This is a genomic window from Sphingobacteriales bacterium, assembly GCA_016699615.1.
Taxonomy (GTDB): domain Bacteria; phylum Bacteroidota; class Bacteroidia; order Chitinophagales; family JADIYW01; genus JADJSS01.
Map to the genome: position 1 here is coordinate 2,692,743 of CP064984.1, position 57,671 is coordinate 2,750,413.

Here is a 57,671-nt window from a genome sequence, read left to right on the forward strand (position 1 = left end):
TTTTACCTGTTCGTCCATCATTTTAGAAGTCCATTCTGGCTTTTGTATTGCGGTGCAAAAGTTAATCCAAAATTTAGGTTCTAAACTACCTAATGCTATCCATTTTTCATCTTTACATTTATAAATATTATAATTTACCAAACTGCCTGCCAATGGATGTTCGCCACGTTGGTATGTTTTAGAACTATTTAGTGTTTCGGTAAGATAAAATGAAAGAAAAGGAAGCACGCAATCTGTCATGGCTACATCAACAATTTGTCCTTCGCCTGTTCTATCTCTGTGCCAAAGTGCAGCTAAGCAAGCAATAATAGTTGGATATGTACCACCAGCAATATCTGCAATTTGTATGCCTGGTTTCATTATTTTATCTGGTGTGCCATTTATGCCTAAAACTCCAGCATAGGCTAAATAGTTAATGTCATGACCTGCCATGTTTTTGTATGGACCATCTTGTCCATAGCCAGTTACTGCAACATAAATTATTTTAGGATTATATTGTTTTACTGTTTCATAATCCAATTTCATTTTTGCTAAAACACCAGGTCTGAATGAATCTACAACAATATCTGCTTCTTTTACTAAATCATAGAATTGTTGTAATCCTTTTTCAGTTTTTAGATTTAGTGTAATAGATTTTTTATTTCTATTTAATGCTAAATAATTAACGCCAACACCATTCAAATGTGGTGGCATAAAACGTGTGTAATCAGGTACATTTGGGTCTTCAATTTTAATGATCTCAGCGCCCATATCAGCCATCAACATAGTTGATAATGGTCAGGCAATAATCTTGATAAATCAAGTACTTTTATACCATTCAAAACACCTTTTAGCATAAAATTATTTTTTTGAATCTGCAAATGAGAATACCTTTTTCATTAAATCTGTAACTCTTGCCAAGCGGATTTGCTCTGATTTTATTTTCTTCTTTTTCAACCATTGTAAAAACACCTTGCAATGCTTTTTCTGTTACAAAGCCAGTTAAATCTGTATTTACTTGTTTTACTAAAGGAATTTTGTTATATACATTCATAGCATCAGACCAATATTTTGTGGCATTTACTTGTCCTAAAGAATTATCTACAATAGGTCTAAATTTTTCAGTAAGTAATGGTGTTGTCGTCTTTTTTAAATATGCTGTTGCTGTGCCATCACCACCTAAAAGTATGCTCATTGCATCTTGTATAGTCATTTGTTTGATAGCATTAACAAACACTTCAATAGCAACGCCTGATGCTTTTTCTGCTGCTCTATTTAATGATGTTGTTACATTGTCAACTTGTTTTTGCATACCCAATTTAAGCATTGCATCTTTTACAACATTTGCTTGCTCTGGCCAAGGAATTTTTACTAAATCATTTCCAAGAAATCCATTTTCTTTAGATAATAATCCCATTCCAATATTTATACCTTGTGATAATGCATCTTTCAAACCACCAGCAGCATCACTTTCTGTAACAGTTGTGCTATTTGTGCCAAGTATAGAACCTACAGCATCTTGTATTTGTTGTGTAGAACAACCAAATAAGAATAAACTGAAAATTAAAACGTAAATTTTTTTCATCTTTGTATATAATTTAATTATGCACTAAAATAAGAAAAAATATAATGAATGCAAATATTTTAACTATAGGTGATGAACTTTTGATTGGAAACACAATTAATACTAATGCAGCTTGGATAGCACAACAACTAAATTTAATTGGTGTTGATGTAAAACATCATATAACAATTTCAGATGATAGAGATGATATTGTTAATTGTTTAGATTTGTACTTAAAAGATGTTGAAGTAATTGTTATTACTGGTGGTTTAGGACCAACTAATGATGATATTACTAAAAAAGTATTATGTGATTATTTTGGTGGAAAATTAATCTTTAATGAAGAAGCTTATAATAATATTGAAAGAATATTTAATTCTAGAAAAAGATTAATTAATGAAGCTACTAAGTATGTTGCATATCTACCTGATAATTGTACACCAATACAGAATAAAAATGGTACTGCAGCTGGGATGATTTTTACAAAAGAGAATAAAACGATTGTTTCAATGCCAGGTGTGCCTTATGAAATGAAAGCCATGGTTACTGATGATTTTATTCCATATCTAAAAACTAAATATTCATTTCCTACAATAATACATAAGCACATTCTTACTGTCGGAATAGGTGAATCTCAAATTGCTGATAATTTGGTTGAGTTTGAACAAAACTTATCTAAACAAATAAAATTAGCTTATTTGCCGAGTATTGGTAAGGTAAAACTTAGATTGACTGCAAAAGGAGAAAATAAACATGAATTACAATCTTTGATAAATGATGCAACCGAATATATTGTTGATAAAGTAAAAGACAATCTATATGGTTTTGATGATGATGTTTTTGAAGAAAAATAGGAGCGATGCTTTAAGAAAAAACCTTACCATATCTACTGCAGAAAGTTGTACTGGTGGTTATTTAGCACATTTAATTACATCAATATCAGGTAGTTCTGCCTATTATCATGGTAGTATAGTAGCATATGATAATTGTATAAAAGAAAATATTTTACACGTTAAAAGAGATATATTAAATACATATGGTGCAGTAAGTGAACAAACAGTTTCTGAGATGTTAGATGGTGCTATAGATACTTTTAATACTGATATTTCAATTGCAACATCAGGCATTGCTGGACCAACAGGAGGAACGCAAGATAAACCAGTTGGTACTGTTGTTATTGGTATTGCCAACAAACAAGAAAAATGGATTAAGAAATTTGTGTTCACAAACAATCGAGAAATAAATATTCAGTTGTCAAGCACAGTTGCATTGTTTATGTTGAAAAAATTTGTAGAAAAAAAATATCAATAAAATCAAAAAGTTTTTCTAAATATATTACTTAATTCTTTTTATTAAAAATCATGTTAGGATTAAAATTAGCAACTGACCCACGTTGGGTAAATTTAGCAGAAAAATCAATTGAAGAAATATTAACCGACCATGCCTATTGCGAACAAAAAGCAACTTCGGCTTGCATTGCATTAATACAAAATTTTCCTGAAAAAGATTATTTAGTTCATAAATTAATGCCTGTGGTACACGAAGAATGGACACATTTTAAATTGGTGCTAGACGAACTTAAAAAACGTAATTTAAAATTAGGCACTCAAAGAAAAGATGAATACGTATTACAATTAAATAAATTTTTTACAAAAGGCAACACCAGAGAAACAAGATTTTTAGATCATGTATTGATGGCAGGATTAATAGAAGCTCGCAGTTGCGAAAGATTCAGATTATTATCTTTAGAAATTAATGATGAAGCATTAAAGAAATTCTATCATCATTTAATGATTGCGGAAGCCAACCATTATAAAATGTTTTTAGATATTGCATTACACTATTTTGAGAAAGATAAAGTAAAAGATAGATGGAATGCATGGCTAGATTTTGAAACAAAAATACTTGAAAACATGCAACTCCGTGGCGATAGAATCCATTAGAAATTAGGAAATAATTCCCACAATAATATAAATAAATTGAGAATCAAATACTACATAAGTAGATAGAAAACAAAAGTACTAGTACTAAACTATTAAATTTTCTTATAACATTCTTTTACATTACATCAACCAATCTATTAGTTTTCTAAGCATTTTTTCTGCTTTATTTGTGTAAGGTGGATACCTAAATGCTACATCGCTTAGTGTAGATTTTTTAAGTACACCTTTTCTGTGCGAAAAAATATCAAAACTAAGTTTGCCATGATATTGTCCTATACCACTATCGCCCACACCACCAAATGGTAAATTAAATTGACCAACATGCATTAAACATTCGTTTATAGATGCATTTCCTGATGATGTTTCTTGTAATATTTTTTGTTGATATAATTTGTTTTCAGAAAAATATACAACGCCAAAGGTTTGCTTCTGCTCGTAACAAATGCAATGGCATCTTCTAATTTATCATAAGTAATAATTGGCATCAATGGACCAAAAATTTCTTCTTGCATCACGGCATCATCTGGTTGTAAATTATCTATTATGGTTGGCGAGATATATTTTTCATGAATATCTGTTTGTCCACCAAAAATTACATCAGCATTTTTAAATAAGTTGGATACTCTAATAAAATGTTTTTCAGATATAATTCTGCCAAATGAATCACTTAATTTCGGATTTTCGCCATAAAATTCAGTAATTGTTTTCTTAGCTTCTGCTATAAATTTATCTTTTATTTTTCTGTCTACTAAAAAATAATCTGGTGCCACACAAGTTTGTCCAGTGTTGGTAAATTTCCCCCAAATTAATCGTTTAATTGCCCATTTAAAATCTATGGTTTCATCTACAAAGCATGGCGATTTTCCACCTAATTCTAACGTAACAGGCGTAAGTTGTTTGGCAGCTTTTTGGTAAATTTCTGTACCTACTTCTTTTCCACCAGTAAAAAATATATAATCTAATTTTTCTTCTAATAAATCATTGCAAACACTAAAATCAGTTAATACTTTTAAATATTCATCTGCAAAGTTTTGGTTAATTAAAGTTTCTAATAATTTGCAAGTATTTTCGCTCATTCTAGATGGTTTCATAATTACAGTGTTGCCAGCAGCAATAGCACCAATTGTTGGAGCTAATAATAACTGAAAAGGATAATTCCATGGAGCAATAACATATACTAAACCAAGAGGCTCACTTTGTATCCAACTACTTCCTAGCTGATGAAAAAGAGGCGTAGCAACTTTTTCTGGTTTCGCCCATTTTGTTATAGATTTTATAGTGTGGTCTATATCTTTTAATACAAAACCTACTTCTGTGGTGTAAGCTTCTAAAGAAGATTTATTTAAGTCTTTTTTAAGAGCATCTAAAATTTTACTTTCATTATCTACAATAAGTTGTCTTAATTTTTTAAGTTGAGAGATTCTAAACGCCACATCTTTAGTAGCTCCAGAATTAAAATAATTTCTCTGTTTATTTACCAAAGCTTTCGCAGAGATTGTATTTAAAGTTGCAGTTTCCATTTAACAATTTTTTATTAGATGCTAATATACTACTTTTTATTAAAAGATGAATAAAAGTAATATTTTTTTCAGTTTAACAATATTTTAAACATAATTGTTTGTAGAATTAAAAAATAATACTATTTTTGTTTAAACAATTTAAATTTAATTAACATGACAAAAAACTTTTTTATTTTATCAGTATTAGCAATTTTCACGGTATTTACTTCAGCATGCAAAAAAGACGAAGACAAATATGCATGTGAAAAATCAGAATTTTTAGGAACGTTTAATGGAAGCCATTCATTAAATATCAATCAACCAACTAAAATTAGTATTCCAATTAATGATAAAATTATTGTTTCAGATATAACTGGTACAGATTCAGTTTTAGTTACTTCAGAAACATTAGGTTTAACAGTAAGAGGTATTGTTACTGACTGTAAAATTTATGTACCAGGAGCAACTGTAGAATCATTTGAATATGAATTAGGAGGAATATTTGGTGATGCAATTGTAGAAAATGTAAATGCAAATTTAACATTAAGATTTAACATTACAAAAGGACAATTAGAGACCCAAATTGATGTAAATGAAGGTACTGCATCTACATCAACTGGTATATTAAATGACCAATCAATAGCAGATACAGAGTTAAAAGGGACTTTTAAATAATATTTAGTTCTATTGAAAAATGCTCCAATAATTTGGGGCATTTTTTTTGTCAGTATTATAAATAATCATACATTAGCAAAAAATAACAAATATGAAATATTTTTTATCATTTTTTTCACTTCTATTTAGCATCTATAGTTTTGCTCAAAATGGAAAATTAAAAGGAAACATTACAGATATTAAAAGTAATGAAGCCTTAATTGGTGTAAATGTCTCCATTCAAAATGCTCAAGAAGGAACCACAACAGATATTGATGGTAATTTTGAATTAGATTTGGCAGAAGGGAAATATACTATGGTGTATAGTTACGTTGGCTATGAAGAAAAAAAACAAGAAGTCGTTATTTCAGCAAATAAAGAAACTATTGCCAATATTCAATTATCAGAATCACGTAGCCTATTAAACGAAGTCGTAATTACAAGTAGTAAATTCGCACGCAGAATAGGAGAAGAAACCGTATCAATAGATGTCATTAAGCCAGTTATGTTAGAAAAACAAAACCTAACTGAAGCAGGAGATGTTGTTTCTCGTAACCCAGGTGTTACGGTAGTAGATGGACAACCTAATATACGTGGTGGTTCTGGATGGTCTTATGGTGCTGGTTCAAGAGTATTATTATTAATGGACGATTTACCTATGTTACAGCCTGATGCAGGTTTCGTATCTTGGGACCAATTTCCTGTAGAAAATATCTCTCAAATAGAAGTAATTAAAGGTGCGGCTTCAGCATTATATGGCTCTTCTGCCATGAATGGTATCATCAATATCAGAACAGCTTACCCAACATCAGAACCATATTTTAAATTTTCTGTTTTTGGTGGTGTAAGCGATAATCCAAATCAAAAAGAGAGAATAGGAATAATAGATGCAGCAGGAAATTTTACTGGTCAATTTCAAGAAACTAAAGTAAACAAAAATTGGTGGGAACTTGATAGTATAACATTTCTTGGTGGAACTGGTGTTATAAATACTCCAGATACTACTTTTGTAAATGATTCAAGACAAAGACCACATACTTATGGGTTCTCTTTTAATTATAGAGAAAAATTAACGAAGAGTAAAAAATTAGATTTCATTTTTGGTGGTCAATTTAATAAAGAGATTGGACATAATTGGGGTAGCACAGGTACAAGAGGAAGATTTAATATCAATACCAATTATAGAATTAACGAGAAAATACAAGTGGGTGTGAATGCTAATTTATATGCAGCCAAATCTCAAACTTTCTTTTTGGGGAGGAGGTGGAATAAATAAGTATATACCAGGAGCAATTACTGGTTACCCAACTGAATCTCGCTCATTTAGAGGTACTATAGATCCATTTTTTAGATATGCAGATGCCAAAGGTAATAGCCATAAAATATTAACTAGATTTATGCGTACAGAAATAGATAATTCTAACGATCAAGATAATTCTTCAAATTATTATTATGGAGAATATCAATATCAAAGAAATATATCAAAAATTAATTTTGTTATCACAACAGGATTTACAGGAAACTACACAACATCTGAATCTCAATTATTTGGAAATACTAACCATTCTCTGTATAATTTAGCAGGTTATGTACAATTAGATAAAAAGTTTTGGAACAGATTAAATATAACTTATGGTTTCAGATTTGAAACTTTTAGAATGGATGATGCCAAAGCAGAAACCAAACCAGTTTCAAGAGTAGGTATAAACGTTGAAGCAGCTAAATATACATTTATTAGAGCATCTTGGGGTCAAGGCTATCGTTTCCCAACTATTGCAGAAAAGTTCATAGAAACATCGTTAAGTGAATTTTTAAAAATAAAACCAAATCCAAATTTGACATCAGAAACAGGTATGTCTGCCGAAATAGGAATTAAACAAGGTGTTAAATTAGGTAGAGACTTTAATGCATATTTAGATTTAGCTGCTTTCTATCAAGAATATAATGATATGATGGAGTTTAATTTTGATGTAGATGGCGGAATTTTAGGCTTTCTTTCTAAAAATATAGGGAATACAAGAATTTATGGCACAGAAGTTACTTTAATGGGAGAAGGAAAATTGTTTAAAAAATTTCCAACTACATTAGTAGCAGGATATACTTTCATTATTCTTTAATACAAAGAATTTAATAGTACTTCAACAAAAGATTTTACAGATTATAATGTATTAAAATATAGATTCAGACATCAAGTACAATCTATGTGGGATGTTAGTTTTGGACCATTCGATTTTGGTGTATCAGTACAATATTTTAGTGCAATGGAAAATTTTGATGATGTACTTGCCCTTGTTTCTCCAAGCATTCTAGAATTTAGATATGGAAAATTAAAAGATAACTGGGAAGATAAAAAACCTCAAAATCAATTAAAAGGTGATGTCGTAATGGATTTAAGAGCAGGTATAAACTTTGGAAAAGATAAAAACTATCGTTTTATGTTCACTGTAAAAAATGTTACCAACAGAGAATATACACTTAGACCATCATTAGTAGAAGCACCAAGAAATTACGGATTTAGATTTGATATGACATTCAAGTAGCTAAATATAACTAACAATAAATATTTAAAAATTATGTAATACAAAGAAGAGTTTTATATTGTTTTATTTCTTTATTTTTGTTAAAATTTATACATTTAATTATGAATTACTTCAAACATTTTTTATTCATTTATTTATCACTTGCATATTTATTAAATGCTTATACTCAAAATAAAGTATCTGGTATTGTAAAAGATGCAAAATCTAAAGATGCTATTATTGGAGCAAATGTAGATTGTGGCAAATTATCTACGAATACAGATATAGATGGAAGATTTGAATTAAACCTAGAAGATGGCACACACGATGTTGTAATATCCTATTTGGGTTATAATAATTATAGTAAAAATATAACACTCGCAAATAATCAGACCATTTCATTAGAAATAGAAATGGATGAAGAAGCAAAGAATGTATTCGGACAAGATTTAGTAATTACAGGTTCTATGTTCGAAAAAAAAGCAAGCGAAGAAGTAATCTCAATAGAAGTCATAAAACCTCAATTAATGTTAGGTGTAAATGCACTTAGAATTGATGAAGTAGCACGAAGAGTATCGGGCTTAAATGTTGCAGACGGACAAGCAAACATACGTAGCGGAAGTGGATGGGCTTATGGCGTAGGCTCAAGAGTAATGTTTATTGTAGACGGTCAACCAATGCTTTCGCCAGATAGAGGTGATGTGAAATGGACGCAATTACCTGTTGAAGCTATGGGACAAATGGAAGTATTAAAAGGTGCAACATCAGTATTATATGGTTCTTCTGCCATGAACGGTACCATACATTTACAAACTGTAAAACCAACCAAAACACCTTTAACAAGATTTACAGCATTCCAATCTTTTATTTTACCACCAAAAAGAAAAGAAATAAAATGGTGGGATTTTCCTGTACTTTCATTTGGTGCCACATTTTTAAGAGCACATAAACCCAAAGATAATTTCGAATATTTTGTTAGCGGAAGCGTGTATCTAAACAATACTCAGTTTAAAGGTGGACAAGAATACATGGCAAGATTAAACTACAAAACTAGATGGACAAGTAAAAGAAATCCAAAACTATCTTATGGAGTAGCAGGTAGTCTATTATTTAATAGAGAATATGAATTCTTTATTTGGGAAAATGGCAAAGATGGTGCATACAAAGCAAATGCAGCTCAAGATTTTAATAACATAAGAGTCTTAGTAGATCCATACATGACTGTATATGATAAAAAAGATAATAAGCACGAAATAAAAACCAGAAGCTATTTTAATAGACCATCATTCGCAACCAAAACTTTCTTAGAAAATATTGATTATACCTTTGGCAAAAATTTTAAAAAGATTGGATTAAATTTAATTGTGGGTACAAACAATCAAATGCTTTTTATAAACGTTCCTGCTTTCGTAGGTGGCGGCGTTAAGTTTGGAAACTTATTTGCTGTGTACTCACAACTAGATAAAAGATTTGGAGATAGAGTAACACTTTCTGGTGGATTAAGATGGGAAACATATAAATACCAAGATGTAAAAGGCTTTACACCACCAATCGGAAGATTTGGTGTCAATGCAAGAGTGGGTAAAGAATCATACATTAGATTTAATATCGGACAAGCATTTCGTTTTCCATCTTTTGCAGAAAGATTTGTGAACCAACCAGTCGGAAGTTATGATCTAAATGATTCAACAACAGCACCATTATTAAGAGTACTGCCGAACGAAAGTCTACAACCAGAATATGGCTGGACATCAGAAATCGGTTTCCAACAACAATTTAAATCTAATAACAATATATATAATGCCCAGTTTGATGCTGCAATATATTGGCAAGAATATAAAAATTTAGTCGATTTTGGTGGTACTGAGGACTCAACATCAAATGCAAAAATAAACCTAAGAGCACAAAATATCAGTAAAGCTAGAATTGCAGGTTGGGATATTTCATTTAAAAATAATTTTAATATCAATAATAAAAATACATTATATTTAAATGCAGGATACGTATATGCATTTCCAATTGAGTTAAATTCTACTGTAAATAATCCAAATTTTGATAATACAACTATAAAAGGATATTTAAAAAATATGTTTAAATACGTAGGCAAACAAATTGGAGGAATAGATTTTTATCAAGTCTTAAAATATAGAAATAGACATTTATTAACACTTGACGCAGAATATACCTATAATCAAAAACTAACATTAGGTATGGATGTTAGATATTATTCCAATTTCGAAGGATTTGATCAAGTATTTTTAGGCATTGAAGGTGTACCAGAATATTTAGGATCAGATGACAGAACAAAAGGAGCGTGGGTAGCAAATGCCAGAGTATTTTATAACTTTGCTAAAAAACATACACTTGGTTGTATAGTTAAAAATTTTACAAATAAAGAATATTGGTTGCGTGTCGGAAAATTAGAATCGCCAATGAGCTTAACCATGCAATACAGAATGGAGTTTTAATATATTTAGTTAATTATTCTAAAACATGCTTCTAAATCCAAAATTTTGGTATTTATTTTGTAATATTAATACTTAATATGAAAAAATATTTTTTGTCTATTGCACTATACTGCTTTTTTACAAATGACCATTTAAAAGCACAAATTCAACCACAAGACATTCAGTTCATCAAATCATTAGAAGATTCCATAAAAATTTATGGCGATTCTATGATAAGCGACAAAAACGAAGAAACAAAATTTATTGCCAGCTATCGAATTGTAAAAACATTAAAAGCAGCTTTAAAAGTAAAAAATGCATACCAATATCAATTCGATTCACTTTTACCTATTCAAATTGTGTATGCTCCAGATAATTCTTTCAGAATATTTACTTGGTTTGTCATCAACGAAAATCAACAATACAGATATTTCGGAGCCATACAACTAAATACAGATACCTTACAATTATTTCCATTGGTAGATTATTCAGATTTTATTGATAAACCTGAAGATAAAATGGTAGATAACCAAAATTGGTACGGAGCATTGTATTATCAAATTATTGCTGTAAAACAAAAGAAAAAAACATACTATACACTTTTTGGCTCAGATGGAAATAATTTTAATAGCAACAGAAAAGTAATGGAAATTCTTTGGTTCGAAAAAGATGGAAAACCAAGATTTGGTGCTCCAATTATTGAGTATAAAAATAAATTGCAAAATAGATTTATACTCGAATTTAGTAATAATGCGTGGGCCACAATGCGTTTTGTGCCAGAAGAAAATAAAGTAATATACGATCATGTTTTGCCGCCAGATGAAAACTTAGAAGGATTCTACTCACAATACTTGCCAGATGGAACTTATGAAGGATTTGAATGGGTAAAAAACAAATGGATACACATAAATTTAATTGATTATATAAAGAGAGAAAATGGTGATGTGCCAAATGTTCAGAAAAAAACAAAAGTAGATTTTAGAAACCCAGGTAAAACAATTCCAAAATAATTCTATTTTTTACTACCTTTGTTACTCATTTTTTATAATTGATAGAAGCACACACACAAATTATTGTAAAAACATTTTCTGGATTAGAGGAAATCTTAGCTGAAGAAATAACACATTTAGGTGCTAAAGATGTACAAATTATAAAAAGAGGCATTCAATGTAATTACGATAAAGAACTATTGTATCGAATAAACATTGAAGCAAGATTAGCATTAAAAGCCATAGTGCCAATCGAAAATTTCACAGCAACAACAAACGACGAATTATATCAAGCAGCGTTAAAAATAAATTGGGAAAATTATTTTAATGTAGAACAAAGCTTTGCTATAGATGCAAGTATTTTTTCAAATTATTTCAAACATTCACAATATCTTGCATTAAAATTAAAAGATGCCATTTGCGATAGATTTAGAAAAATAAACAATACTAGACCAAATGTAAAAACAGAAGAACCAGATATCTTAATCAATCTGCATATACATGAAGACCAAGTGACTATAAGTTTAGATAGTTCGGGCGAAAGTCTACACAAACGTGGCTACAAACAATACCAAGACATTGCACCAATTAATGAAGTATTAGCGACAGGATTAATTACATTGAGTAAATGGAATAGAGAAAGCGTTTTTGTTGATGGAATGTGCGGAAGTGGTACAATTGTTATTGAAGCAACATTGATGGCAAAGAACGAAGCACCAAATTTAAGAAGACAATATTTTGCAGTAAAAAATTGGAATAATTTTGAACAAAACCTTTGGGATAAATGTTTACAAGATGCAAGAGCTAAGATTGTAGAGCCAAAGAATAAAATCATAGCAATAGACAATCAAGAAAAAGTACTTAGAAAGGCAGAACGAAATATATTTAGAGCGAGATTGAAAAGTTATATAGAACTTCATAAAAAAGATTTTCTGAAGTTTATTCCACCACATCTACAAGGTGTTTGTATTATAAATCCACCTTATGGCGAAAGAATGAATGAAGACGAAGATATTAATTTATTTTATAAAGAAATAGGAGATAGCTTCAAACAACATTTTACCTTATATACGTGTGGAATTATATCTTCAGATATGGAAGCACTTAAGAAACTAGGACTTAAACCAACTAAAAAATATAACTTATTAAATGGAAAACTACCATGTAAATATCAATTATATGATATTTATTAGTAAAATATAAATTAAATTATTATTTTAGTAAACATAAAAATTAGATATGGCAAAGCAAGAAAAAAACGCAAAAAAAACCTATACTATTGATAATAAAGCTGAGAAGTTTTTATTCAAATATTTGAATAATGCATCTCCAACAGGATTTGAAGTAGAAGGACAGAAAATATGGTTAGATTATATAAAACCATACATAGATAAACATGATGTAGATTTCTATGGTACTACATATGGTATTATCAATCCAGATGCACCATTTAAAGTAGTTATTGAAGCACATGCAGATGAAATATCATGGTTTGTATCTTATATTTCTGAAGATGGTTTGATAAGTGTAATTAGAAATGGAGGTAGCGACCACATCATTGCACCATCAAAAAGAGTGAATATCCACACAAAAAAAGGAATAGTAAAAGGTGTTTTTGGTTGGCCAGCAATCCATTTGAGAGACACAGGAAAAGATACAACACCTTCCGTAAAAAATATTACCATAGATATTGGTGCCGAAAATAAGAAAGAAGTAGAAGAAATGGGTGTTCATGTTGGCTGTGTTATCACATACGAAGATGAGTTAATGCTTTTGAATAATAAATATTATACAGGCAGAGCATTAGATAATAGAATTGGTGGTTTTATGATTGCAGAAGTAGCCAAATTAATCAAAGAAAATAATATCAAATTGCCATTTGCATTATATATAGTAAATGCAGTGCAAGAAGAAGTTGGCTTGCGCGGCGCACAAATGGTTGTAGAAAGAATAAAACCAAATTTGGCAATTGTTACAGATGTATGTCACGATACATCAACACCTATGATAGACAAAAAAGAACAAGGCGATTTTAAATGTGGAAGAGGTCCAGTTGTTACTTATGGACCAGCAGTACATAATATTCTTAGAGAGCAAATATTAAGCACAGCAGAAAAAAATAAAATTGCTTTCCAAAGAGATGCAGCTAGTAGAATGACAGGCACAGACACAGACGCATTTGCATACGGAAATGCTGGTGTGCCAAGTGCATTAATTTCATTGGCATTAAAATATATGCATACTACAGTAGAAACAGTTGCAAAAGCAGATGTAGAAGCAGTAATTACTTTAATTTATGAAACTTTAAAGACAATAAATCCAAAAAATAGCTACAAATATTTGTAATTTGGTATAAAAATTGCTTACTTTTAATCATTATTAATCAATAAAATAACATCAAAAATGGGATTATTTAGTTTTATTAAAACAGCTGGAGAAAAAATTTTCAAAGGCAAAAAACCTGAAGAAGCACAAACAGAAGAAGAAAAACAAGTGCACTCAAAAGAGTTATTAGGTTACATCCAAAGTTTAGGATTTCAAATCGAAAAACTTGTAGTTATTGTTCAAGGTGATACTGTAACACTAAGAGGTGAAGTACCAACTCAAGAAGAAAGAGAAAAAATATTATTAGCAGTTGGTAACGTAGAAGGCGTTGGACAAGTTGAAGACACTATTGTTGTTGTTACACCAGCACCAGAATCAGTTTTGCATACAGTAGCAAGTGGAGATACATTATCAAAAATTGCAAAAGAACATTATGGTAATGCAAACGACTATATGAAAATATTTGAAGCAAATAAACCAATGTTATCACATCCTGATAAAATTTACGTTGGTCAAGTATTGAGAATACCACAAGCGTAATTCTTTATTACTTCAAAAAATATACTTAATCGTTGCCTTTGTGCAACGATTTTTTATTTATTTTTGCCAAAAATTTAAGTTATGTTGTTAGTCGATGTATTTCCAAATTTGTTAGATCCAGCAGTAATTGTTTCGTTGTTGACACTTACGTTTTTAGAAATTGTTCTTGGTATTGATAATATCATTTTTATTTCCATAGTTTCATCAAAACTACCTAAAGCACAACAACCAAGAGCCAGATTAATTGGGTTGATGATGGCAATGGCATTCAGAATATGTTTGTTATTTGGAATTACATATATTATAAAATTGACCAATCCATTATTCACAATACCATTTATCGAGCACGAAGGACAACCATTAAGTATTAGTTCAAAAGATTTAATACTTATTCTAGGTGGTTTCTTCTTGATAGCAAAAAGTATATCAGAAATTCATCATAAATTGGAAGTAGATGAAATCGTTCAAAATAAAGATATGAAAAAAGTTGTTGCAGGTTTTGGTGCAACAATAGTTCAGATTGTATTAATAGATGCTGTGTTTTCTATAGATTCTATACTTACTGCAGTTGGCTTAGTAGACAATGTTTGGATTATGATATTGGCAGTAATTATTTCAATAGCTATAATGATGGCATTTGCTACACCAGTTTCAGATTATATAGATAGAAATCCTACTTTGCAAATTTTAGCATTAGCATTTTTAGTTGCAATAGGTATTATTCTAATTGCAGAAGGATTTCATCAGCACATAAATAAAGGTTATATTTATACAGCAATGGCATTTGGCTTGTCTGTAGAGTTTTTAAATATGCGACTGCGTAAGAAAAATCAAAAGTACGTAAAACTAAATGACCAAGATGCCATACAACAAACAGAAGAAAACTAAGAATAATGTTAGAACTATTTAAAGATTTATGGGCATTTTTATGGGAAAGAAAACAATGGTGGTTGTTTCCACTAATTATTAGTATTGTATTAATAGCATTGCTCATTGCATTTGGTGGCTCAAGTGCAGTTACACCATTTGTGTATTCTATATTTTAATGGACTTTATTAAAAGAAATAAAGAGATATTGATACAAATTATTGTATTTAGTATTATTGGGGTTTTTCTAAAAAAGTATTATTTGTTAATATTTGTATTTATTCTATTAATAATTTTGCCTTTTAATTTGTTGACTAAAAACTACATAAAATACCTAAATAAATTTATAAATTTTATAGGCTTTGTGATAAAAACAATTATGTTCACAATGTTGTTTGTGTTTGTTATTTGTCCATTATCGCTTTTTAAAAAGAAACAAAAGAACATAGGATTTGTATTTAGAAATAAAGAAATAGAACCTATGGATTTTGAAAAAATGTGGTAGTTTTTCTTATAATTCTTTATTTTTGCAGTAATGCTTGATGACTTAAAAACATTCTTACGCACTTATGCTCATTTTCCTGATGAAGAAATAGATGATATTCTTAGTAAATTTAAAACTAAAAAATATAATAAAAATGATTTTGTATTAACTAAAGGCAATATTTGTAAAGATTTAGTTTTTGTACAAGATGGTTGTCTGCGTTTGTATTACGTACAAGATGATATTGAAATTTCAGTTTGGTTCGCATTTCAGCATTCATCAGCAATAGAAATGTATAGTTTTATTAGCGAAACACCAACAAATTATTATTTGCAAGCAATAGAAAATACAGAAGTATTGTATTTGCCCAAACAAGAATTAGATATTTTATATCAAACACATCCAACAATGCAAGAAATGATGCGCAAATTTTGGGAAGATGTAATTCTGAATTTGCTAGAAAGATTTACAGCATTGCAACGCGATAGCGCAGAAAAAAGATATTTAGATTTGTTAGATAAACCAGATTATCTACAAAAAATTCCACAAAAATATTTAGCTTCATTTATTGGTGTTACGCCAACATCACTGAGTAGAATTAAAAAAAATATTATGCAATAATATTGTCTACTTCTTGTAAAATTGTTGCTAAACCATCTGCATTTGTGCCACCAGCAGTTGCATAAAATGCTTGTCCACCACCACCACCATTAATGTGTTTTGCAAGTTGTTTTACTAAATTTCCAGCATGCAAATTCTTTTCTTTTACTAAGTTTTCAGCAATAATTATTGAGATAAATGGTTTGTTATTAATAATACTTGTGGCGACAAAAAATAAATTTTCAATTTCATTTTTCAAGTCAAACTGAATTTTCTTTAAACCATCAGCAGTTACACCATTGATTTGTTCAATTAAAATATTCGTTCCATTTTTATTGGATATTTTACTGCGCAATTGTGCTTTTATCTGCTCAACTTTCTCATTTTGGTATTGTTCAATTTCTTTTTTTAATATAGTATTTTCTTCCAATAATTGTTGAATAGCTTTTACAGTATCTTTAGGTTGTTTAAGCTCAGCTTTTACATTGTCTAGTTGTTGAATTAACTCATTGGTTAATTGTTCTGCAGCTTCGCCACACACAGCTTCTATTCTACGAACACCAGCAGCAACAGCACTTTCAGAAATAATTTTAAAGAAACCCAATTCTCCAGTTGCACCAACATGCGTACCACCACACAACTCAACACTATAATCTTTATCCATGATAACAACACGAACAACATCACCATACTTTTCACCAAATAGTGCCATTGCACCAAGTTTTAATGCCTCATCTTTTGGTAATTCTTTTATTATTACTGGAATGTTTTCTCTTATTTTTTGATTGACAAGTTGCTCCACTTTTTGTATTTCATCAGCACTCATTTTTGCAAAATGAGAAAAGTCAAATCTTAGATTTTCACTATTGTTTAATGAGCCTTTTTGAACCACATGTGTGCCAAGTATATTGCGTAGTGCGTGCATTAGATGCGTTGCAGAATGATGCAATGTTGTTTTTTTTCTTGTTTCAGTGTCAACTTTTGCAATTACTTTAGCATTTATATTTTGAGGTAATGCATCGCAGAAATGAACAATTAAATCATTTTCTTTTTTTGTATCAGTAATTTTTATTTCTTTTTCATTGTCAAAAATTATGACACCAACATCACCAACTTGTCCTCCACTTTCTGCATAAAATGGCGTTTGTTGTAATACAATTTGGTATTGTTCTTTTCCTTTGCTTTTTATTTTTCTATACTTTAATACTTTTGTTTCGGTGTCTAAGTTTGTATATCCAATAAAAGTTGATTTACCATCTTCTAATACAATCCAATCATCTACATCTTGTTCAGATGCAGCTCTACTTCTTTCTTTTTGTTTTTGTAGTTCAGTATTAAATTCATTTTCATCAACAGTAAAGCCATTTTCTGATGCAATTAAATTGGTTAAATCTATTGGGAAACCATAAGTATCTAATAGTTCAAAAGCAGCTTTTCCATCTATATTTTTTGATGTGTTTTCTTTCAATATTACATCAATCTTTTTTAAGCCATTTTCTAGCGTTCTAAGGAATGAGGTTTCTTCTTCTAAAATTACTTTTGCAACAAATTCTTGCTGTGCTTTTAGTTCAGGAAAAACATTAGCAAATTGTTCAGCTAAAACTGGAACTAATAAATGTAATAATGGTTCTTTTCTTTCTAAATATGAAAAATAATACCTTACAGCACGTCTCAAAATTCTTCTAATAACATAACCAGCGCCTGTGTTGCTTGGTAATTGTCCATCTGATATTGTAAAACTTACAGCACGTATATGGTCTGATAGTACACGAAATGCAATGTCTTGTTTGCTGTCAGATTTATGGTATTTTTTATTGGTAATAGTTTCTATTGTACTTATCGTGCCTGTAAATACATCTGTATCATAGTTTGATGTTTTACCTTGAATAACACGAACCAAACGTTCAAAACCCATTCCTGTGTCCACATGTTTTGCTGGTAATAGTTCTAATGAGTTGTATTTTTTACGATTGAATTGAATAAATACATTATTCCAAATTTCAATGACTTGTGGGTGGTCATTGTTTACCAAAGTTGCGCCATCAACTGCTTTTCTTTCATCATCTGGTCTGCAATCTACATGTATTTCTGTACATGGTCCACATGGTCCAGTGTCGCCCATTTCCCAAAAATTATCTTTTTTATTGCCTAATAGAATTCTATCTTCTGCAATGTATTTTTTCCATTCATTGTATGCTTCATCATCTTTAGGAATGTTCTCTGCTTCATTGCCTTCAAATATTGTAACATACAATCTATCTTTGTCTAATGAAAGTACATTTGTCAAAAATTCCCAACTCCAAGCAATTGCTTCTTTCTTAAAGTAATCACCAAAACTCCAGTTTCCTAGCATCTCAAACATCGTATGATGATAAGTGTCAACTCCAACTTCTTCTAAATCATTATGTTTTCCAGAAACTCTTAAGCATTTTTGAGTGTCAGCAATTCGTGGATGTGGTGGTTTCCCAATTCCTAAAAAATAATCTTTGAATGGTGCCATTCCTGAATTTATAAACATGAGTGTTGGGTCATTCTTTACAACTAATGGTGCTGATGCAACAATTAGATGTTGTTTAGATTTGAAAAAGTCTAGGAATGCTTGTCTTATTTCTGCCGACGTACTTATTTTCATAAATGCAAATATAGATAATTGGACTACAATTAAATGCAAATGTTATTTTAAATATACGTAACAATTGTAATCTAAATATTTTTAATAACGTTGATGTATATTGTTGTTAGAAAATTTAGAAAGCATTAGTGTTAGAAAAGACATAGTACCAAAATAATTAATATTGGCATAAATAAATAATCATTATAAATTACTAACTTTAAAGGTTTATTTTTGAATTTTTTTTATTGTAAATATAATTAGAATGACAGCTACGAGAAATTATCTGAATTATGATGTGCCAGAGACGAGATATTTTACTACAAAGAACGAATTTGATGAAGCTGTAGGTAAAGATTTTATACACTATGCAAATAAAATATTAGAAAAGAAAGAAAAACTATTTGTTGGCTTATCGCATGGACAATCACCAGCAGGAGCTTATCAGTATATATTTAATAATTATCATAAATTAAAAAATACAAATAATATATATTATTCTTTTGTAAATACACCATTGAAATCTCAAGAAAAGCTTGTTGGAGTATTTCATGCTGGACCTTTTTTAAAAAAATTATTAAAAGAAGGATTAATAACAAGACATCAAGTGATTGGTTCAAATTTTAATGATGAAAATTTAGAAGAATATATGCATGATTTTAATCAACAGATTCATTCATTCTTAGATGAAAATAATAAATCTGGTTTTGATTATGCATTTTTATCATGTAATCCAAGAGGAAGAATTGCAGGAATAGAACGCAAGTCAAAAGCTTTTGATAGCAAAGAAATAACAACTTTAGTTACATTAAATAAAGAAAAAGAAATAACTACAACGCCATACTTTTTATCACAAACAAAAAGAATAGCATTTTTAGCAACGAAAGCAGATAAACGCAGACCGTTGGCTTGGTTGTATAGTTCTAGTGGAACAGCAACAGAAAGCCCAAGTTTTATTAGATATATACCAAATGTAAGAAATAGAGTTACTGCATTTATTGATGATGAAGCATTAACTTGGCCACAAATTCAGATAAATAGAGAAACACCATATGGTACATCTACAATTCGATTGGACTTAACATATCCATACAAAGAAAATGCAAAAGAAAAGCTACCAGTTATTATTTTAATACATGGCTTTTTAGGGTTAAATTCATTTGATGGTTTACTAACAACAATTCCAGCATCAAAATATATTACAGCTGCCATGCATTATGGTACAATTCCAAATGATTTGCCGATTGATGATTATTCAAAACATGTAATGCTAAACATAAATGCTGTGGTAGAATATTTTGGCGAAAGAGGTCATCCTGTGTATATTTTAGATCATTCAATGGGAAATATATATTTTCTAATGATGGATAAGAATTTAGATAATTTACCAAGTATAAAAAAATATTTAAAAGGTAGGATAGGAGCAAACCCATTTTTTGGAGAAGAAGCCAAGCATGCAATTTTAGGTTTCTTAGATAATGTAATTATTCCTTCAATGACTTTTCTTGATTCTCTACTTCAGAAGCCAATGCTCTTAGCATTAAGACAAATTATTCCATTTGATTCCAAAAAAGCTGTAAGAAATAGAGGAATTGGACTAGCAGAAATGCTTATTGGAAAAAAAGAATCTGAAAAAAGTAATTTGTGGAAAGCAGTAAAGAAAAGAGTTATTGAAGTGATGTCTGAATTAGATTCATTACCACAGTTAAATAGAATACCGATTGAAAATGCATTAAATAAAGTTCCACCGAAAATATTTGCCATACAATGTTGTTCAGCATTATTAGAATCTAAATCTTTTGATAATCAGGTTGGATTGATAAATATGCCCAAAAATAATATTCCAGTTTTAATACTTCAAAGCCAGAAAGATGGCATAGCAAAATATGTACATAGACTTTATCAAGGTGATGGTGTAAAAGTATATGATATTACAAATTACAATGAAACAGATTTATTTAGAGAACATTTATATCACATGGCTGATCCATTAAAGACATCAAAAATTATTGATGAGTTTATTTCAGAAATTGAAATGAAGAAAAAATAAAAAATAGAATATTATAATACAGAAATATCTTTTGTTGCATTGCTATCTAAACCATTATTATATTCAATAAAAATTTTATTTTTGTATACCTAATATTTTCAGTAGCTTTGGTGTGTAGATAATTTTAGAAGAACATCTAATGAAGAAAGAGCGTTATTATTATAACTCAAAAACACTTAGATACGAAAAATACAAAGTTTCGATTGGACAGAAAATTCTTAGAGTTGCTGGTTTCTTTACTTCTGCGTTCTTTTTTGGTTTTTTAGCAATGGTACTTGGCTACAGCACGTTTGATACACCAGAAGAAAAAAATGATAGCCAGAAAGTAAAAGAAATTTCTGATAGATATATTATTCTTGAAAAAAGGATTGATGTTTTGAATAATGTAATCAATGATTTAAGCAAAAAAGATGATAATATTTATAGAGTAATATTTGAAGCTGAGCCAATACCAAATGAATTAAGACAAAAACAAATAGATAGAAACAACGCATATGCTGAACTCAAAAATGTACCAGAAGGAAAAGTAATATCAAATATATTTGAGAAATTAGCGTCATTAGAGCAAAAGGTATATGTGCAGTCAAAATCATATAAAGAATTAACTAAGCTAATTACACAGAAAGAACAATTACTATCATCAGTTCCTGCAATACAACCAGTTGCCAACAAAGATTTAAAAAGAATGGCATCAGGTTTTGGATATAGAATAGATCCAGTGTATAAAACGACAAGATTTCATGCAGGCTTAGATTTCTCAGCACCAATAGGCACACCAGTTTATGCAACAGGAGATGGTGTGGTAGAAATTGCAGCATCACAAGGTGATGGATATGGAAACAAAGTTTTAATCAATCATGGCTATGGTTACCACACATTATACGCACACAATAGTAAAATTTTAGTAAGTGTTGGTCAGCAAATAAAAAGAGGCGAAACTATAGCATTAGTTGGTAGTACAGGCAAAAGTACAGGACCACATTTGCATTATGAAGTATGGAAAAATGGAACAAAAATAAATCCAATAGGTTTCTTCTTTAATGACCTTACACCAGAACAATATGAAACTGTATTGCAGTTATCTGAGCAAAGCAATCAATCATTTGATTAATCAATTTGAATTTGTCCAGTTAAATAACAAACAGCTTCGCCACTCATTTCAATTCTATCATTCAAAAATTTACAAGCTAGATATCCTTTTCTATTTGATAGTTGAATAGCATTTAATTCATTTTTTTGTAATTTGTTTGCCCAATATGGAACAAGAACACAATGTGCTGAGCCAGTAACTGGGTCTTCATTTACACCAAAATTTGGAGCAAAAAATCTAGATACAAAATCTACATCATTTCCTTTTGCAGTAATAATTAGCTGTTTGGGCAGTTGCTTGATAATATCAAAATCTGGTATAAAATTTTGTACCATTTCCTCAGAATCTAATTCTACCAAATATTTTGTTCTTGCTTCTTGTACTTCAATCCAATCATTGTTAAATATCTTATTAAATACTTCATTTATTGATGTTGGTTGCCCAATATCACTTGGAAAATTTAAAGTAATAAAGTTGTTTTTTTCTTTTCTGACAACTAATTCTCCAACTTTACAATTGAATGTAATGATATCATTTGTATACTTTAAAAAATTGAATATTACATATGCACTTGCTAAAGTTGCGTGTCCACAAAGTTCAATTTCTACAGTAGGCGTAAACCATCTTATTTCAAAAATATCATTGTTTTTTACAAAAAATGCTGTTTCAGATAAATTGTTTTCTGCTGCAATTTGTTGCATCATCTTTTCATCTATCCAATTTTCTAACGGAACTACAGCAGCAGGATTTCCGCCAAATAATTTGTTGGTAAATGCATATATTTGATATATATTTAATTTAATCATATATAAAATATGTAATTTTAAATGCAAATTAAAGCCAATAATTATTTTTGGAATTAATTACTTTTCCAAATATTAATAGCCTAATACTTTTAACATACTTTCAGCAGATTGCTCATCAGCAAATACATTGTAAATAAATTTACCATTGGCATCTTTATCAATGATAAGATGTTTAGGGGAAGGAATTAAACAATGTTTTGTGCCACCATAGCCACTCAAAGAATCTTGATATGCGCCTGTATGGAAAAATCCAATATATAACTTTTGATCACCAATTATTTTTGGCATATACACTTGGTTGATGTGTACTTCAGAGTTGTAATAGTCACTCACATCACAACTTAAACCTCCAATTATTGTTCGCTGATATGCTTGGTTCCAATTGTTTATAGGTAGCAATATAAAGCGTTGGTTCATGCCCCAAGCATCTGGAACTGTAGTCATTAATGAGCCATTAATCATATACCAAAGTTCTGAGTCATTTTGTTTCTTCTGCCCAATTACTTCAAAAATATTACAAGCACTTTCACCAACAGTAAAGTTTCCAAATTCAGTATATATATTTGGATGATCTATTTCTGCATCATCACAAAAAGTTTTGATCTTTGTGACAATTTCTTCGATTAGATAGGCATAATCATATTTTGAACCTAATGAATACCTAATAGGCATGCCACCACCAATATTTATACTATTCAATTCTGGGCAAACTTGCTTAAGCTCAACATACATATTTAAGCATTTGTTTAGCTCACTCCAATAGTATGCACTGTCTTTGATACCAGAATCAATGAAAAAATGTAACATTTTTAAACTGATATTTTCATGAGGTTTTATTTTTTCAATATAAAACGGAATCATGTCACGTTGTCTAATGCCTAATCTTGAAGTATAAAACTGATAGTTTGGCTCTTCTTCCGCAGCCATTCTTACACCAATATTGATATTTTCTTTCACATTTTTAAAGAATTCCCACTCATCCATATTATCTAAAACAGGCGTTACATTGGTGTATCCATCTTCAATTAAACCAATAATAGAATCAGCGTATTGTTTTGGTTTAAAACCATTGCAAATAATTCTTATTTTTTTATCAATTTTCTCTTTTTTATACAATGCTCTAATTAAATTGATATCATAGTTTGATGATGTTTCTAAGTGTGCATTGTTTTTTAAAACTTCATCTAATACAAATGAAAAGTGATTGCTCTTTGTACAATAACAATAGTAGTAATGACCATTGTAACCAATACTTTCAAATGCTTCATAAAACCATCTTCTTGCTCTATTAATATTGTCACCTATCTTTGGTAAATAAGTGATTTTTAATGGAGCACCATGTGTTTCAATTATCTGTTTTAAATCAATTTTGTGAAAATTGAGCCAGTTGTCTTGTATTTCAAAACCATCTTGTGGGAAATAATAAGTTTGTTCAATTAAATCAATGTATCTGTCTCTCATTAAAAATAAATATCAGTGGTTAATTTTTACAAATGTAATAAGAATATAATAATTTAACTCATGATTTTTAGCTGAAGTATTAATTTTGGATATCATACTGTGCTGAGTAAATAATTTTTTAATCTAAATAGTTATTTTTCACAATATAAAGTATTATCTTTGCACCTCAAAGTTTAAAACTGCATCGCTAATTTTTTAGCAAAAGCAAATTAAAAACAAAAAAAAACATTTTTATGGCAACAAGATTAAGATTACAAAGACACGGCTCAAAAGGTCAGCCATTCTACAAAATTGTAGCAGCTGATAGCAGAGCAAAAAGAGATGGTAGATTCATCGAACAAATTGGAACTTACAACCCAACATCTATTCCAGCAACTATCAATTTAGATATTGATAAAGCTGTAAAATGGATGCAAGCTGGTGCTGAACCATCAGACACAGTAAAAGCAATTTTGAAATACAAAGGTGCTGCTTACAAAAATCACTTACTACGTGGTGTTAAATTAGGTCTATTTGGTGCAGACGAAGTAGAAGCTAAATTCAATGCATGGTTAGATGGTAAAGAAGGTAAAGTAGCTGCTCACAAAGCAAAAGCAGATGCAGACAAAAAAGCTAAACACGATATTGCTGTAAAAGCTAAAGGTAAAGTAAAAAAAGTAGTTGAAGAAGAAGTGGCTGAAAATACTGAAGAAGTAGAAAATACTGCAACAGAAGAAGTAGTAGAAAATGTATCTACAGAGAACAACGAAACTCCAGCTGAAAACGCAGAATAATATTTATATTATTTAATTTTAAGTCCCGATCATTTTTTTGGTCGGGATTTTTTATATACTATGAAAAAAGAATTCGTCAAAATTGGGAAAGTACTAAAAACACATGGATTTAAAGGAAATCTTAAAATAAGTATAGAATCTATTTATGCTGATGATATAAATACCTACAAGCACTTTTTTATAGATAATTTACCATATTTTATTGATGAATTGGATGATGATGCAAATGTATATTATCTTAAATTTGAAGAAGTAGATACCAAAGAACAAGCCCAAGAATTAGTAGGTAAAGATATTTTTGTTGATATGTCTCAATTGAAACCAATTCAGCAAAAATTATCAGTTGGCTTAGTTGGATATGTTGTTTATAATGGAACTGATTTTTTAGGCAAAGTAATAGAGAAAATAGAACTTCCTCAACAACAATTACTCAATATTTTGGTTAAAAACCAAGAAATATTAATTCCAATCAATGAAAATTTTATTGAAAATATAGATGATAACATAAAACGAATTGTACTACATTTACCTGAGAATTATTTACAAACATTTCTGCAATGAGAATAGATATACTAAGTGCAGTACCAAACTTACTTCAAAGTTTCTTTGAACATTCAATATTACAAAGAGCAACTAAGAAAAACATTCTAGAAGTTCATTTGCATAATATCAGAGATTATACTAACCATAAGCAAAAGCAAATAGATGATTATCAGTTTGGTGGTGGCGCAGGCATGGTTATGATGATAGAACCTATCCTAAATTGTATTGAGCATTTACAAAAAGAGAGAACTTACGACGAAATTATCTATACAACACCAGATGGAGAACGATTTGAGCAAAAAACTGCCAATCAATTGTCATTAAAGAATAATTTAATCATTATTTGTGGACATTATAAGGGAATTGATGAAAGACTGAGAGAACATATTGTAACAAAAGAGATATCTATTGGAGATTATGTTTTATCTGGCGGAGAAATTCCTGCTGCTGTAATTGTTGATGCCATAGGAAGAATAATTCCAGGTGTTTTGAACGATGAAACAAGTGCATTAACAGATTCATTTCAAGACAATTTATTGGCGCCACCAGTGTACACCAGACCAGCAAATTATAATGGTTGGCAAGTTCCAGAAATACTTTTATCAGGCAATGAAAGGAAAATAGAAGAGTGGAGATATGAAAAAGTATCGAAAAAAACAAAAATGAGAAGACCTGACTTGTTAAATGACTATGAAATTGAATAAATAATTTCTTTTTTTAAAAATATTATTATATCTTTGCACACCGAAATAAATATTTTTTGTCATGAGTAAGGTTAAAGAATTAGAAAAAAGTTTAGTAGCTAATGTAGAGCATCCAAAATTTAAAGCAGGAGATAACGTTAGTGTGCACTATAAAATTAAAGAAGGAAACAAAGAGCGTATCCAGATTTTTAGAGGAGACGTAATTCAAGAAAAAGGAACTGGTGTAAATAAAACATTTACAGTTAGAAAAATTTCTAATGGTGTAGGTGTTGAAAGAATTTTCCCATACTTTTCTCCAAATATTGATAAAGTAGAAGTAAACAAAGTTGGTAAAGTAAGAAGAGCCAAAATTTTCTATATCAGAGAATTAAAAGGTAAAGCATCTAGAATTAAAGAGAAAATTGTAAAAAGCTAATAATACAATGTAATATGTATTAATGTAATATTAAGTTTCAGCTTTTGCTGAAACTTTTTTTGTTTTATAGCTGTATCTTTAATAATGAATAATATGATAGATGTACAAACCGCAAGGAGTAAATTATTTAATTACATAAGTACGCAAATTGATGTAGATTCTCAGTTGTTAAGAAAGTTTGTAGATTATTTTGAACTAGAACATCATTCCAAAAAAGATATAATAATATCAGAAAAAGCAAATATTGATAAAGTTTCATTTATCATTTCTGGCTTAGTTAGGATATACTATGTAAAAGAAGAAAAGGAGATAACCACCTGGTTATTACCTGAAAATAATTTTTTCATGCCAGTTTATCATATTTTTACAAAAAATAATAATTATAATACTTATGAAGCATTAGAAGATACTATTACATTACATACAACTTATAGTAAAATGGAAGAAGTATATACAACTGATATTCAACTAGAGAGAATGGGTAGATTGTTGGTGCAAAGATATTACTCTCATTTTTTACATCATTCATATAATGTATTATTTTTAAGCGCAGAGGAAAGATACAAGCTTTTTGTTGAAGGAAATCCTGAGCTGTTGAATAGAGTGCCATTAAAATACATTGCATCGTATTTGGGCATAAAACAAGAAACCTTAAGTAGAATAAGATCTATAAGATAATGAATAAAAATATTTTATTAAAAATAATTACTTACCCATTTATTTTAATAGTTCTTTTTTATAGAATTGTAATTTCACCATCATTAGGACAAGGCAAGTGCAGATATCAGCCAACATGCTCAAAATATGCATTAGAAGCATTGAATAAATACGGAATTTTTAAAGGTGGATATCTGTCTGCAAAACGCATTCTCTCGTGTCATCCTTGGGGCGGAAGTGGCTACGATCCAGTGCCTTGATTTTTATTTTGCATCTAAAAATCTTGCACTTACTTCTGGTGATGGCAACATACAAGCATCTTGCTTGCCAAACCAATTATATCTATTTCTTGCAATAATATCATATACAAAGTTGCGTATTGCAACTGGTACAATCTTGAAGTACTTTAAAATATAAAATGGAAATTCAAAGAAACCTGCTATTTCCAAAGCTGCATCTGATTTTATAAATGCTTTATTGTCTTTAATAAATACAATGCTGTCAACAGTTGCTGGAATATTATATTGAGCTATAAGTGTTTTGCCAATATCAGATTGTAACGAAGCAAACTTTAGCGAATTTGATTTGTCATGTTTAATGATAAATTGCACTGATGCTTGGCAAAAATTACATACACCATCAAACAATACTACTTTATCTTCATTATTCATTAGTTTTTATAAATTTTAGTGAACCAGATTCATTTGTAACAATATTTCTTGCATGTATAACATACATTGCAGGCAAAAGGTTTTCAATATTTATAATTCTATCTTGGGTTGTTCTAAAAGATTGAATAATTGAGCCATTCAAATCAAAAATATCAATTTGTGATTCATTGGTTATTCCAGATAGATGTATATATTTCTTTGCAGGATTTGGATATATTTTTATATTGTACTTTTTATGGTTGTTTATACTAGTGATATATCCTTCCAATGCTTTACCCAAAATAGGATTGATTATCATAGTTCCACTGAAGTCAGATTGAAACCATTTGAAAGCAGTTGCGCTTCCAACTTTTGTATGCATGTAATAATTGTATTCTTTTTTGTTATTATTCATGTCAAAACCAACAGTAAGTGTATTTTTATTATATACAATTAATCCAACATAAAATGAATCTTCTAGTACTAATGGAAAATCATAATTATTGTCTGTAATAAAGTCTTCTCTGATATTATAATATAAAAAACCATTGATAGTGTCGTAGCCATATTCTTTAACTAAATCAGCCATTGTCAAATTATCATGTTGATAAATGATTTCTTCAGTATTTGTACCTAATTCTATTTTCTTCCAAACTACTATACTAAATAATGCTGCATTAATATCAGATTTTATAGGTGTAAACTGCATTTTTATTGCTCTCAACGTATCAGCATGCGAAAGATTATATCCAACTGCCAATCTGTAATCATCAGAACCAGTAACCCAATATCCACGCTCTGGTGTACCATCATCATAGGCAAAATAATTAGAGAATATTTGCTTGTGTTTTAGACTATTGTTTTTAATAATTGTTGTATTGCTCAAATCTTCTGCTGAAACTTCGTAGCTATAGTTTACTTCCAATATTACAGTATCATCAGAATAAGTTGTGGGTATAGGAAATAATGGATATTTTTCAATATTTGTAGTTAATGGCAGGTAATCTCTAGATGGCCCAAAGTAATTTGCAATATTATTGTTGTCATTTGTAATTTCTGCAACATATTTATCAGCAATATCTGTTGTAGGATTTATAAAATTATTTTTAATACTTAAGGTAAGGCTATCTTTTACATGAGTTGAATCAAAATGGGAAAAAGGCATAGCGTAATATCTTTTCAATAAACTAGGTGATGGATATTGAAATGCCATATCATTAATATTACTATCAAATATTGAATCTCTGTTTTTGTCAATCCTAATGTAGTCTACTGCCCAAATGTCATTCAATCCAGCCAAATTTCCATGATTAATATATCTAAATTGAAAATTTGAATGTAAAAAGGCGTATCTATTTTTATAAATATTTGTTTAAAAACATCTGATGAATCATTTAATACTGTTGTCTTTTGCCAAACTCTTTGCCAGTTGTTATATTCATCCAAAAATTCTAATCTAAAATAATCTATATTAATATCTGGTTCTTCTCCTAACGTTTTATAAGCATAGAAAAAGCTCATCAATACTTTATCTGTTGCAGTTAAGCCACTTAAATCTATTGCTTGCGAAGTGAGTTTGTCAGCATCACCTACAGCAGTTGTTATTAAGCTATATGCTTGTCCAGCTGGATTTAGTCCATCAAATGTTGCTACGCCAATAGAAATAGGTGCTATTGGAAATGTTTGATTGATATATGCAAAATTATCTTGCCATTTTGTTGCATCAGGATACACACCATCTTGGTAAAAATCTTCAATAAATGGAAGACTTAGCGCAGTAGTTCTTTTATTGCTTTTTTCTTTAAGATATTTTTGATTTGTATTGGAATTTATAGAAGGATTTTTAAACAATGGTGTTAATGCTTCTTGTGCATTTATGCTTAAAAAATAAAATAGTAGCAGTATGTTTGAGATAAGTAATTTCATGTAGTTATATGATATAGATAGCTTTAGTTTGATTAAGGTTGCACAAAATCTACAGGTTTTGATGTAATATATAACTTAACAGAATTACCTTCATTTAATTTACCTACACTACCAAACATTGGGTCTTGGTTGAAAATATAGGCATTCATAGTATCATCAATTGGACCATCAGCTATTTTTTCGCCTACATTTATATGTACTGCATCCAATACAGCTATGGCTTCAAGTACTGTAAGTCCAACTAATGGTGGTACTTCAGTAATTACAGTTCCAATACCATCACCCAAAATTAAATCTATTGTACTTCCTTTAGGTATTATTTTTCCTGGTTTTACATCTTGGTTTTTGTATCTAATGCCAAGTACAGCTTCTTTTGCCAAATCTGGTGTGTAAATAATATTTCCAATATTTATTCCCCAACTTGTTAAAATAATTTCGGCTTGTCTTCTCGAATTATCTATTATCTCAGGTATTTTTACACTTGGTGGTGCAGCCGCATTTAATGTAATGTATATTTTTCTTCCTTTTTTTACATCGGCACCTTCAATTGGATTTTGATACAACACTGACATTGGTGTTTTTTTAGGCTCAAAGGTTGAATCAATTACAAACAACTCTAAATTATTGTTTTCTAATATTTTCTTTGCTTCAAAAAATGACTTATTCTCAATGTTTGGTACTTTAATACTTTCACCATGCATAGTGTACCATCTTAAGAAAAAAATGGTAAAAAATAACAATGCTACTCCAGATATCGATGCATAAAAAATATTCAAAAAATACTTTGACATATTTATTCTAAATTATTCTTCAAATATATTGATTTAAGTTGTGTTTTTTAGCAAAAAAATCTTAATAAATTGTGTATAAGTTATTATTGAATCGGAATATTTATATTTTTGTACAATTATTAAATATACATGAGCAAACAACATATAGCAATTTTATTCGGTGGTAAATCTCCAGAACATGAAGTGTCAATTATATCAGCAAGAAATATTTTTAAAGCCATAGATAAAGAAAAGTTTGATGTCAGTTTGATTGGCATTGCATCTGATGGTCAATGGTATTTGGAAAATGCTGAAAATTTACTTGATGAAAAGTGCATTATTGGAAAAGATAATAACATAATAAGTGTAATATTTGGTAACAGAGAGAAAGCTATTTACATTATAAAAACGCAACAATATTTGCCAAAATTAGATGCTGTTTTCCCAATTACACATGGACCAAATGGAGAAGATGGTTCTTTGCAAGGCATACTTATACATTTAGATGTTCCATTTGTTGGGCCAAGCGTTTTGGCATCTGCAGTAAGTATGGATAAAGATTTTACTAAAAAAATATTGCGTGATGCTGGCATTGGGCATGCAAAAGGCGTAACATTATACAAACATCAAATAAATAATATAGACTACAAACAATTAGCTCAAGAATTAGGTGATGTGTTATTTATAAAACCTTGTAACATGGGTTCTTCTGTTGGTGTAACTAAAGTAACTAATGAACAAGAATTTAATGATGCTATTCAATTGGCATTTAGATTTGATAACAAAGTTTTAGTTGAAAAAGGTGTAGTTGGTAGAGAAATTGAATGTGCTGTACTAGGCAACGAATTAGTTGAAGCAAGTACTGTAGGCGAAATTATCATGAATTTTGGAATTTATGATTTTGAAAATAAATATATTAATGATACTGCCGCACAATTGCATATTCCAGCACAAAATCTTACGGATACACAGATTGAAAAAATTAGACAAACAGCAATAAAAGCATATCAAGCATTAGGTATTGAAGGTTTGAGTAGGGTTGATGTGTTTTTAACAGAAGATGATGACGTAATTATTAATGAACCAAATACATTGCCTGGCTTTACTTCTGTGAGTATGTATCCAAAACTATGGGAAAAATCTGGATTAGCTTATCATCTATTAATAGAAAAATTAATCGATTTAGCGATACAAAGACATACTAGAGATAGTCAATTAAAAAGAAATAGAATATAATTATTAGACTAATTGGATTGCAATAACACTTGATTTTGGAATGCTTCCACCACCATCTGGCCAATTGCTGATAAGTTTTTTCTTGTCTTTGCTAAATTCTCCAGGATGTTGCACACTTAAAAATAAGGTTTCATCATCTTCACTAAAATATGGGCCAGTAAATTCTGCATTGTTTGGTGCTGATGCAATTTGAATTGCTTTTCCTTTATTTTTGCCATCTATTGGAACAAAAAACAAACCATTGTTTTTAAATTTTTGGTACGGTGCTTTACCAATTTTAGATCCACTAATATCTGATGTGAACCATAAATTTCCTTTTTTATCAAATGCTAAGTTGTCTGGGCATGCAAATCCAGTTTCGTCGCCACCAGTTAAAAAATATTCATAGTCAAAATCTAAAGATAGAAAGTCATTATTTTTCTCTTTAATTTTTAAGATTGAGCCATAATAGTTTTCTTTTTCAATATTATTTGTAAGCGTAACAAATATTTCTTTTGTATATGGATGTATTTCTATATCTTCTGGTCTGTCTAATGGTGTGGCACCAACAATTTTTGCAGCTTCTCTAGTTCTAATTAGCATTTCAATATTATTTGCAAATGTATTTTTTAATTTTTCATCAGCATTAATATCTAATAATTTCCATTTTTTATTTTCTAAATCAGCTACATATAGTTTGCCTTCGTCTAAACTATTAGGTTTGTCTGAAATGAATTTATACAAATGTTCATTATTGGCATCATCTCCAGTGTACACTACGCATCTTCCATCAGCTGTTAAATGTGTGGTTGCACATTCGTGTGACATTCTACCTAATGCAGTGTGCTTTTTTGCATTTCCAGTAAATACATCAATTTCAACTACCCAGCCATAATGTTCAGTTGGATTGTTGTAGAATTTTTCCCAACCTAAACTACTTGGTTTAAATTTTGGAATATTATCTGTGTAGTAATTTTCACCATAATTGGCATCATAATTTTCTTCACAAGTTAAAAGTGTATTCCAAGGTGTTCGTCCACCAGCACAATTTGCCAAAGTACCCATAGCCACTTTTTTGCCTTTTATTTCTACATTATTGGCAAATGGAATTTCTGTATGTGCATTTATTCGTCTGTTGTACGCATCATTATAGACAAGTTGCCACTTTTTAGATTTTTTATCTTGCTTTATTTTAATAATGCTACCACCAACATTATACATTTCTAAATTTATTTCATCAATAGTGATGTTTTCTTTTGTTTTGTCATGTATAAAAAATCTTTCTACATACTCATTATTTACCCAAAGTAATCCTTCTGTGCCATTTTTGTTTGTTGAGAAAAAACATAAATAATCATTATTAAAACCAAAATAATCTTTATCAGAAATGGCATCTTTCCAGCTAATGATTTTATGATATTTTAATTCTTCACTCAATACAACAGCATCTTCATCTGTTGGTAAAATTCCTTTGTAGTTTATGTTATATAATTTCTTGTTGCAATGTGTACTAATTTTTTCTTTTGCATAAGATTTTTCAAATAAAGATATTGCTGTGCTTGCACCAATAAACTTTAAAAAATTTCTTCTTTCCATGATTGTAGTTATTCTATAAATGTATGATTTTCCGAACTAAATTATGTCAAAAATAAACTAAATTATTTTGTTTTTTTGATGAACTGTATTTTTAGTATTTTGCAAAATAATGAAACAACTTTTTATTACTGGCATTCATACTGATATAGGCAAAACTGTTGTGAGTGCAATTTTGTGCAATGCACTATCAGCAAATTATTGGAAGCCAGTGCAAGCTGGAAGTTTAGAGCAAACTGATGCTGATTTTGTAAAAAAATATAATTCATCGCAAATACAATTTCCATCTACATACAATCTAAAAAATGCATGTTCGCCACACTTTGCAGCAATACAAGAACAAAAGAATATTTTAATTGAAGAATTTGAAATTCCAACAACTCAAGATAATTTAATTATTGAAGGTGCTGGTGGCTTGTTGTCGCCTCTGGGAAATTATTTTACCAACGCAGATTTTGTTCTACATTTTAATTTGCCAATTATATTAGTTGTAAAGCATTATTTAGGTAGTATCAATCACACGTTAGCTATATTAGAATATATTAAACAAAAAAATATATATTTACTTGGTGTGATTTATGTTGGAAATGATCATTCAGAATCTGAACAATTTATTGAACAACAATATGATTTCGCAAAATTAGGTAGGGTAGATGTAGTAGAAAATATAGATTTCGATTTTATAAAGAATTCAGCACAAAAATTTAGAAATATAATATGAATTGGATAGCATCAGATGAACATATTTGGCATCCATTTACACAACATGCAATAGATAAAAAGACTATTGGAATAGTATCTGGAAAAGATACTTTGCTGTTTGATATTGATAACAAAATATATATTGATGCTATTTCTTCGTGGTGGGTAAATTTATTTGGACATTGTAATGAGACTATTGCTGCAGCAATTTTTGCACAAACACAAAAACTAGAACATACCATTTTTGCTGGATTTACACATGAGCCAGCTTGTAAATTAGCATCAAAGTTAATTGATATTTTACCTAATAATTTTGATAAAGTATTCTTCTCTGACAATGGTTCTACATCAGTAGAAGTTGCACTAAAAATGGCAATACAATACTGGCACAACAAAGGAATAAAAAAAACAAAAATTATTGCATTTGAAAATGCGTATCATGGTGATACATTTGGTGCCATGTCTGTTGGTAAATCTGCTTTCTTTACTGCATTTGATAATTGGTTGTTTGAAGTTATAAAAATTCCGATTCCAACTCATGATAATATTGATAAAGTAATTGACTTATTTACAACACAAGTGAGCACAAATGATGTAGTATGTTTCATTTTTGAGCCATTGATATTAGGTTCAGCTGGTATGCAAATGTATGATGCTAAGTACCTTGATTTATTGATTGCAATTGCTCAACAACATGAAGTTATTTGCATAGCTGATGAAGTAATGACTGGATTTGGAAGAACTGGAAAGAATTTTGCAATAGAATATTTAAACCAGCCAATAGATATAATTTGTTTGTCAAAAGGTATAACTGGTGGATTTTTGCCATTAGGTGTTACAATTTGTAATACAGCAATATATGATGCATTTTATTCAGAAGACAAAATGAAAACTTTTTTTCATGGGCATTCATATACAGCAAATCCTATAAGTTGTGCTGCCGCTTGTGCTTCAATAGATTTGTTGAGCACATATCAAGATAGGATACATGCATTATGTAAATTGCAAAATGATTTTTTATTGTCATTATCAAACAATCCAATTGTAAAAAATATCAGAAGAACTGGAACTATTGTGGCTTTTGAAGTGAATAGTGAATATGAAAATTACTTTGACAATATAAAGCAAAAATTATATATAAAATTTTTAAACGAAGGTGTGTTGCTTCGTCCACTTGGTAATACAGTATATATTATGCCACCATATTGCATTCAAAAAGAAGAGCTTGAAAAAATATATAGTGTAATAGAAAAAGTATTAAATGAAATTAATTAGGTGTGTAGTTTATTGAGTCTACAATAGCTTTTGCAGCACCAATTTCATAAAAATCTATTCCTAAGAAATTTAAAAAATGATTATTAGCTGCAGTACATTCATTTACTCTTTTTGATAATACTTCACGTGTATTTGCTTGATATGCAAATTTTTTCTCTGGTACACCAAAAATATTGCCTAACCAATGGTTGATTAAGAATAATGAATTTGTACCATTGTTGCTGCCTCTGTTTACATCACAGTCAAACTGATTTACATTCTTATATTCATATTTTGTATCAAAAATTGTAGACCATGCATAATGTAAATAATTAGCTGATGGTGTTTTATTAAATTCAGCAAATAATACCAATCTTTGATTGGCATCTATCATTTCTTTTAAAGTTTTCCATGTGCCATTGTGTACGTATGTATATTCTTCCAAATACGCATCTTGTATAGCTTTGATTAATTGATCATTGCTTCCTTGGTTTTCAAAAATTATAGTTACAATTTCTTTTGGATTGTTGCTCAAAAACACCAATACTTCTTTTAGCACATCTACTAATTTTTGGCTTCCTGCAAACTCTACACCATGATATGTGATTGCATTTCCATCATTACCATTGTAAGTATCTATCATTAAACCACGTACTCCATCGTTAAGTTGTTTAGTAATACTATGCGTTTGATTTGGAAACCAATAGCCTTTCTCAGTATTATTCATAGCATTGTGTGTCATTAAAAAACATACTTGGTTGTATTTTTTACTATAAAATACATTGTTTATTGAGTCAATACTATGGTTAGTAGTATCTATTGGAATAACTGTTGTATCTATAGGATTTGTAGTTGTGTCAATTGGATTGTTAGTATTGTTTTGTGTATTAATAGATTCTTTTTTACAAGAAAATAATAAGACAAGCAATAAAACTAGTAAGGAAATTTTGTTCATTATTCAGTTATTTTAAATGTTGTTCTTCTATTTTTTTGATGTTGCTCTTCAGTGCATTTTGTACACTCACATTTTTCTAATAATGCATTTTCTCCATATCCTTTTGCAATTAATCTATCTTTGCTAATGCCTTTTTCTATTAGATAATTTACTACACTTTCAGCTCTTTTTTGAGATAGTTGTTCGTTGTAGGTTGCTGTTCCTCTACAATCTGTATGAGATGCTAATTCAATTTTTATACTTGGATTCTCATTAAGAATATATATTAATGTGTCTAAATTTGCTTTTGCATCTGCTCTAATGTTTGCTTTATTGTAATCGTAGTAAATATTATCTAAAGTAATTTCTACGTTTTTAGAAATTTTTTGCAATAATATTGTTTGGTTGATATTTATTGTGTCACCATCTTTTGCATCAATGTTTTCTATATTCACAGATGATTCACTAGTTAAATAGTTTTCTTTAGATACTTTATACTTGAATTTTGTTTTGTAAAAAATTAACTTATCCAATACACCGTTTGCATCAGTAGTTTGTGTGCCATTTCCAATTGGCAATGGTAAAAATACATTTGCATCTTTTACTGCTTTTGTTGAAATGATTTTAGAATTTGGGTCGTTTTCTTTTTCATAAACATTTTCTACAACAGTCACATGTAATTGATATACTGGTGGATTCGGTTTAATTGGTTCTGGCGCAATTGTTTTTTGGATAAAAAATATATCGTCTTTTCCTTTGCTTTCATTTCTGTTGGAAGAAATATAAAATGCATTGTTGCTTGTTGGTAAATAGTAGAAGTCATCAGCGCCTGTGTTGATTGGATAATCTAACAAAACTGGTGTCGAAAATGTATTGCCACTTTTTATTGTTTGATAAACATCTAATGCACCAATGCCATTTTTTCTATCTGAAGAAAAATAAATTGTAGTATCTGAGGTAAGTGTTGCAAATGCTTCATTGGCACTTGTATTTATTTTTGAACCAAGATTGTATGCTTGCGAAAATCTACCATTTGTATTTCTTTTTGATATGTAAATATCACTGCCACCATAACCATCTTTTGCATTTGCAGTAAAATATAATTCATTTCCACTTGGCGATAAAAATGGTTGTGCTTCATCAGTAGAATCATTTATAAATGATAATTTTTCTGGCTTGGTCCAACTTGCATTGAAAAAATTTGAAGTATATATTTTACAATAATCGTTTGTAGCTTTTTCATTTGAGCCACATTGAGTAAAAAATGCTTCTGTTTTATCTTTATTAAATACAATTTGTGCAAAATGGTAAGGAAAATTTTCTATCTGAAATTTTTGAATATTGTTGAATGTACTATCATTTTGTTTTGTTGCAACATATGCTTGTGCAAATCCATCGCCAGTAAAATTGTCTTTTTCTGATTGATTGTGGCTAGTAAAATATAGTTCATCATTTAATAAAAATGCACCATAGTCTGATACTTGAGAATTTATTGCAGTAAGATTTTGTGTTCTGAATGTTGCTTGTTTAGCTTCTGCAATTATTTTTCCTAATTTTTCAATCTCATTTTTATAGCTACTTGTTGTATTTTTGTAGTTTTTTGTATGTTCTTGAATAAAATCTAATGCATTTTGATATTGTTCATCGTCTTTGTATGCTTGCAACAATGTGCTTGCATATTGCTCTGGATTTAGATTGTATAGTGTTTTGCTCCACTCTAATGCCTTTGCTTTGTTTTGTGTGTATTGGTAGCTAGAAATGATTTTCTTAGCAATGTCTATTTTGTTTTCATTTGATTTTGCTTTGTCAAAATCTTTTTGAAGTAAGGTGCTTGCATTTTCGTATTGTTTGTAATCATATGCTGTGTTGCCATCTTTTATTTTTGATGAAGAAGCACATGATTGTATAATTATTAACAATAAAAATATATAATAAATATGTAATTTATGCATGAAGTATAAGATAGTTATACTGCAATTTACAATATATTTTTTTGTTTTTAAACAATAAAATTAAAAATTAGCTTAAAATTTCAGTTACAGTAAGCTGTATATTGTTTGATAGCTTTTCGAGTGGTAAGTCATTATCATCAGTACCAAATGGATTTTCTATTTCTTCTGCTATAATTTCAATACTTACAAGAATATAAAACACAAAAACAGTGATTGGAATAACAACATAACTCAATGAAACAACATAAGCAAATGGCATAAACATAATATAAAAAAATATAAATTTCTTTAGAAATAATGAATATGAAAATGGAATAGGTGTGTTTTTGATTCTTTCGCAACCACCACATATTTCTGTCAATTGTTTGATTTCATTATTTAAAACAAAAAACTGTGTATCATTGAATGATTTGTTTTGATATAATTCTTGTGTTAATAAAAATATTTGTTTAGCTACTTGGTTTGGTGCGTGATGGTTTGTTATAAATTTAAAATCATTTCTTGTGATAATATGATTCTCGTCTATTGTTTCAATGATATTCTCTTCTCTTAAATGTTTCATTAAACTTTGTGCATAAAATGGAATTAGTGCAGCATATTTCATTTTATAATCTTTTTGGTCTGGTATAAATGCATTGATTTGCATAGCGAAGTTTCGGGAACAATTAATTAATTGTCCCCATAGTTTCCTACCTTCGCTCCATCTTTCGTATGCTGTGTTTGTTCTAAATACTAAAAGAAATGATATTACAAATCCAAGCATTGAATATATCAATGATACGTTTCCTAGTTTTGAGTCTTTTTCTATATCTAATATATGCAACTCAATGTAGGATACAATAAATGAATAAATACCAATAAATAACATCATCCATGCTAAACGACGAACGGTATCTGATTTATGTAATCTAAATATAAAAGTGAACCAATCCTTTGGATTGTAAGCAATCATATTATTCTTTTTTAGGTTCTAATGTTACTTGAATAAAATTATCAGTGCTTAAATATTTTGATGCTGCAAGTTTTATATCTTCAAGTGTTACTTTATCTACGTTTGAAATATAATTATTTATTTCATCAAGACTTGATTTGTATTTTGTTGCATAAATCATTTCGCCTAACCAATATGCATTTTCTTTAATATCAGTTTCGTGTTCTTTTCTTAAAGTTTCTTTTACTTTGTTTAATTTTTCTTCTGTTGTACCATTTTTTATTAATAAACTAATTTCTTCTTTTACAGCATCAATTAATTCTTTAGTTTTTGGTGGATCAGCATTAAACATAATATTGATTGCGTATTTTTCTTTTGGATATTTTGAGCTAGCATTTTGCACACTTACACCATAAACACCACCTTTGTCTTCTCTTAATGATTCTCTAAGTGAAATACTTAAAACTTTAGACATTATATTGTATTTGATGATTTCTTCTTCTGTGTATTTGATATCGCCATGAATTTGGATGCCTACAAATGTTTTTGGAGTTGCGCCCATTTCTGTATTAGATACTATATTTCCTATTGGCTTTTGAACGTTCACATCTTTCCACGTTTCTTTTTTGTTGTAAGCTGGAATAGAACCAATGTATTTTTTTATCAAACTTTCCACATCAACTTTTGATGTATTACCTACAAAGTAATATGTAAAATCAGAAGCATCATTAAATCTTTCTTGGTAGTATTTTATAGCATTATCTAAGTTTACCATGTCTAGTTTTTCTTTAGTTGGCATTCCTTTTCTAATGTTATTTTTAAACATTACATCTTGATATTTTTTATAAAAATAGTATTGTGGATTATGGTATAAGTTATCATAGATTGCATGTTGTTGTTGCATAAAAGTATTAAAATCATTTACTGATTTTCTTGGTTCTGTTTGATGTAAATACAGTAACTGTAACATAGTTTCTAAATCTTCTGGTGTTGCATTGCCTTGGAAACCTTCATCTAAGTCATCAATATATGGTGATAAGCCTACAGATTTGCCAACTAACATTTTTTGCAATGTCATTTTATCAAAATTTGATATACCAGATTCTGAAACTATTGCATTTGAGTAATCTGCACTCATAAATTGTGCATCATCATATAATGATGTTCCGCCTGGACTGTATGCTGAAAATAATATTTCATCATTTTTAAAATCTGTGTTTTTTACTTTTACAGTAGCACCATTTCCAAGTGTATATGTTGTAATGTTGAATTTATTGTCTACAATTTTACTAATAATATTTGTGCCTTTCAATTCTTTGCTAATCAATGGTTATGTAAACACATTGTCTACATATGGTGTAGTGTTTTTATTATCAATAGTATTTACTATTTGTAATATTTCATTTTCTGTTGGTAATTTATCTTTCTCAGTTGTTGGTGCAGTAATGATAATTACTCTATTTTCTTTAGTAATATATGATTGTGCTAATTCATTGATGAATTTTGTTGTAATGTTTGGCATTATCATTTTTGCAATTGTATATTCTGCTTCAATTCCAGGTGCTGATGTGCCTTTTAAAAAGTGTGATACATATTCTGTAATTAAACTTCTTGATTCTGTTTTGTCTTTTTCTTTTAATGCATTTTCAAGATTTTTAAGTACTTCAATTTTTGCTCTATCTAATTCAGATGCTGTAAAACCATATTGTTGTACTCTTCTATTTTCTTCAAGAATAGATGTTAATGCTTCTTTGTATTTATCTTTTTTCATAAAAATGAAATTAGAGAACGCATCATTTTTCTTGTTTCCTCGTCATAACTACCAAATGCTTGGATAAATGGTGCATCAGCTTTTTGTGTTAATTCCATCAATCTATTACTCATCATGCTATTGATTAATTGGTTCATGATGTAAGTAGCATAACCATCCAGTGTAGATTGGTCTTGTTTGTCGTGTTTGTATACAACATAAGCTTGTGTGTTTGTTGCTTCATTATCAGTAGAAATGTTTACCAATGTATTTTTATGTTTTGGTAATTCATATTCAATTTTTGGTCTTTCATATTGTGGGTTTTTTAGATCTGAAAACCTACTTTTTATCTCTGCTTCCATTTCTTCTACATTAACATCGCCAACAATCATTATTGCCATCAAATCTGGTCTGTACCAATCTTTGTAGAATGATTTTAATCTTTCGTGAGCACAATTTTTTAGAATAGTTGTGTCACCAATTGGCAATCTTTCAGCATACCTTGATTGATAATAGTATGTAGGTAAGAATTTATACAACATACGCATATTTGGTCCAAGTCCAGAGCGCCATTCTGATACTACAACGCCTCTTTCTTTTTCTATTTCAAGGCTGTCAAAGTTTAAGCCAGATGCCCAATCTTCTAAAACTAATAAACCTTTGTCTAATACTTCTTTCTTGTCTGTTGGAAGTTGTAACATATACACAGTTTCATCAAAAGATGTATAGGCATTTAAGTGTGCACCAAATTTTACGCCAACGCCTTCTAAGAAATTTACTAAATCATTTTTCTTGAAATTTTTACTTCCGTTAAAAGCCATGTGCTCTAAAAAGTGTGCTAAACCTCTTTGGTTATCATCTTCTTGGTTTGATCCAGCATTTACAGCCAATCTAAATTCAACTCTGTTTTCTGGTTTGCTATTTTGTTTTATATAATATTTTAATCCGTTTGGTAATGTACCGTATGTTACCGTTTTGTCCAATGGTAATTTTGGTACATCCTTGTTGTTGTTTGTTGCTGTTGTATTTGGATTTTGTGTAGTTTCAGGATTTGGAGCAGATGGTGGTGGTGGCACTATTTGAGTTCCTTCATTCTTTGTTAGTGTATTTTCTGCTGTTGTAGATTGTTGTGTATTGATTTTTGGCGTACACGCACTGATAATCAATACAAATAAGATAATAATATTCTGCTTCATAAACTATATTTGAATTGCAAAGATAAATCTATTTTGGTAGATATTCAGTAATTTTAGTATTTTAGCCTTTTATCATAAACGTTAAATTTTATTATTTTTTATAATGCCTTTTACTTTTGCACATCCTGGATATTTGCTTTGGGTTAAACACAAATGGGAAAATATATCTATTTCTGCAATTGTAATCTCAAGTATGGTGCCAGATTTTGATATTCTATTTAGAATTACAGATACAAGAATACATATTTTTAGGTATGATATTAAAACTATATTTCTTTATATTTTACCTATCTCATTTTTTCTTTGGATATTTTATGAATATATTTTGAAAAAAATATACATATCTATTTTTCCAATTTTTAGAACAAGTAATAGTACAATAAAATAATTGCCATTTGTTATATTACTAATGATGGTATCAATTTTAGCTCATATATTTTTAGATTTAATTTCACATTGGAATGCACAAACTTTATTTATGATAGTTGGTTGGAATTCAGGAAATATAATTATGTCATCAATTATGTATTTTTTCTCATTGTATGGCGTTGGTGTATTGTTTTCTGGTCTTGGTTTTTATCTTATTCTTAAGTATCTAAAATCCGAGTATGACTTTAATTATGATGACATAAAACAAATAAGTTTAAATCAACAACAACTTGCTTTTATAGTTTGTTATTTACTCACTGTATTATTTTTCTTTATTTTAAAATTTTCTTTAGCTATCAAAGAGAGTTTTTTTATAGTTGATATTGTAATAATAAATTTTACTTCTGCGTTGGTTTTTTCATTTTTTGTTGCACCAATATTTTATATCTTATATCCAAAATCTACAAAAGAATGTTGCAAATAATAAATGGTTTGTGGATAGGCAAGGAGCTGAGTGCAATGGAGTTATTAACTATTGAGTCTTATCAAAATTATGGATTTGAATTTCATCTTTGGTGTTATGATAAAATTTCAAATTTACCAAGGAATGTAGTTGTACAAGATGCCAATAAAATAATACCCAAATCATCCATATTTTCTTATCAAAAACAAAATAAATTTGGACATGGGAAAGGTAGCGTTTCTGGATTTTCAGATTTGTTTAGATATAAATTATTATTTGCTGTTGGCGGCATTTGGACAGATATGGATATTACTTGTTTGCAATCATTTTCATTAGATGAAGATTATTTTTTTAGATATCATCATCAAATTGGTTTGGTAGGAAATTTTATGAAAGCACCAGCAAAATCTGATTTGATGTGGTTTTGCTATGAGGAAACATTGAAACAAGTTGATGAGCATAATACAAATTGGTTGTTGCCAATAGAAATATTAAAACAAGGTGTAAAAAAATATAATTTAGAAAAATACATATTTGATATTTCAAATAAAGATAGCTTTCCATTGGTTAGAAAAATGTACACCAAAAATTATGATTTCAATCTACAGAATTGGAAAATAATTCATTGGATGAATGAAGAATTTAGAAGATTCGGAATAGATAAAAATTTCGCCGTAAAAAAATCTAGTTATTATCAACTTTTACTTCAAAATAATGTGCAATTTAATACATTGAGTAATTGGAATGCATTAAAAATAAAATACCAAACATCATCAATTAATTATAGTATTATAAATTTAAAAGCAAGACTACTTTGGATTTGGAGCTATTTCATTAAATAGTTTTAGATAATCTTGAGCAATTTTTTCCCACGAAAATAAATCTTGTAATATTGCTGTATAGTTTTCTGGATAGGTGTATTTTTTTGTAAGCTTATTATTGTAGAAATCTTCAATTTTTAAAACAAATTCATCTTTGTGATATTTAGAAACAATATGTCCATTTGTGTTTTCAATAATCATATTATCATTGCCACTTACGTTTGATGCAATAACATATACGCCAGCTGCAATTGCTTCTAAAATAGCCAATGCCATACCTTCGCTTTCTGATGTAGAAAGCAATAAGTTGGCATCATCTAATGCAATTAGCACTTCTGAATGACTAACTTTACCACAGAATGTAATATTTTCCATATTATTTAAGAAAACAAACTCTTGCATTTTATGTTTTAATTCACCATCGCCAAATATTTTTGCTTCAAATGGAATATTCTTTTGTTTTAATACATAAAGAATCTCAATAAATAACATTGGATTTTTTTGTTGCGTTAATCTACCAACGAAAATTATTTTTAATTTATCATCATATAATGTGTTTTTAATTTTATCTACATATAATCCATTATAAAATACAATATTTTTTTTATCATTATTAATAAGCTTGTCCGCCATTTGTTTTATTTCTTTAGATAATAAAATATTGTAGGATGATTCTGAACAAATCTTCTTTATTTTAAAATAGGTTAGACTATGCCACAAAAGCATTTTTTTAGGGAATGCCCATGGAATATCATGTCCGTGAGATAAAACTATATATGGTAAATTGTATTTCTTTTTTAAGAATAATGCAACTTCGCCACCAGGCAAAGCAAAATTTGCCAAACAAACATCAAATGGTAGCTGCTCTTTAAAAGTATTTTTTATGTATGCCTTAGATTTTAAAATCCAATCATACATTTCAATAGGATTAGATTCATAAGTTTTTTCCTTTTTGATGCTAATCTAATTATTGTTAAGTTGTTTTCTGTATAATATGTTGCTTCGCCAGCGTACCGTGTCGTAAGTATAGTTACATGATTGCCAGCTTTTACAAATTCTTCCGCCAAATGTTTTGAGACAATGCCAGCACCACCACCCAATGGTGGATATTCGTAATTGAGAATTAAAATACTAAGCATGAAATGTTGCTATCCATTGCAAAATAAGAAATATATTCTTTATTGGATGAATTTTGACTTAATAATATTGAAGTTTTTGAGTGCATTAGAACTGTCATTCCAAATAAAACCTAATAATCCAATACCATCAAAATTTAAGTTTTTTACAATTGATATTTTTGATGTATCAACGCCACCAACGGCAAAAATTTGAGATTTGAGATTTAAGATTTGAGATTTAATTCTAAAATCTGAAATCATAATTCTTAATTCTTCCATGTTCCAATCATAGCTGTAGTTTTCTTTGGAAATGCTAGGAAATAAAGGCGACACGATGATGTGTTTAAAGTTTGGTGCGTATTTATTTAATTCATCAATGCTATGTGCTGTAACAGATGAAATCTTATTGGTGTCACTTAACCACTTTAAGATTTTTTCGTTGTACAATTCATTTTTTTGGACAATATCTCTGGTAAAATGATAGCCACCTAAATCAAATTCTTTAGTTATAATTAAAGAAGTAGAAATGCATTGTTTCCAATATTTTTCAGGAATTGTTTCTACAAAATCTACCAAAGAAAAATCATCTAACTCAGGTTTATAGATGTATAAATAATCAACGCCATTGTCTAATAATTGTACAATAGTGTCTATCTCGTTTTCTATGTTTTCAGCTGGTGTGTAAAGTATTGTTTGCATATTTATTTCAACAAGAATATGGTATCAATAAAAAATAAATTATCATCTACTGTAAGTACATTTTCATCATGTAAGTCTTCAATTGCAATTCCAACTTCTGGATTGATATAATCAAAACGTTTGGTATTTGTACATAATTCGATTTATCTTTAAAAAAAAATTTTGACTCGCCACCTTCTGTAAGAAAATTATTTCGAGTTAAATTTAGAAACCACCAATTCTTTTCTGTGCATAATTGTTCAAGTATTGATTCCTGTTCTCTTTTAATTCTTTGGAAATAATCGAATTTTCTTTCATCCATTTTACTTGCTTGGAAGCTTCTACAAAGGTAATTTCTTGCTGTTGTTGCAATATCTTCTGTCCTTTTAACTTCATTTCCATGAATGATATTTTCCAAATAGTTGCCTTCATATTCTTCTATCATTGAAATACAAAAATATACTATAATGTTTGTTTAAGCAATAGTATTGCATTGAATTTCATAATTCTAAGTTAAGTATTTATTTGATGATATTTTATTTTAATAAAGATGTATGAATAATTTTATCTACTAAAAATATTTCATCTGTTATTTTAAAAACTATAATCCAATTTCCAATTGATATACAACTAAATTCTTTTGAAGCAAGAAAGTGATGCCTACATAAAGCATATTTTACAGGAACTGCATATTTTGTAATTGATTTAATAAATCTATCTTTCCATTTTGAACCTGCACCAATAGTATTTACATTATCTACAAATAATGAAATGCTATTTAGTGTTTCTCTTGCAGATTTACTAAACTTTAGTTGTAGCATTTTTTTTATTTATTTGTTGTTGCTTTTTTAGATTTGTTTCGATGTATTTTTTTACTTCATCTACAGAATAGAACTCTTCGTTTTCCATATCTTCCATCAATAACTCTAATTCTTCCTCTGTAGCTTTTCTGCCGATACCAAATGCTAAATCGTGCGGTGTGAGTTTGCGCACTTCTTGTTTGTTTTTATTTGCATTGGATTTCATAGTTCAAAATTAAGTAATTTTTAATAAAATTACAATTCGTAAGGAATTAAAAATTGGTCAACATCATCATAGATTACCGTTACATCAAATAAATTATTTCCAATTGCTTTTAAACGTTCTTTTATTTTTGGTGCATTTTGTGGAGTGTCTTGGATATATATTTTTTTATTTATCATTTGTTTTACATCTTTTGGAAGACCAAATGGTCTAAATGTAACACCACCTCGATCAAATCTTGTAATACATACTTCATTAAATATCTTAAATATTTCCCTGTCCACTATTCTATTAAATGTTGGAAATGAATATCCAATAATTACAACAATATCAGAATTACCAATTATCTCTTTTGCATACTCTCTTGCTTTTGTTACTTGCACATCATTTTCCCAAGCAAATTTTATACTATTATCAAATTGACTTCTTCCAGACAAGACAGATACAATAAATAATTTAATTGTATCAGTATCCATAATATGCTTAGAAAAATCAAATAGTTTTCCATAGGACATATTTGCATCAAAAAATCCAGCTGTGCCATTTAATTTTAATATTCCTGAAAATTCTTTATTATGATTACAGTTTTTTAGTGATGGAATTATTTGTAATTCATCTTGTATTTCATCTAAAGAATATCTTTCTTTTCTATAATTTTGATATGAAATTTCAAATTGATTATCATAATTCCATGAAATAAAATTAATTTTTGAATCAATTTTCTTTGTAGAAAATAATAATAAATTTGCAAATATAGAATCATATCTGTAATCTACTCTACTCTTTATTTTTTCTATTATCTCTATTTTTAATGTGTCTGAAGATTTATTATAATCTTCTACAATGGAACTAACTATCTTATCACAAAGACTTGTATTAAAACTAATCTGTTCAAAGATTAAGTATGCAGTTAAAAATCTTTTTAAATATTCCAATGTGTCATAATCTTCAAGTAAAAAAAGTTTTTTAGCATATGTATCAATAGTATATTGTGATTTTATTTCAAGTAATAAATTGTCAATTTTACTAAATGAGCTATTGCTTATTCTATATTGTGGGTCTTCATTCAATTTTAATATATCACAAGATTTTTTTAGAAAATCAACAAATATTTCCATTCTCTCATTCATACCATTCACCACAGGCAATGCATTTGCACTTGCTCCAGCTCCAATCAAATAAGTTACTTTTGCTTCAGCCATAAAATTATCGAATTAACGAATTATCTCATTATTACATTCGTACATTACAAATAAATCTCACTTCCTTTTTCTAAAAATTCTTTCGATTTTTCTTGCATGCCTTTTTCTATATCAGTTTCTGGAACAAGTTCAGAATGACGCACACTCTCATTTTCACTCTTCTGTGCATAATCTCTTACTTCTTGCGTGATTTTCATACTGCAAAAATGTGGTCCACACATAGAACAAAAATGCGCCACCTTAGCACCATCAGCAGGCAAGGTTTCATCGTGAAATTCTAATGCTTTCTCTGGATCTAAACTTAAGTTGAATTGGTCTTGCCATCTAAACTCAAAACGTGCTTTACTCAATGCATTATCTCTGTATTGCGCACCTGGATGTCCTTTTGCTAAATCGGCTGCGTGTGCTGCCAATTTATAAGTAATTACACCAACACGCACATCTTCTTTATTCGGCAATCCTAAATGTTCTTTTGGTGTTACATAACACAACATCGCTGTGCCAAACCAGCCAATCATTGCAGCACCAATAGCAGAAGTAATATGGTCGTAACCTGGTGCAATATCAGTAGTTAATGGCCCAAGTGTATAAAAAGGTGCTTCATGACATTCTTTCAATTGTTTGTCCATATTTTCTTTTATCAAATGCATAGGCACATGACCTGGACCTTCTATCATTACTTGTACATCGTGTTTCCAAGCAATTTTAGTCAACTCACCTAAGGTTTCTAATTCTGCAAATTGTGCCGCATCATTCGCATCTGCAATAGAACCTGGACGCAAGCCATCGCCTAAAGAAAAAGCCACATCATAGCGTTTCATAATCTCACAAATTTCTTCAAAATGTGTATATAAAAAACTTTCTTTATGATGTGCTAAACACCATTTTGCCATAATGCTTCCACCACGAGACACGATACCTGTAACACGTTTTGCTGTTAATGGAATATAGCGCAATAACACACCTGCATGTATCGTAAAATAATCCACGCCTTGTTCTGCTTGTTCTATTAAAGTATCTCTAAAAATTTCCCAAGTTAAATCTTCGGCTTTTCCATTTACTTTTTCTAATGCTTGATAAATAGGCACTGTTCCAATTGGCACTGGCGAATTGCGAATAATCCACTCACGTGTTTCGTGTATATTTTTTCCAGTAGATAAATCCATGATGGTATCTGCGCCCCAACGACAAGACCATACTGCTTTTTCTACTTCTTCTTCTATGCTTGATGTAACTGCGCTATTGCCAATATTGGCATTTATTTTCACCAAGAAATTTCTACCAATTATCATCGGTTCTGTTTCTGGGTGATTGATATTACAAGGAATGATGGCTCTACCTTCTGCCACTTCTTTGCGCACAAACTCTGGTGTGATGAATGATTTTGGTGTGTTGGCACCAAAGCTTTCGCCTTTGTGTTGCTGACACAATACTTCTGCTTGTCCGTTGAGTGATGTATTGTATTCTTCTATACGTTGATTTTCTCGAATGGCAATGTATTCCATTTCTGGTGTAATGATGCCCATTCTTGCATAATGTAATTGCGTAACATTTCTGCCTTCTTTGGCACGCAATGGCATTTTTATATGCTCAAAACGCAAAGCATCTAAGCTTTGGTCTGCCATGCGTTGTGTACCATACTCTGAAGAAAATTCGAATAAGCGTTCTATGTCGCCACGTTCCATTATCCATTTTTCACGCAAACGTGGTAAGCCTTTTTTTACATCTATTGCTATGTTTTCATCGGTGTATGGTCCAGATGCATCATATACGGTAATTGGTTTATTTTCTACCGATTTGCCATTTATTTTGGTTGGCGACAAAGTAATTTCACGCATGGCAACATCTATGTTGTGCAATGTTCCTTTTACATAAATCTTTTTAGAATTAGGAAAAGGCTTGGTAGAAATTACTTGTTGCGTTGGTATTTTATCTTGCTTCATTATATAGAATTTTAGATTTGAGAGATGAGATATGAGAATTTTATTTTGGAAATTTTGATAATAGTTCTTTGTGTATGTTTTTGTTGTATGGATGAACTATAAATTGCCCCATAGAACTATCTAAATATATATTATATATGGCTGTACTGTTAGACTTAGAAATAAAATAAGCCTTTATTTTAAGTGAATCACCTATATTAAAGTGTTTTTTATTAACTATTATCTTTTGTTTATATTGAGAATACTCATCACCAAACTTAACACAGTCGCTTCTGTTATGAAAATCAATAGAGTCAAAAGAGCATTTTACGTCATTCTCACTTAGTAACAAATAAAAATTATCTGAATAGACTCCATAATAACCATTATTTAAATTAAGATAAGTTTTTCCATCTTTATAAAAGCATTTAAGTTTATCATTATAGTGTAATTGAAATGTAAATGTTGTTCCAACTCTATTATTTTTAATTGATTCAGGAATATATAATGTTGAATCTACAATAATATTCTTATTAAAGAATTTGCTGTATAACATATGATTCATTGGCAAATCTGAATTATTGGTTATTAAATATTTATTTGTAAATTGGATATTTAACTCTTCGCTTTTTTGCTTAACAACATATTCAAAACAAATACTATCTCTTATAATTGTATCTATCCTATTAGAAAAATGATACTTTGTCTGACTGTAATATTTTATTTTTATAGTATCACCAATATGGAAATTAATTCTATTTATAATTAATCTTTGTTTTAATATTTCTATATTTTCAAACCCACTTTTATATACATCCTCTATCCAATTTTTAATACCATAAATATTTACAATAAAATTAGAATCTTTATTTATAATAAGTCTATAATTTGATAAACCAGATGTTCTAATTATTTTCAATGTATCATTATCAATAAAACAAGGCGAAAACCAGTAATCTTTATTGGCAAAAAATGATGTATCAATATTATTTCCATCAATTCGTTCATGAATAAAAATACCAGTATCAGGAATCATTAAATTAGAATCAACAATCACTTTATTTTCTAATCCAAAATTGAATATTACTTCATTCTTTTTCTTTTCATTTTTACAAGACATAAAAATTGAACTCAAGGATAATATTATTACAATTTGCTTCATTAGATATCGCCACTACGTGGCTTGTGTTGTATTGTTTTTTTTGTTATAAAGTTATCGTCGCTATGCGACTTTTATTTTTAAATTATTTCATTTTCAAATCATCAAATTATCTCATTATTTCATTGCTTCATTATCAAATTAATCTACCCACCAGCAACAGCGCCAATAATGATGATTTTGTCTTCATCGAATAAGATGGTTTTTTGCCATTCGCTGCGTGGTATTATTTCTTCGTTTAATGCTAATGCAATGCCATTCATTTCTTTTAGTTCTAAGGTTTCAATAGCTTTTTCCAGCGATGTATTTTCATCAAATTCGTGAATAATATTATTAATAATCAACTTCATTATTACATTGTTTTATTGTTACATTGATAAATTAATTACAAACTCCTGGAAATGCGAATAGGCAAGACTCGTTCCCTACGTTGGTATTAGCCAAATCAGGTTCAAAGGATATTTCTCAGCCAAATAAACAGCACTCCTAGAGTATAGTAAAATTATGAATTTTAAATGATAAATGATGAATTTTTAAGAAAATTAATATTTACTTACGCACCAAGCCCAATAAATTAATACAAATTGTAGCGCAACTCTAATATATAAAAACCATTCTTTGCCTTGTGCCATTTTTGGTGGTTGAAATAAATGTGGTATGTACTGCAAAAAAAAGCAATCAACATAGCAATGATTAAGTAGGCTGATAGTTGTCTTGTTGATGCAAATAGCAATCCTATTCCTAAGATAATTTCTGCAATTCCACTTACTTGATTGAGTAAGTTTGGTATTGGAAAAAACTTTGGCATTATACTTAAATAAAATCTTGGATTTATAAAATGGTTGATGCCTGCGCCAATGTATATGAATGACATTGCGTAGAGTGATATTTGTTGGATTGTCGTCATGGTACTAATATTTATATTTCTTAATAAAATATAAAAATCAATATAGCTAATATTATTAACTATGAATATTGATTGATAAGTAAATATAGTAATATTTTGCTACTATTCAGCCTTAAGAATTTCTAGAATATCTTTTTGCATTTTATGTGCAATAGCATTTGCAGTTTGCTCTGTGTTGCTTTCTACATAAATTCTGATTATTGGTTCAGTATTTGAACGTCTAAGGTGTATCCAATCTTCGTTGATGTCTATTCTAAGTCCATCAATTGTATTTTGTGGATATTGCTTGTACTTTTGTTTGATGCCTTCTATTATTTTATCTACGTCGATTCCTTCTTCAAGTTGAATTTTGTTTTTAGAAATTACATAGTTTGGATATGTTGCTCGTAATGAAGAAACACTTTTTTTAGATTTTGCCAAATGCGTTAAGAATATTGCAATTCCAGCTAATGCATCTCTGCCATAGTGTAATTCTGGAACGATAACACCACCATTGCCTTCGCCACCAATTACAGCATCCACTTCTTTCATTTTTTCTACAACATTTACTTCGCCCACAGCACTTGCAAAGTATTCTACACCATATTTCTCTGAAACATCTTTCAATGCTTTTGTAGATGATAGATTTGAAACCGTATTTCCCTTCTTTTGTGATAATATATAATCTGCACAAGCAACTAAAGTGTATTCTTCGCCAAATGCATTTCCTTTTTCATCAATAAATGCCAATCTATCTACATCTGGATCTACTGCAATACCTAAGTGTGCTTTGTTAAATGTAACTTCAGAAGCTAGATTTCCTAAGTGTTCTGGAAGTGGTTCTGGATTGTGAGGAAATTTCCCATTTGGTTCGCAGTATAATTCTGTAATCTTATCAACGCCTAATGCATTCAGTAATTTTGGTACAGCAATACCACCTACACTATTTACAGCATCTACTGCTATATGGAATTTTTTAGATTTTATTGCTTCAATATCAACATATGGTAATGCTAATATTTTTTCGATATGTTGGTCTAAATAATCTTTTTTTGTTAGTGTACCAATTTTATCAATTTCAGGAAATTCATATTTTGCTTTGTCAGACTTTTTTATAATTTCTCTACCAACACTTTCAGAAATAAACTCGCCATATTTATTTAATAATTTTAATGCATTCCATTGTTTTGGATTATGACTTGCTGTAATAATAATACCACCATCAGCTTCTTCTGCTACAACAGCCATTTCAACAGTAGGTGTGGTAGCTAAACCTAAATCTACAACATCTAAACCTAATCCTAATAAATTTCCAACAATATTGTGATAAACCATTTCACCAGAAATTCTTGCATCTCTGCCTATTACTACTTTTTTGCCGTCTTTTTGTTTAATGATATTTGCAAATGCTAATGTAAACTTTGCAATATCAATAGGAGTAAGATTGTCACCGCTTTTGCCACCAATAGTACCACGTATTCCAGAAATAGATTTAATTAATGCCAAGTTCTTATTATTTAGATATGCGAAAATATGAATTTAAAACACACGAATATTCATAAATGTGTTAAATAGTTGAAACAAAAATCATAGATAATGATATGTTAAGATAAAGATAAAGCTGAAAATGATATTTATCTTTTTTTGTTGGCTATAATTTTATAGACAACATTTTTCTTTGAGCTAAAATCGTGTATGAACCAAAAATTAATGGTATATAAATCAAATCACTGATAAATGAATTTTTATAAAATGGAATTGCTGCAATAAAGCATTCAATAAGTCCACTAATATTTTTTGTATATATGCTATCCATCAACCAAACACCAAAATTAGTAATTATAAAAAATAATAATGATGATGAAATGCCAAAAATAGCAACTTTGTTCCATTCTAATTTTGAATTATTAAGTTTGTTTCCAAATAAAGTAATTAGAATATAAGATAGATATACAAACACAAATGAATTGTGAAATAATGGATATTTATTGATGTAAGAGATAAGCATATCACCAACAAATGATGCTAATAATGTAATTATTATTGCCATGTTTTTTTGTCTAAAAATATATCCAGAAAATAAGCCAATAGCAATAACTGGTGCAAAATTATATATTGGTTGATAGATTCTACACAATGTAGCAATAATGATAAGTGTAATAGCTAAAAGATATTTATTATTCATAAACTGTTTTTTACAAAGTTAATAAAAATAATTAATTTTTTATTCCAATAAAAATGATTGATAAAATGGCCATGCCAAGCCCAATTAATTTCTTGCGATTGAATTTTTCGCTAAAAATAAAAATACCAGCAAATGCAGTAGCACATACAATGCAAATATTATTTATCGGAAATATTTTACTAGATTCTAAGTTTGATGCATCTAATGCTTTTAGCAAAAAATACAACGAACCATAGTTAGGTATGCCTAATACAATTCCACCAAAAATGTTTTTTGCTTGGTACAGTTCTCTTTTATAAAAATTAAATATAAAACTCAATATAAATGCACCAAAGAAGATTGAAACATTAATTACATGTTCCCATCCATCAATAAATATTCTTTTTTGGATGAAATTAAAAACGGTGTCAGTTAGTCCACCACCAACAAAAATAATTATAGGAAATATATAATCATTTTTATGTGCTTTATTCGTTTCATTCGCATCATCAAACGATATAAAGTATATTGCTACAATGGCTAGTATTATTCCAAAAATCTTGTAAAATGTAATTTTATCATCATATAAGAAGAAAGCAAAAAACACAGGAATAACAAATGATAACTTGAAGGCAATTCCAGTAATTGCAACACCAACAGAAGTTGTAGATTTTCCTACTAATGAAAATATTAGATAAAATGCCAAGCCTAAGAGTAATGGTATATATGCTTTTTCCCAATGTATAAATTGTACAATTTGTGCAGTTCTATCGTTCATTAATAATGTACCAACTATACAACAAACTAAATAATTCCACACAATACCATATGTTGTATCTATTTTATAATTTGAAAATAGACGTAATATAACAACTAACGATGTCGCACATATAATACTGAGTAAAATATAAATCATAATAAAAATGTGCGCAAATATAGTTAAATACAATAAAGTTTCATCCATTAAGAAAAATGGTAGTATTATAATTTATTTGAAAAGTGGATTCTAATTTATATTTTTGCTATATGCAAAGACCAGTTATTTTAGTAAGCAACGATGATAGTATAAATGCACCAGGAATAAAAGCACTTGTAGAAGTAGCTAAAAAGTTTGGAGATGTTGTTGTGGTTGCACCAGATAGTCCACAATCAGGCATGGGACATGCAATTACTATACACGAGCCACTGCGTTTAAATAAAATAGGAATATTTGAAGATGTAGAAGCTTATCAATGTTCTGGTACACCAGCAGACTGTGTAAAAATTGCCATAGATAAAATACTTCATAGAAAACCAGATTTGTGCATCTCAGGTATTAACCATGGCTCAAATGCATCAATCAATGTAATATATTCAGGTACTATGTCAGCAGCAATGGAAGCAGCCATTGATGGTATACCAGCAATTGGTTTTTCATTATTAGACTTTGCTTTTGATGCAGATTTTACGGCAGCAAAACATTATGCAGAAATTGTAATTCGTGAATTATTAAATAATGGCTTGCCAAATGCATGTTTGTTAAATGTAAATATTCCCAAAATGTCATTGCAAGATATAAAAGGTATGCGTGTTTGCAGACAAGCAGTTGCAAAATGGGAAGAAGAGTTTGATAAAAGAGTTGATCCAAATGGTTCAGCGTACTATTGGCTTACTGGAAAATTCGAGAACAAAGATAAAGGAGAAGATACAGATGTTTGGGCATTAGACAATGGTTATGTATCTATTGTTCCAGTGCAATTTGATTTAACTAATTATCATGGAATTACGTTTATAAATAATAATTGGAACATACATGAATAAATTACTAGAAAAACCAATATTTAATGGCATAATGCTTGGGCTTATTGTGCCAGCATTAGTGCTTTTTATTTTGTACTATATACAATATTCTACAATGTCTTTTGATGGATTTGTTGAACGTGCACTTTCTAAAACATTATTGCCATCAACCATACGTTTTTGTGTATTTGCCAATATGCCTTTGTTTTTATTGTTTAATGTATTAAAACGATTTGAAGTTTGTATTTGAATTTTCATATCAACAATAGTGTACATAGCAATCATGTTGTTGTATAGATTTGTTTTATAAAATATCTATTGAAATATTTTTTTATAACAGGAGAGGAGTCAGGTAGCAATTATGCTACTCAAATAATATTGAATTTAAAAAACATAGATAATCAAGCAACATTTTATGGATTAGGTGGAAGTAATATGCAAGCTGTTGGTTGTGGAATTATTTTACCATTAGAAAAATTAGCTTTTATGGGCTTTTCAGATGTTGTAAAAAATATCTTTACCATCAAAAATAATATAGCACAAACAAAAGCAGCAATTTTATCTATTCAGCCAGATGTTGTTTGTTTGGTAGATTATGCTGGATTCAATCTTAGAATGGCAAAATGGTGTAAGAAAAATGGGTTTAAAGTTGTCTATTATATCTTGCCAAAAGTTTGGGCATGGAATGAAAAAGAATAAAAATTCTACAACAATATTGTGATGTTTTGATAAGTATTTTCCCATTTGAGCAAAAATATTTTGAAGCAAAAAAAACAAGTGTTTTGTATTTTGGGAATCCATTAACAGAAAAAATAAATCCAAATTCAAATCAAGAAGATGTACATAAAATTGCACTTTTACCAGGAAGCAGAAACCAAGAAATAAAAAAAACTTTTGCCAGTTTTTTTAGAATTGGCAAATAATAATTTTGATAAAAAATTTTGTATTGTTGGTCTAAATAAAAAGCAAAAAATATATCCTACAGTTTTGCCAAACAATGTAGAAATAGTTTTTAATAACATGGATAAAGTGCTACAACAATCAAAATTTGCAGTAACTTGTAGTGGAACAGCTACCTTAGAAGTTGCTTTATATAATGTGCCACAAGTTGTTGTTTATAAAACAAATAAGATAAATTATTTCATTGGAAAAAGACTGATAAAAGTAGCATATATAAGTTTGCCGAATTTGATAGCCAATCAAAAAATTGTTGCTGAATTGATACAAGACGCATGTACAGCAAAAAATATAGAACAAGAATTAGACAAACTTGAAAATGAAGGAACTAATTATTATGATGTGCAGAATCAGTTGAAATCAGCAGATTCGGTATCTTATCAAGTTGCTAATGTATTATTTAACTTGGCTCTTCAGTAGTTTTTTTGCTTGGCCAACCCAATTATCTTTCAAAATTCTTCCAGGAAAAAATTCAATAGCTTCATTCACAATTTTAATATCATCATCATTAAAATTTGCAATTTGTTGTAGACAAAATATGCCAACATTATTTAGCTTATTCTCAACACTTAGACCAATGCCAGTAATTTGTTTCAAATCATCTTTCTCACTAGTTTTTGCTCTACCAATTCTATCAAAATTTATTTTCGATGCATTTTCGCTTAACACTAACTCTTCTTCATCCTCAAAATCATCAGATATTTCAACTTTTGTAATGGTATTAAAAAGTGGTTGTT

General features: G+C 29.2%; 65 protein-coding genes, 2 pseudogenes and 1 riboswitch (2 of these 68 cut by a window edge). Of the genes and pseudogenes, 33 read left to right on the forward strand and 34 right to left on the reverse strand.

The window, feature by feature from the left end; translation table 11 throughout:
- Nucleotides 1-765: the 5' portion of a CoA transferase gene (locus IPK18_12735; protein QQR97686.1), read on the reverse strand. The gene continues 279 nt to the left of window position 1, outside the view; 765 of the gene's 1,044 nt are visible here — the first part of the coding sequence; it begins with the start codon at nt 763-765; its stop codon lies beyond the left edge, outside the window.
- Nucleotides 766-829: 64 nt separating this feature from the next.
- Nucleotides 830-1,564, reverse strand: coding sequence for a DUF4197 domain-containing protein (locus IPK18_12740; protein QQR97687.1), 735 nt, complete (start codon nt 1,562-1,564; stop codon nt 830-832).
- A 44-nt stretch (nt 1,565-1,608) separates the two neighbouring features.
- On the opposite strand from IPK18_12740, the gene IPK18_12745 reads away from it, so the two are divergent.
- From IPK18_12745 to IPK18_12755, 3 genes are read left to right on the forward strand one after another with little or no spacing between them, the layout of a single operon-like run.
- On the forward strand, nt 1,609-2,397 hold the full coding sequence (locus tag IPK18_12745) for a hypothetical protein (protein ID QQR97688.1): 789 nt from the start codon (nt 1,609-1,611) through the stop codon (nt 2,395-2,397).
- Nucleotides 2,363-2,854: a CinA family protein gene (locus tag IPK18_12750; protein ID QQR97689.1), complete on the forward strand. Its 492-nt coding sequence runs from the start codon at nt 2,363-2,365 to the stop codon at nt 2,852-2,854. The genes IPK18_12745 and IPK18_12750 overlap by 35 nt, the downstream gene beginning before the upstream one ends.
- A gap of 50 nt (nt 2,855-2,904) precedes the next feature.
- A complete protein-coding gene (locus tag IPK18_12755; GenBank protein ID QQR97690.1) occupies nt 2,905-3,486 on the forward strand; it encodes a tRNA-(ms[2]io[6]A)-hydroxylase in 582 nt (193 codons plus the stop codon).
- 120 nt (nt 3,487-3,606) lie between these two features.
- Here the strand turns inward: IPK18_12755 and IPK18_12760 are convergent.
- Nucleotides 3,607-5,006 (reverse strand): annotated as a pseudogene (locus IPK18_12760) (aldehyde dehydrogenase).
- Between the two features lie 153 nt (nt 5,007-5,159).
- Here IPK18_12760 and IPK18_12765 point away from each other — a divergent pair.
- The 12 genes from IPK18_12765 (at nt 5,160) to IPK18_12820 (ending at nt 16,431) form a co-directional block, all read left to right on the forward strand.
- Entirely contained in the window at nt 5,160-5,660 is a 501-nt protein-coding gene (locus IPK18_12765) for a hypothetical protein (protein ID QQR97691.1), read from the forward strand.
- Nucleotides 5,661-5,751: 91 nt separating this feature from the next.
- Nucleotides 5,752-6,915, forward strand: coding sequence for a carboxypeptidase-like regulatory domain-containing protein (locus tag IPK18_12770; GenBank protein ID QQR97692.1), 1,164 nt, complete (start codon nt 5,752-5,754; stop codon nt 6,913-6,915).
- Nucleotides 6,866-7,756 (forward strand): TonB-dependent receptor, encoded by an 891-nt coding sequence (locus IPK18_12775; GenBank protein ID QQR97693.1) that lies wholly within the window; start codon nt 6,866-6,868, stop codon nt 7,754-7,756. Before IPK18_12770 ends, IPK18_12775 begins: the two co-directional genes overlap by 50 nt.
- Before the next feature lie 84 nt (nt 7,757-7,840).
- The gene (locus IPK18_12780; protein QQR97694.1) at nt 7,841-8,179 is read left to right on the forward strand and encodes a TonB-dependent receptor; all 339 of its coding nucleotides are present in this window, start codon (nt 7,841-7,843) and stop codon (nt 8,177-8,179) included.
- A 101-nt stretch (nt 8,180-8,280) separates the two neighbouring features.
- Entirely contained in the window at nt 8,281-10,626 is a 2,346-nt protein-coding gene (locus IPK18_12785) for a TonB-dependent receptor (GenBank protein QQR97695.1), read from the forward strand.
- A gap of 77 nt (nt 10,627-10,703) precedes the next feature.
- Nucleotides 10,704-11,615 carry a hypothetical protein gene (locus IPK18_12790; GenBank protein QQR97696.1) on the forward strand — a complete coding sequence of 304 codons (912 nt, stop codon included), beginning with the start codon at nt 10,704-10,706 and terminating at the stop codon, nt 11,613-11,615.
- 38 nt (nt 11,616-11,653) lie between these two features.
- Complete coding sequence (locus IPK18_12795) at nt 11,654-12,787, forward strand: hypothetical protein (GenBank protein ID QQR97697.1); 1,134 nt, start codon at nt 11,654-11,656, stop codon at nt 12,785-12,787.
- Nucleotides 12,788-12,833: 46 nt separating this feature from the next.
- Entirely contained in the window at nt 12,834-13,940 is a 1,107-nt protein-coding gene (locus IPK18_12800; GenBank protein QQR97698.1) for a M42 family metallopeptidase, read from the forward strand.
- Nucleotides 13,941-13,997: 57 nt separating this feature from the next.
- Nucleotides 13,998-14,459, forward strand: coding sequence for a peptidoglycan-binding protein LysM (gene lysM, locus IPK18_12805; protein ID QQR97699.1), 462 nt, complete (start codon nt 13,998-14,000; stop codon nt 14,457-14,459).
- Nucleotides 14,460-14,540: 81 nt separating this feature from the next.
- On the forward strand, nt 14,541-15,347 hold the full coding sequence (locus tag IPK18_12810) for a TerC family protein (protein QQR97700.1): 807 nt from the start codon (nt 14,541-14,543) through the stop codon (nt 15,345-15,347).
- A 5-nt stretch (nt 15,348-15,352) separates the two neighbouring features.
- Nucleotides 15,353-15,505: a hypothetical protein gene (locus IPK18_12815; GenBank protein QQR97701.1), complete on the forward strand. Its 153-nt coding sequence runs from the start codon at nt 15,353-15,355 to the stop codon at nt 15,503-15,505.
- Nucleotides 15,506-15,861: 356 nt separating this feature from the next.
- Nucleotides 15,862-16,431 (forward strand): Crp/Fnr family transcriptional regulator, encoded by a 570-nt coding sequence (locus IPK18_12820; protein ID QQR97702.1) that lies wholly within the window; start codon nt 15,862-15,864, stop codon nt 16,429-16,431.
- Here the strand turns inward: IPK18_12820 and alaS are convergent.
- Entirely contained in the window at nt 16,421-19,042 is a 2,622-nt protein-coding gene (gene alaS, locus IPK18_12825) for an alanine--tRNA ligase (GenBank protein ID QQR97703.1), read from the reverse strand. The genes IPK18_12820 and alaS overlap by 11 nt on opposite strands.
- 244 nt (nt 19,043-19,286) lie before the next feature.
- Between alaS and IPK18_12830 the strand changes: the two genes are divergently transcribed.
- Together IPK18_12830 and IPK18_12835 are read left to right on the forward strand one after the other, a co-directional pair.
- The gene (locus IPK18_12830; GenBank protein ID QQR97704.1) at nt 19,287-21,071 is read left to right on the forward strand and encodes a 6-phosphogluconolactonase; all 1,785 of its coding nucleotides are present in this window, start codon (nt 19,287-19,289) and stop codon (nt 21,069-21,071) included.
- Between the two features lie 139 nt (nt 21,072-21,210).
- Nucleotides 21,211-22,182, forward strand: coding sequence for a peptidoglycan DD-metalloendopeptidase family protein (locus IPK18_12835; GenBank protein QQR97705.1), 972 nt, complete (start codon nt 21,211-21,213; stop codon nt 22,180-22,182).
- On the opposite strand, the gene IPK18_12840 is transcribed toward IPK18_12835, so the two are convergent.
- Together IPK18_12840 and IPK18_12845 are read right to left on the reverse strand one after the other, a co-directional pair.
- Nucleotides 22,179-22,964, reverse strand: a complete 786-nt coding sequence (locus tag IPK18_12840; GenBank protein ID QQR99354.1) for a PhzF family phenazine biosynthesis protein — start codon at nt 22,962-22,964, stop codon at nt 22,179-22,181. The genes IPK18_12835 and IPK18_12840 overlap by 4 nt on opposite strands.
- 75 nt (nt 22,965-23,039) lie before the next feature.
- Nucleotides 23,040-24,428, reverse strand: coding sequence for an arginine decarboxylase (locus IPK18_12845; GenBank protein QQR97706.1), 1,389 nt, complete (start codon nt 24,426-24,428; stop codon nt 23,040-23,042).
- A gap of 233 nt (nt 24,429-24,661) precedes the next feature.
- Between IPK18_12845 and rpsP the strand changes: the two genes are divergently transcribed.
- The 6 genes from rpsP to yidD all read left to right on the forward strand — a co-directional run bounded on the left by rpsP (nt 24,662) and on the right by yidD (nt 27,780).
- Nucleotides 24,662-25,201: a 30S ribosomal protein S16 gene (gene rpsP, locus IPK18_12850; protein ID QQR97707.1), complete on the forward strand. Its 540-nt coding sequence runs from the start codon at nt 24,662-24,664 to the stop codon at nt 25,199-25,201.
- Between the two features lie 60 nt (nt 25,202-25,261).
- Nucleotides 25,262-25,762 (forward strand): 16S rRNA processing protein RimM, encoded by a 501-nt coding sequence (rimM, locus tag IPK18_12855; GenBank protein QQR97708.1) that lies wholly within the window; start codon nt 25,262-25,264, stop codon nt 25,760-25,762.
- Nucleotides 25,759-26,448 carry a tRNA (guanosine(37)-N1)-methyltransferase TrmD gene (trmD, locus tag IPK18_12860; protein ID QQR97709.1) on the forward strand — a complete coding sequence of 230 codons (690 nt, stop codon included), beginning with the start codon at nt 25,759-25,761 and terminating at the stop codon, nt 26,446-26,448. The genes rimM and trmD overlap by 4 nt, the downstream gene beginning before the upstream one ends.
- 61 nt (nt 26,449-26,509) lie before the next feature.
- Nucleotides 26,510-26,863 (forward strand): 50S ribosomal protein L19, encoded by a 354-nt coding sequence (gene rplS / locus IPK18_12865; GenBank protein QQR97710.1) that lies wholly within the window; start codon nt 26,510-26,512, stop codon nt 26,861-26,863.
- Between the two features lie 93 nt (nt 26,864-26,956).
- On the forward strand, nt 26,957-27,541 hold the full coding sequence (locus tag IPK18_12870; protein ID QQR97711.1) for a Crp/Fnr family transcriptional regulator: 585 nt from the start codon (nt 26,957-26,959) through the stop codon (nt 27,539-27,541).
- A complete protein-coding gene (gene yidD, locus IPK18_12875; GenBank protein QQR97712.1) occupies nt 27,541-27,780 on the forward strand; it encodes a membrane protein insertion efficiency factor YidD in 240 nt (79 codons plus the stop codon). The genes IPK18_12870 and yidD overlap by 1 nt, the downstream gene beginning before the upstream one ends.
- Before the next feature lie 3 nt (nt 27,781-27,783).
- Here yidD and IPK18_12880 read toward each other — a convergent pair whose 3' ends face one another.
- From IPK18_12880 to IPK18_12895, 4 genes are read right to left on the reverse strand one after another with little or no spacing between them, the layout of a single operon-like run.
- Complete coding sequence (locus IPK18_12880; GenBank protein ID QQR97713.1) at nt 27,784-28,191, reverse strand: DUF393 domain-containing protein; 408 nt, start codon at nt 28,189-28,191, stop codon at nt 27,784-27,786.
- Nucleotides 28,184-29,470, reverse strand: a complete 1,287-nt coding sequence (locus IPK18_12885; protein ID QQR97714.1) for a T9SS type A sorting domain-containing protein — start codon at nt 29,468-29,470, stop codon at nt 28,184-28,186. The genes IPK18_12880 and IPK18_12885 overlap by 8 nt, the downstream gene beginning before the upstream one ends.
- The gene (locus tag IPK18_12890) at nt 29,458-30,096 is read right to left on the reverse strand and encodes a hypothetical protein (protein ID QQR97715.1); all 639 of its coding nucleotides are present in this window, start codon (nt 30,094-30,096) and stop codon (nt 29,458-29,460) included. The genes IPK18_12885 and IPK18_12890 overlap by 13 nt, the downstream gene beginning before the upstream one ends.
- Before the next feature lie 32 nt (nt 30,097-30,128).
- The gene (locus IPK18_12895) at nt 30,129-30,887 is read right to left on the reverse strand and encodes a PASTA domain-containing protein (protein QQR97716.1); all 759 of its coding nucleotides are present in this window, start codon (nt 30,885-30,887) and stop codon (nt 30,129-30,131) included.
- 129 nt (nt 30,888-31,016) lie between these two features.
- Between IPK18_12895 and ddlA the strand changes: the two genes are divergently transcribed.
- Nucleotides 31,017-32,102 carry a D-alanine--D-alanine ligase gene (gene ddlA, locus IPK18_12900; protein QQR97717.1) on the forward strand — a complete coding sequence of 362 codons (1,086 nt, stop codon included), beginning with the start codon at nt 31,017-31,019 and terminating at the stop codon, nt 32,100-32,102.
- 3 nt (nt 32,103-32,105) lie between these two features.
- Here ddlA and IPK18_12905 read toward each other — a convergent pair whose 3' ends face one another.
- The gene (locus tag IPK18_12905; protein ID QQR97718.1) at nt 32,106-33,677 is read right to left on the reverse strand and encodes a DUF839 domain-containing protein; all 1,572 of its coding nucleotides are present in this window, start codon (nt 33,675-33,677) and stop codon (nt 32,106-32,108) included.
- A 109-nt stretch (nt 33,678-33,786) separates the two neighbouring features.
- Here IPK18_12905 and bioD point away from each other — a divergent pair, with 109 nt between their 5' ends.
- Together bioD and bioA are read left to right on the forward strand one after the other, a co-directional pair.
- On the forward strand, nt 33,787-34,395 hold the full coding sequence (gene bioD, locus IPK18_12910) for a dethiobiotin synthase (GenBank protein QQR97719.1): 609 nt from the start codon (nt 33,787-33,789) through the stop codon (nt 34,393-34,395).
- Nucleotides 34,392-35,651, forward strand: coding sequence for an adenosylmethionine--8-amino-7-oxononanoate transaminase (gene bioA, locus IPK18_12915; protein ID QQR97720.1), 1,260 nt, complete (start codon nt 34,392-34,394; stop codon nt 35,649-35,651). Before bioD ends, bioA begins: the two co-directional genes overlap by 4 nt.
- On the opposite strand, the gene IPK18_12920 is transcribed toward bioA, so the two are convergent.
- The 6 genes from IPK18_12920 to IPK18_12945 all read right to left on the reverse strand — a co-directional run bounded on the left by IPK18_12920 (nt 35,644) and on the right by IPK18_12945 (nt 42,393).
- Complete coding sequence (locus IPK18_12920; protein ID QQR97721.1) at nt 35,644-36,585, reverse strand: phosphatidylinositol-specific phospholipase C domain-containing protein; 942 nt, start codon at nt 36,583-36,585, stop codon at nt 35,644-35,646. The two genes, bioA and IPK18_12920, sit on opposite strands and share 8 nt — an antisense overlap.
- Nucleotides 36,585-38,516, reverse strand: coding sequence for an OmpA family protein (locus IPK18_12925; protein ID QQR97722.1), 1,932 nt, complete (start codon nt 38,514-38,516; stop codon nt 36,585-36,587). The genes IPK18_12920 and IPK18_12925 overlap by 1 nt, the downstream gene beginning before the upstream one ends.
- Nucleotides 38,517-38,583: 67 nt before the next feature.
- Nucleotides 38,584-39,468: a hypothetical protein gene (locus tag IPK18_12930; protein ID QQR97723.1), complete on the reverse strand. Its 885-nt coding sequence runs from the start codon at nt 39,466-39,468 to the stop codon at nt 38,584-38,586.
- A 1-nt stretch (nt 39,469) separates the two neighbouring features.
- Nucleotides 39,470-40,774, reverse strand: a complete 1,305-nt coding sequence (locus IPK18_12935) for an insulinase family protein (GenBank protein QQR97724.1) — start codon at nt 40,772-40,774, stop codon at nt 39,470-39,472.
- Between the two features lie 3 nt (nt 40,775-40,777).
- Complete coding sequence (locus IPK18_12940; GenBank protein QQR97725.1) at nt 40,778-41,218, reverse strand: hypothetical protein; 441 nt, start codon at nt 41,216-41,218, stop codon at nt 40,778-40,780.
- Entirely contained in the window at nt 41,215-42,393 is a 1,179-nt protein-coding gene (locus IPK18_12945) for an insulinase family protein (protein ID QQR97726.1), read from the reverse strand. The genes IPK18_12940 and IPK18_12945 overlap by 4 nt, the downstream gene beginning before the upstream one ends.
- 103 nt (nt 42,394-42,496) lie before the next feature.
- Between IPK18_12945 and IPK18_12950 the strand changes: the two genes are divergently transcribed.
- Genes IPK18_12950 through IPK18_12960 form a run of 3 tightly spaced genes read left to right on the forward strand, consistent with a single transcriptional unit; the run spans nt 42,497 to nt 44,067 of the window.
- Nucleotides 42,497-42,781, forward strand: coding sequence for a DUF4184 family protein (locus tag IPK18_12950; GenBank protein QQR97727.1), 285 nt, complete (start codon nt 42,497-42,499; stop codon nt 42,779-42,781).
- Between the two features lie 21 nt (nt 42,782-42,802).
- A complete protein-coding gene (locus tag IPK18_12955; protein QQR97728.1) occupies nt 42,803-43,246 on the forward strand; it encodes a hypothetical protein in 444 nt (147 codons plus the stop codon).
- Nucleotides 43,234-44,067 (forward strand): hypothetical protein, encoded by an 834-nt coding sequence (locus IPK18_12960; protein ID QQR97729.1) that lies wholly within the window; start codon nt 43,234-43,236, stop codon nt 44,065-44,067. Before IPK18_12955 ends, IPK18_12960 begins: the two co-directional genes overlap by 13 nt.
- Here IPK18_12960 and IPK18_12965 read toward each other — a convergent pair.
- The 15 genes and pseudogenes from IPK18_12965 to IPK18_13035 form a co-directional block, all read right to left on the reverse strand.
- Nucleotides 44,035-44,964: a glycosyltransferase gene (locus IPK18_12965; GenBank protein ID QQR97730.1), complete on the reverse strand. Its 930-nt coding sequence runs from the start codon at nt 44,962-44,964 to the stop codon at nt 44,035-44,037. The two genes, IPK18_12960 and IPK18_12965, sit on opposite strands and share 33 nt — an antisense overlap.
- Nucleotides 44,946-45,185 carry a hypothetical protein gene (locus IPK18_12970; GenBank protein QQR97731.1) on the reverse strand — a complete coding sequence of 80 codons (240 nt, stop codon included), beginning with the start codon at nt 45,183-45,185 and terminating at the stop codon, nt 44,946-44,948. The genes IPK18_12965 and IPK18_12970 overlap by 19 nt, the downstream gene beginning before the upstream one ends.
- 39 nt (nt 45,186-45,224) lie before the next feature.
- Nucleotides 45,225-45,863: a thiamine phosphate synthase gene (locus IPK18_12975; GenBank protein QQR97732.1), complete on the reverse strand. Its 639-nt coding sequence runs from the start codon at nt 45,861-45,863 to the stop codon at nt 45,225-45,227.
- A gap of 2 nt (nt 45,864-45,865) precedes the next feature.
- Nucleotides 45,866-46,006: a hypothetical protein gene (locus IPK18_12980; GenBank protein ID QQR99355.1), complete on the reverse strand. Its 141-nt coding sequence runs from the start codon at nt 46,004-46,006 to the stop codon at nt 45,866-45,868.
- Nucleotides 46,007-46,067: 61 nt separating this feature from the next.
- Nucleotides 46,068-46,274: a hypothetical protein gene (locus IPK18_12985; GenBank protein ID QQR97733.1), complete on the reverse strand. Its 207-nt coding sequence runs from the start codon at nt 46,272-46,274 to the stop codon at nt 46,068-46,070.
- 104 nt (nt 46,275-46,378) lie between these two features.
- Nucleotides 46,379-46,663 carry a hypothetical protein gene (locus IPK18_12990; GenBank protein QQR97734.1) on the reverse strand — a complete coding sequence of 95 codons (285 nt, stop codon included), beginning with the start codon at nt 46,661-46,663 and terminating at the stop codon, nt 46,379-46,381.
- Nucleotides 46,644-46,868: a hypothetical protein gene (locus IPK18_12995; protein QQR97735.1), complete on the reverse strand. Its 225-nt coding sequence runs from the start codon at nt 46,866-46,868 to the stop codon at nt 46,644-46,646. Before IPK18_12995 ends, IPK18_12990 begins: the two co-directional genes overlap by 20 nt.
- Nucleotides 46,869-46,897: 29 nt before the next feature.
- Nucleotides 46,898-48,067, reverse strand: a complete 1,170-nt coding sequence (locus tag IPK18_13000) for a hypothetical protein (GenBank protein QQR97736.1) — start codon at nt 48,065-48,067, stop codon at nt 46,898-46,900.
- 44 nt (nt 48,068-48,111) lie between these two features.
- Nucleotides 48,112-50,010: a phosphomethylpyrimidine synthase ThiC gene (gene thiC / locus IPK18_13005; GenBank protein ID QQR97737.1), complete on the reverse strand. Its 1,899-nt coding sequence runs from the start codon at nt 50,008-50,010 to the stop codon at nt 48,112-48,114.
- Between the two features lie 40 nt (nt 50,011-50,050).
- Complete coding sequence (locus IPK18_13010) at nt 50,051-51,124, reverse strand: hypothetical protein (protein ID QQR97738.1); 1,074 nt, start codon at nt 51,122-51,124, stop codon at nt 50,051-50,053.
- Between the two features lie 170 nt (nt 51,125-51,294).
- Nucleotides 51,295-51,498, reverse strand: a complete 204-nt coding sequence (gene thiS, locus IPK18_13015; GenBank protein QQR97739.1) for a sulfur carrier protein ThiS — start codon at nt 51,496-51,498, stop codon at nt 51,295-51,297.
- Nucleotides 51,499-51,552: 54 nt separating this feature from the next.
- A riboswitch (TPP riboswitch) is annotated at nt 51,553-51,646 on the reverse strand.
- Nucleotides 51,647-51,690: 44 nt separating this feature from the next.
- Nucleotides 51,691-52,022 (reverse strand): annotated as a pseudogene (locus tag IPK18_13020) (hypothetical protein).
- A 135-nt stretch (nt 52,023-52,157) separates the two neighbouring features.
- On the reverse strand, nt 52,158-53,540 hold the full coding sequence (glmM, locus tag IPK18_13025; GenBank protein ID QQR97740.1) for a phosphoglucosamine mutase: 1,383 nt from the start codon (nt 53,538-53,540) through the stop codon (nt 52,158-52,160).
- A 145-nt stretch (nt 53,541-53,685) separates the two neighbouring features.
- Nucleotides 53,686-54,219, reverse strand: a complete 534-nt coding sequence (locus tag IPK18_13030) for a hypothetical protein (GenBank protein QQR97741.1) — start codon at nt 54,217-54,219, stop codon at nt 53,686-53,688.
- A gap of 31 nt (nt 54,220-54,250) precedes the next feature.
- Nucleotides 54,251-55,114: an EamA family transporter gene (locus IPK18_13035; protein QQR97742.1), complete on the reverse strand. Its 864-nt coding sequence runs from the start codon at nt 55,112-55,114 to the stop codon at nt 54,251-54,253.
- A gap of 110 nt (nt 55,115-55,224) precedes the next feature.
- On the opposite strand from IPK18_13035, the gene surE reads away from it, so the two are divergent.
- The gene (gene surE / locus IPK18_13040; protein QQR97743.1) at nt 55,225-55,998 is read left to right on the forward strand and encodes a 5'/3'-nucleotidase SurE; all 774 of its coding nucleotides are present in this window, start codon (nt 55,225-55,227) and stop codon (nt 55,996-55,998) included.
- A 75-nt stretch (nt 55,999-56,073) separates the two neighbouring features.
- Here surE and IPK18_13045 read toward each other — a convergent pair whose 3' ends face one another.
- The gene (locus IPK18_13045) at nt 56,074-56,235 is read right to left on the reverse strand and encodes a hypothetical protein (protein QQR97744.1); all 162 of its coding nucleotides are present in this window, start codon (nt 56,233-56,235) and stop codon (nt 56,074-56,076) included.
- Between the two features lie 60 nt (nt 56,236-56,295).
- On the opposite strand from IPK18_13045, the gene IPK18_13050 reads away from it, so the two are divergent.
- The 3 genes from IPK18_13050 to IPK18_13060 are packed head-to-tail and all read left to right on the forward strand — an operon-like array spanning nt 56,296 to nt 57,354.
- The gene (locus IPK18_13050; protein ID QQR97745.1) at nt 56,296-56,676 is read left to right on the forward strand and encodes a hypothetical protein; all 381 of its coding nucleotides are present in this window, start codon (nt 56,296-56,298) and stop codon (nt 56,674-56,676) included.
- 26 nt (nt 56,677-56,702) lie between these two features.
- Nucleotides 56,703-56,900: a hypothetical protein gene (locus IPK18_13055; GenBank protein QQR97746.1), complete on the forward strand. Its 198-nt coding sequence runs from the start codon at nt 56,703-56,705 to the stop codon at nt 56,898-56,900.
- The gene (locus tag IPK18_13060; GenBank protein ID QQR97747.1) at nt 56,890-57,354 is read left to right on the forward strand and encodes a hypothetical protein; all 465 of its coding nucleotides are present in this window, start codon (nt 56,890-56,892) and stop codon (nt 57,352-57,354) included. Before IPK18_13055 ends, IPK18_13060 begins: the two co-directional genes overlap by 11 nt.
- On the opposite strand, the gene IPK18_13065 is transcribed toward IPK18_13060, so the two are convergent.
- Nucleotides 57,331-57,671 carry the final stretch of a hypothetical protein gene (locus tag IPK18_13065; protein QQR97748.1) on the reverse strand. It continues 421 nt past the right edge of the window, so only the last 341 of its 762 coding nucleotides appear in the window; its start codon lies beyond the right edge, outside the window; it ends in the stop codon at nt 57,331-57,333. The genes IPK18_13060 and IPK18_13065 overlap by 24 nt on opposite strands.

What these genes read in the sequence shown, in the direction of transcription:
- IPK18_12740 (QQR97687.1), bottom strand. Translation starts at nt 1,564, where the DNA reads ATGAAAAAAATTTACGTTTTAATTTTCAGTTTATTCTTATTTGGTTGT.
- IPK18_12745 (QQR97688.1), top strand. Translation starts at nt 1,609, where the DNA reads ATGAATGCAAATATTTTAACTATAGGTGATGAACTTTTGATTGGAAAC.
- IPK18_12750 (QQR97689.1), top strand. Translation starts at nt 2,363, where the DNA reads ATGGTTTTGATGATGATGTTTTTGAAGAAAAATAGGAGCGATGCTTTA.
- IPK18_12755 (QQR97690.1), top strand. Translation starts at nt 2,905, where the DNA reads ATGTTAGGATTAAAATTAGCAACTGACCCACGTTGGGTAAATTTAGCA.
- IPK18_12765 (QQR97691.1), top strand. Translation starts at nt 5,160, where the DNA reads ATGACAAAAAACTTTTTTATTTTATCAGTATTAGCAATTTTCACGGTA.
- IPK18_12770 (QQR97692.1), top strand. Translation starts at nt 5,752, where the DNA reads ATGAAATATTTTTTATCATTTTTTTCACTTCTATTTAGCATCTATAGT.
- IPK18_12775 (QQR97693.1), top strand. Translation starts at nt 6,866, where the DNA reads ATGCAGCCAAATCTCAAACTTTCTTTTTGGGGAGGAGGTGGAATAAAT.
- IPK18_12780 (QQR97694.1), top strand. Translation starts at nt 7,841, where the DNA reads ATGTGGGATGTTAGTTTTGGACCATTCGATTTTGGTGTATCAGTACAA.
- IPK18_12785 (QQR97695.1), top strand. Translation starts at nt 8,281, where the DNA reads ATGAATTACTTCAAACATTTTTTATTCATTTATTTATCACTTGCATAT.
- IPK18_12790 (QQR97696.1), top strand. Translation starts at nt 10,704, where the DNA reads ATGAAAAAATATTTTTTGTCTATTGCACTATACTGCTTTTTTACAAAT.
- IPK18_12800 (QQR97698.1), top strand. Translation starts at nt 12,834, where the DNA reads ATGGCAAAGCAAGAAAAAAACGCAAAAAAAACCTATACTATTGATAAT.
- lysM (QQR97699.1), top strand. Translation starts at nt 13,998, where the DNA reads ATGGGATTATTTAGTTTTATTAAAACAGCTGGAGAAAAAATTTTCAAA.
- IPK18_12810 (QQR97700.1), top strand. Translation starts at nt 14,541, where the DNA reads ATGTTGTTAGTCGATGTATTTCCAAATTTGTTAGATCCAGCAGTAATT.
- IPK18_12815 (QQR97701.1), top strand. Translation starts at nt 15,353, where the DNA reads ATGTTAGAACTATTTAAAGATTTATGGGCATTTTTATGGGAAAGAAAA.
- IPK18_12820 (QQR97702.1), top strand. Translation starts at nt 15,862, where the DNA reads ATGCTTGATGACTTAAAAACATTCTTACGCACTTATGCTCATTTTCCT.
- alaS (QQR97703.1), bottom strand. Translation starts at nt 19,042, where the DNA reads ATGAAAATAAGTACGTCGGCAGAAATAAGACAAGCATTCCTAGACTTT.
- IPK18_12830 (QQR97704.1), top strand. Translation starts at nt 19,287, where the DNA reads ATGACAGCTACGAGAAATTATCTGAATTATGATGTGCCAGAGACGAGA.
- IPK18_12835 (QQR97705.1), top strand. Translation starts at nt 21,211, where the DNA reads ATGAAGAAAGAGCGTTATTATTATAACTCAAAAACACTTAGATACGAA.
- IPK18_12845 (QQR97706.1), bottom strand. Translation starts at nt 24,428, where the DNA reads ATGAGAGACAGATACATTGATTTAATTGAACAAACTTATTATTTCCCA.
- rpsP (QQR97707.1), top strand. Translation starts at nt 24,662, where the DNA reads ATGGCAACAAGATTAAGATTACAAAGACACGGCTCAAAAGGTCAGCCA.
- rimM (QQR97708.1), top strand. Translation starts at nt 25,262, where the DNA reads ATGAAAAAAGAATTCGTCAAAATTGGGAAAGTACTAAAAACACATGGA.
- trmD (QQR97709.1), top strand. Translation starts at nt 25,759, where the DNA reads ATGAGAATAGATATACTAAGTGCAGTACCAAACTTACTTCAAAGTTTC.
- rplS (QQR97710.1), top strand. Translation starts at nt 26,510, where the DNA reads ATGAGTAAGGTTAAAGAATTAGAAAAAAGTTTAGTAGCTAATGTAGAG.
- IPK18_12870 (QQR97711.1), top strand. Translation starts at nt 26,957, where the DNA reads ATGATAGATGTACAAACCGCAAGGAGTAAATTATTTAATTACATAAGT.
- yidD (QQR97712.1), top strand. Translation starts at nt 27,541, where the DNA reads ATGAATAAAAATATTTTATTAAAAATAATTACTTACCCATTTATTTTA.
- IPK18_12880 (QQR97713.1), bottom strand. Translation starts at nt 28,191, where the DNA reads ATGAATAATGAAGATAAAGTAGTATTGTTTGATGGTGTATGTAATTTT.
- IPK18_12890 (QQR97715.1), bottom strand. Translation starts at nt 30,096, where the DNA reads ATGAAATTACTTATCTCAAACATACTGCTACTATTTTATTTTTTAAGC.
- IPK18_12895 (QQR97716.1), bottom strand. Translation starts at nt 30,887, where the DNA reads ATGTCAAAGTATTTTTTGAATATTTTTTATGCATCGATATCTGGAGTA.
- ddlA (QQR97717.1), top strand. Translation starts at nt 31,017, where the DNA reads ATGAGCAAACAACATATAGCAATTTTATTCGGTGGTAAATCTCCAGAA.
- IPK18_12905 (QQR97718.1), bottom strand. Translation starts at nt 33,677, where the DNA reads ATGGAAAGAAGAAATTTTTTAAAGTTTATTGGTGCAAGCACAGCAATA.
- bioD (QQR97719.1), top strand. Translation starts at nt 33,787, where the DNA reads ATGAAACAACTTTTTATTACTGGCATTCATACTGATATAGGCAAAACT.
- bioA (QQR97720.1), top strand. Translation starts at nt 34,392, where the DNA reads ATGAATTGGATAGCATCAGATGAACATATTTGGCATCCATTTACACAA.
- IPK18_12920 (QQR97721.1), bottom strand. Translation starts at nt 36,585, where the DNA reads ATGAACAAAATTTCCTTACTAGTTTTATTGCTTGTCTTATTATTTTCT.
- IPK18_12925 (QQR97722.1), bottom strand. Translation starts at nt 38,516, where the DNA reads ATGCATAAATTACATATTTATTATATATTTTTATTGTTAATAATTATA.
- IPK18_12930 (QQR97723.1), bottom strand. Translation starts at nt 39,468, where the DNA reads ATGATTGCTTACAATCCAAAGGATTGGTTCACTTTTATATTTAGATTA.
- IPK18_12940 (QQR97725.1), bottom strand. Translation starts at nt 41,218, where the DNA reads ATGAAAAAAGATAAATACAAAGAAGCATTAACATCTATTCTTGAAGAA.
- IPK18_12945 (QQR97726.1), bottom strand. Translation starts at nt 42,393, where the DNA reads ATGAAGCAGAATATTATTATCTTATTTGTATTGATTATCAGTGCGTGT.
- IPK18_12950 (QQR97727.1), top strand. Translation starts at nt 42,497, where the DNA reads ATGCCTTTTACTTTTGCACATCCTGGATATTTGCTTTGGGTTAAACAC.
- IPK18_12955 (QQR97728.1), top strand. Translation starts at nt 42,803, where the DNA reads ATGATGGTATCAATTTTAGCTCATATATTTTTAGATTTAATTTCACAT.
- IPK18_12960 (QQR97729.1), top strand. Translation starts at nt 43,234, where the DNA reads ATGTTGCAAATAATAAATGGTTTGTGGATAGGCAAGGAGCTGAGTGCA.
- IPK18_12965 (QQR97730.1), bottom strand. Translation starts at nt 44,964, where the DNA reads ATGTATGATTGGATTTTAAAATCTAAGGCATACATAAAAAATACTTTT.
- IPK18_12970 (QQR97731.1), bottom strand. Translation starts at nt 45,185, where the DNA reads ATGCTTAGTATTTTAATTCTCAATTACGAATATCCACCATTGGGTGGT.
- IPK18_12975 (QQR97732.1), bottom strand. Translation starts at nt 45,863, where the DNA reads ATGCAAACAATACTTTACACACCAGCTGAAAACATAGAAAACGAGATA.
- IPK18_12985 (QQR97733.1), bottom strand. Translation starts at nt 46,274, where the DNA reads ATGAAGGCAACTATTTGGAAAATATCATTCATGGAAATGAAGTTAAAA.
- IPK18_12990 (QQR97734.1), bottom strand. Translation starts at nt 46,663, where the DNA reads ATGCTACAACTAAAGTTTAGTAAATCTGCAAGAGAAACACTAAATAGC.
- IPK18_12995 (QQR97735.1), bottom strand. Translation starts at nt 46,868, where the DNA reads ATGAAATCCAATGCAAATAAAAACAAACAAGAAGTGCGCAAACTCACA.
- IPK18_13000 (QQR97736.1), bottom strand. Translation starts at nt 48,067, where the DNA reads ATGGCTGAAGCAAAAGTAACTTATTTGATTGGAGCTGGAGCAAGTGCA.
- thiC (QQR97737.1), bottom strand. Translation starts at nt 50,010, where the DNA reads ATGAAGCAAGATAAAATACCAACGCAACAAGTAATTTCTACCAAGCCT.
- thiS (QQR97739.1), bottom strand. Translation starts at nt 51,498, where the DNA reads ATGAAGTTGATTATTAATAATATTATTCACGAATTTGATGAAAATACA.
- IPK18_13030 (QQR97741.1), bottom strand. Translation starts at nt 54,219, where the DNA reads ATGAATAATAAATATCTTTTAGCTATTACACTTATCATTATTGCTACA.
- IPK18_13035 (QQR97742.1), bottom strand. Translation starts at nt 55,114, where the DNA reads ATGATTTATATTTTACTCAGTATTATATGTGCGACATCGTTAGTTGTT.
- surE (QQR97743.1), top strand. Translation starts at nt 55,225, where the DNA reads ATGCAAAGACCAGTTATTTTAGTAAGCAACGATGATAGTATAAATGCA.
- IPK18_13045 (QQR97744.1), bottom strand. Translation starts at nt 56,235, where the DNA reads ATGAAAATTCAAATACAAACTTCAAATCGTTTTAATACATTAAACAAT.